This window comes from Streptomyces sp. ITFR-21 (assembly GCF_031844685.1).
GTDB lineage: Bacteria > Actinomycetota > Actinomycetes > Streptomycetales > Streptomycetaceae > Actinacidiphila.
The window spans coordinates 1548874-1604316 of the sequence record NZ_CP134605.1; the positions used below are offsets into that span (position 1 = coordinate 1548874).

A 55443-nucleotide genomic window follows, 5' to 3' on the forward strand; every position below is an offset into this window, starting at 1 on the left:
CACGGTCTGTCCTGGCCGCCAGCCCAGCCGGGCCCGCATCTCCGCGCGGGGGCGGGACGGCCGGGGCAGGTGCGACCAGTTGGGTATCAGCCGGATCCGGCCGGCCGGCACGCCGAGCGCGGCGACCTCGGCGACGATCGACTCGTGCACCACGCCGACCAGCGCGGCCCGCCGCAGGGCGTACCGCTCGGCCGCGCCGGCCAGCGCCGAGGAGGCCCGGCCGCGGGTGCCGAGGGTGCCGAGGGTGCCGAGGGTGCCGAGCAGGTTGCGTACCACGGGCACGTAGGGGACACCGTAGCGGCGGGCGAGCCGGGCGCCGATCACCCCGGCGGCCAGCGTGGGCAGTTGGGCGACGACCGCGTCGGGCGGCGGGATCAGCGGCGCGGCGCGCAGGCCGCCGCGCAGTACCGACAGCTCGAACCGGGCCCGGCCGAGGGCGCTCTGCCGGGCCGGCACCGTGTGGGCGCGGCGGTGCACCCGTACGCCGCCGCGGTCCTCCTCGGCGCGCCGGACACCCTCGTACGCCGGGTCGAGCCGCCACGCCGGGTAGTGCGGCATGCCGGTCAGCACGTGCACCTCGGCACCGCCGGCCGCCCAGTGCTCGGCGATCTGCGTCGCGTACCGGCTGGTCCCCGCCTGCTCGGGCGCGTAGTTGGTGGTGACCAGCAGCAGTCGGCGGCGCGTGCCGGAACCGGCCACGGTGTGTTCCTTCCCCCGGAGACGAGCGGAAGCCCACCCTACGACCTGGCGTACGGTCACCGCCCGGTGCCGCAGCGCTCCTTCGGCCGTACGAGCCATCCGTGCGACGCGGGCCCGGACACCCGGGCAGACGGGACATGACGCCCTAAAGTGATGCACGATGTCCATTTCGCGCCGAAATCTCCTCCAAGTGACCGCCTCGGGAGCCCTGCTGACCGGGTGCGTACCCGACGGCGGGCCGGCCGCGGGCGGCCACCCGTCCGCCGCACCCGCCCCCCACCGGAGCGCCGGGCCCGCCGCGGGCCGCAGCCCGGTGGGCACAGCCGGCACCGCCGCCCCTCCCCCGCTGCCGCCCGGCCTGCCCGACCAGGTCGAGCACGGCCCGCGGGACCGGCCGCGGGTCGCCCTCACCTTCCACGGCCAGGGCGAACCCGCGCTGGCCACCGCCCTGCTGACCGCGGCGGAACAGGCCGGCGCCCGGATCACCGTGCTCGCCGTCGGCAGCTGGCTGGACGCCTATCCGCGGCTGGCCCGCCGGATCCTGGACGGCGGCCACGAACTGGGCAACCACACCCAGACGCACCGGGACATCGGCGCCATGGACACCGCCGCGGCGACCGCCGAGATCGAGGGCTGCGCCCGGCGGCTGCGCGCGCTCACCGGCTCGCCCGGCCGCTGGTTCCGGCCCTCCCGGGCCCGGCTGACCACACCGCTGGTGGTGCGGCTCGCCCAGCGGGCCGGGTACCCGCACCTGCTGTCGTACGACGTGGACCCGCTCGACTACACCGACCCGGGCGCCGACCGGATCCGGGCCGAGACCGCCCGGCTGGCCGGCAACGGCTCGGTGGTCTCCCTGCACTTCGGGCACGCCGGCACCGTGGCCGCGCTGCCCGGAATCCTCGACGACCTGCACCGCCGGGGCCTCCGCGCGGTCACGACCTCGGAGCTGCTTGCCTGATGCGCCGTCACCGTCACCACCCCCGCCGCCCCCACCGCCCCCACCGCCCCCACCGCCCCCACCGCGCCGGCCGCCCTCGCCGCCGGGCGCTGTCCGGCGCACTGCTCGCCGCGTCCGCCGCGCTGCTCGCCGTGGGCTGCGGCGCCTCCGGCACGCAGTCGCACGCCCCGGCCCCGGCGACCCCCGAGGCCGTCCGCGAGGCGGCGGCGCGCCCGGCACTGCCCGCGGGACTGCCCGGGATGCCGCCGCCGCTGGACCCGAAGGACGTCTACGCCGCCGACCGGCCGAACGCGCTCTCCCCGGCGGTCCGGGACTTCCCGTCCCGGGTGTACGTCCCCAACACCGAGTCCAACACGGTCTCGGTGATCGACCCGCGGACGTACAAGGTGATCGAGACCATCCCGGTCGGCGCGCAGCCGCAGCACGTGGTGCCGTCGTGGGACCTGAAGACGCTGTGGGTCAACAACGACGTCGGCAACTCGCTGACCCCGATCGACCCGGCCACCGGGAAGGCCGGCCGGACCGTCGCCGTGCACGACCCGTACAACCTCTACTTCACCCCGGACGGCAGGTACGCGGTGGTGATGGCCTCCCTGGACCGGGAACTGGTGTTCCGCGACGCGCACACCATGGCGGTGCGGAAGTCGCTGCCGGTGTCCTGCTACGGGGTCAACCACGCCGACTTCTCACCGGACGGCCGGTACTTCATCGTCTCCTGCGAGTTCAGCGGCGAGCTGCTCAAGGTGGACACCGCGCGGATGAAGGTGGTGGCCCAGCAGCGGCTGCCGCTGGAGGGCGCGATGCCGCAGGACGTGAAGATCTCCCCGGACGGCGGGACCTGGTACGTCGCCGACATGGTCGCCGACGGGGTCTGGACGCTCGACGGCGACACCTTCTCCAAGCCGACGCTGCTGCGTACCGGCAAGGGCGCGCACGGCCTGTACGTCTCCCGGGACTCGCAATCGATGTACATCTCCAACCGCGAGGAGGGGTCCGTCTCGGTGCTCGACTTCGCCACCGGCCGGCTCGTCCACAAGTGGCGCATCGACGGCGGCGGCAGCCCCGACATGGGCGGGGTGTCCGCCGACGGCAAGGTGCTGTGGCTGTCGGGCCGCTACGACGCCGAGGTGTACGCCCTCGACACCGCCACCGGCGCGACCCTGGCCAAGATCCCGGTCGGCGCGGGTCCGCACGGCCTGGCGGTCTACCCGCAGCCGGGCCGCTACTCGCTCGGGCACACCGGGATCTTCAGATAGCGGCGGGCGGCGGGTCGCCGCCGCCGTCCCCGGGGCGGGCCGCCCCGCCGGCGAGGGCCGTCCCACCGGGGAGAGCCGATTCCCCACCGCGGCCGGTCTCCCGGGGCAGGACCGCGCGGGCCAGCCGGGTCGCCGCGGCGGCCCGCGGGGCACTGCCCTCACGCCAGGTGCGTGAGGGGTGGACGGAGTTGGCGAGCAGCACCAGGAAGGTGTCGGTGGCCGGGTCGAGGACCAGGCTGGTGCCGGTGAACCCGGTGTGGCCGGCCGCGCCCCGCCCGGCCAGCTCGCCCATGAACCAGCGCTGGTCGGTCTCGAACCCGGGCCAGGGCCCGCCCCGGTCCAGCAGCGCCCGGCACAGCAGCGCCAGGTCCCAGGCGGGGGCGAACAGCCCGGCGTGCCCGCTGACGCCGCCCATGGCGTACGCGTTCTCGTCGTGCACCTGCCCGCGCACCATGCCCCGGTCGAGCCTCCCCCACGGCCGGCGCTGGTCCTCCGTGGCGGCGATCCCCGGCAGCAGCTCCGGCGGCGGGTTGAAGCAGGTCCCGGTCATGCCGTGGGGCTCCGTGACGTCGGTGCGGATCAGTTCGGCGAGCCCCCGGCCGGTGGCCGCCTCCAGGCAGTGCTGGACGGCGATCAGGTTGAGGTCGGAGTAGACCCGCCGGGTGCCGGGCGGGTGCGCCGGAGCCTCCCGCCACAGCAGCCGGGCGCGGTCCTCCGGCGTCGGCTGATCGTAGAAGGGCAGTTCGGGGCGCAGGCCGGAGGTGTGGTCCAGCAGCTGCCGTACGGTGACGGCCGCCTTGCCCGCCGCGGCGAAGGCGGGGACGTACGAGGCGGCGGGCGCGTCCAGGTCCAGCCGGCCGGCGGCGACCAGCGAGGTGAAGAGCTTGGTCAGCGACGCCAGGTCGAAGACGGTGTCCGGCCGCATCGGCACCCACCGCTCGGGCGGCAGCTCGACGCCGAGGCCGGTGTGCTCGTCGTAGCGGGCGTACCGGACCGCCCAGCCGACCGCCTCGTGCAGCGCGACGGTACGGCCGCGGCCGGCCAGCACCACGGCGCCCGCGCACCACGGCCGCGCGGGTGCCGGGCGCAGGTACCCGGCCAGCTCGGGGACGATCCGGTTCAGCTCGTCGGCGTCGAGGCCCGCCTCAGGGCAGGTACCTCTCGACAGCGGCGCTGCCATGTTCCTCCATCGCTCGGCGGGCCTTCTCGACCAGCTCCGGGGTGGGCTCCCGGCCGGACGCCATCACCAGGTCCTCCGGGTCCACGGCGTGCTCGGACCCCGTGTGCAGTGAGCTGTCGGCGGTCTTGAAGGCCCAGGTGCTCTCGTCCGCAACCTCTTCTGACATCGCGTCGGACATCGCGTCCTCCTGATGACGGTGTCGGCGCCCGCCCCGTGGGGGTGCGCCCTACGGTTCTTCCACCGTACGCCGCCCGCGCACGCACAGCCCGAGGAAGGCCGCGCAGGCGACAAGGGTGCAGGTCAGTATGGTGACGGCCATCGGCACCGCGGTCCCGTCCCCGGCTATCCCGGCCAGCGGCGACAGCACCGCGCCGACCAGGAACGACGACGTGCCGAGCAGCGCCGAGGCGGAGCCGGCCGCGTATTTCGTGCGCAGCAGCGCCTGGGTGTTGGTGGTGGGCAGCACCAGGCCCATCGACGCCATCAGCACGAACAGCCCGGCGGCGACCTCGAACAGGCCCGGCCGGCCGAACACCCCGGTGGTGAGCAGCACCAGCGCCACCGCGGCGGAGGTGATCAGCACCAGTCCGGCCGCCAGCACCCGGTCCATGTCCACCCGGCCCACCAGCACCTTGCCGTTGAGCTGGCCGACGGCGACGATGCCGACCGAGTTGAGGCCGAACAGCAGGCTGAAGGTCTGGGCGGAGGCGCCGTAGATGTCCTGCACGACGAAGGCGGAGGCGGACACGTAGGTGAACAGGGCCGCGAAGCCGAAGCTGCCGGCCACCACGTACCCGGTGAAGACGCGGTCGGCGAGCAGCCGCCGCATCGCCCCGAAGGTGCCGGACAGCTCACCGGCGTGCCGCCGCTCGGGCGGCAGGGTCTCGTGCAGCCAGCGCCAGGCGACCGCGGTCAGCAGGATGCCGATCGTGGTGCAGACGACGAAGACGCCGCGCCAGTCGGTGAACCGCAGGATCTGGCCGCCGATCACCGGGGCGATGATCGGGGCGACCCCGGAGATCAGCAGCAGGGTGGTGAAGAAGCGGGCCATCTCCAGGCCGTCGTAGAGGTCGCGGACCACCGCGCGGGCGATCACGATGCCCGCCGCGCCGGCCAGGCCCTGGAGCAGCCGGAAGCCGATCAGCAGCTCGACGGAGCTCGCCAGCGCGCAGACCGCGGTGGCCAGGACGTAGACCACCATGCCGGCCAGCAGCGGGCGGCGGCGGCCCCAGCGGTCGCTGAGCGGGCCGATGACGAGCTGGCCGAGCGCCATCCCGGCCAGGCAGGCGGTCAAGGTCAGCTGCACGGTGGCGGCCGGCGCGTGCAGGGCGTCGGTGACCTGCGGCAGCGCGGGCAGGTACATGTCCATCGACAGCGGCGGCAGCGCGGTGAGGCCGCCGAGGACGAGTGTGACGAGCAGGCCGACACGGCGCTGGGCGTCGAGGGCGGATGCGGGGGACAGGGGGGCGGCGGGTGATGCGGTGGTTTGCGCGGGGGTTGACGGCCCGGCGTCCGGCACGGCGGCACTCTCCATCGGAAGTAGTTGAATCATCCTTATTCTTTCAGCCTGCGCAGATGATCGAGAACCGATGTGAGGACAGTTTGACGAGTTCGACGGGCAAGGACGGAACAGAGCACGTGACACAGGACGGGGCGATGGACATGGCGGCGAACGCGACGGCGAACGCGACGACCGACACGGTGACGAGCACGGTGGCGGACCCGGGGGCGAGCGGGAAGCGCAGGATCCGCTGGGGTGTCCTGGCGACCGGCGGGATCGCCGCGACCTTCACCGAGGCGCTGCTGTCTTTGCCGGACGCCGAGGTGGTGGCGGTGGGCTCGCGCAGCGAGGCGGGCGCGAAGGCGTTCGCCGAGCGGTACGGCATCCCCCGCGCCTACGGCAGCTGGGCCGAACTGGCCGCGGACGACGGGGTGGACGTGGTGTACGTGGCCACCCCGCACTCCGCGCACCGGGACGCGGCCGGGCTCTGCCTGGAGGCCGGGCGGGCGGTGCTGTGCGAGAAGGCCCTCACCATCAACGCCCGGGAGGCGCGGGAGCTGGTGTCCCTGGCCAGGGACCGGCGGCTGTTCCTGATGGAGGCCATGTGGACGTACTGCAACCCGCTGGTACGGCACATGGCCGGAATGATCGCCGACGGGGTGATCGGCGACGTCCGCAACGTCTCCGCGCACTTCGGCTTCGCCGGCGACTTCGCGCCCGAGCACCGGATGCGCGATCCGCGGCTCGGCGGCGGCGCGGTGCTGGACCTCGGCGTCTACCCGGTGTCCTTCGCGCAGCTGCTGCTCGGCGAACCGGACGCGGTGGAGGCGTGGGCGCACCTGACCCCGGAGGGTGTGGACGGCAACACCGGCATCCTGCTGGGCTGGGACGGCGGTGCGGTCGCCACGCTGAGCTGCTCGTTCACCGCGGAGACCGCCGCGACGGCGACCATCAGCGGCAGCGAGGGGCGGATCGAGATCGCCGAGGGCTTCTTCCACCCGGAGAGCTTCGTCCTGCACCGCCGCGGCGAGGACACCCCGACCACCGTGCACCTGGCCGACGTGCACACCGACACCGACCGGTCCACCATGCGGCACGAGGCCGCCGAGGTGATGCGCTGCCTGCGGGCGGGCGAGACGGAGTCCCCGCTGGTACCGCTGGACGGCTCGCTCGCGGTGATGCGCACGCTGGACCGGATCCGGCGCCGGATCGGGGTGCGCTACGAGGGCGTCGACCTGGACGCCGACTGGGCCTGAGCGGCGGCGTGCCCGGGGAGCGGTCCGGGCGGGGCCGGCCGGGCGACCGGGATGAGGCGGCGCGAGGCGGCGAGAGGCGGCGCGGCGGCGTACTGACGCGTGCGGCGGCTGCCCAGGACAAGTGGGCGGCCACCGCACGCGGCATCGGGGCCGGCGGACCTCCCCCGCCGTACGGGTCCGCGCGCCGGTGTGGCTCCAGGTGCCGGTGATGCAACTGCCGAACCCACGGCCCGTCAATAGTCCCAGCTCTGCCGGGAGTCGTCTCCCCTTGCCTCCCGGTTCGGGGTGGTTCCGGAGGTGGTGGACAACGGTATTCCGCCACCGGACATCGGAGGACCGCTCTCACCGAGTGGCCGGAAAACAGCCACCGGTGAGGCTTACCTCACACCTGCGTGACCTGCCGACCGACGGGGTGTAACACCGCGCTGTCACAGTCCCTGCGCCAGCAGCGAAAGGGGACATGACAATGAGTCAGTTGAATCGCCGTTCCTTCCTCCGGGCGGTCGGCGCCACCGGGGGCGCCGGCGCGATGTTCGCCACCATGGGCGCGCTGGGCCTGGCGCCCACCGCCGCCGCGGCCGCCGGCCACGAGGCGCCCTTCCGGGCCCCGCGGACCGGAGACTTCCACCTCACCCACAGAGCCGCTGCCAAAGTGGTGATCCTCGGCGGCGGTATCGCCGGCCTCACCACCGCGTACGAACTGGGCAAGGCCGGCTACGACTGCACCGTCCTGGAAGCCCGCGACCGGCCGGGCGGCCGCAACTTCACCGTCCGCGGCGGGGACACCACCACCGACCTCTACGGCTACCGGCAGACCGCCCGCTTCTCCGACGGCCAGTACATGAACGCCGGACCGGCCCGGATCGCGCAGTGGATGCTGACCCTCGACTACTGCCGTGAACTCGGCGTGCCCATCGAGGTGTTCACCAACGAGAACGCCGACGCCTACCTCTACAACGAGAAATCCGGCATGACGGCGCCGACCCGCTACCGCACCGCCAAGGCCGACGTCTACGGCTACGTCTCCGAACTCCTCGCCAAGGCAAGCAACCAAGGGGCCCTCGACCAGGACCTCACCGCACAGGACAAGGAGCGGCTGATCACGTTCCTGCGCGGCTACGGAGACCTGGGCCGCACCCTGGAGTACACCGGCAGCGAGCGCCGCGGCTACTCCGTCGTGCCGGCCGCGGCCGGCACCCCCGGCGTCGAGTACGGCAACGTGCCCACCGCCTCCGAGGTGTTCGCCACCGGTATCGGCCGCTACTTCTCCTTCGAGTTCGGCTATGACCAGGCCATGCTGATGTTCCAGCCGGTCGGCGGCATGGACCGGATACCGCACGCGCTGGCGGGCGCGATCGGCTCCCGGAGGATCCAGACCGGCTGCGCGGTCACCCAGGTCACCGACAAGGCGCACGGCGTCACCGTCACGTACACCCGCAACGGCCGCACCCACACCGTCGACGCCGACTACTGCGTCGCGGCGATGCCGCCCAACATCCTCGCCAAGGTCCCGCACAACCTCGGCACCGACGTCCAGACCGCGCTGTCGGCCATCACCCCGTCCTCGGCGGGCAAGATCGGCCTGGAGTACCGCTCGCGCTGGTGGGAGACGGACCACGGCATCTTCGGCGGCATCACCGAGACCGATCTCGACGTGACCCACATCTGGCACCCGTCCCACGGCTTCCTCGGCAGACGCGGTGTCATCATCGGCTACTACAACACCGGTTCGGCCGCCGACTCCTACGCCCCGCTCACCCCGAAGGACCGCGAGGCGCGGGCGGTGGCCGTGGGCGTGAAGATCTACGGCGACAAGTACCGTACGGAGCTCGCCACTTCCTTCTCGCAGCACTGGCGCCAGTTCCCGTACCAGGAAGCCGCCTGGCACAGCACCCCGGGCGGACCCGACGACCCGCGCTACAAGTCCCTCAACGACCCCACCGGGCACGTCTACTTCGCCGGTGACTGGCTCAGCTACATGGACGCCTGGCAGCACGGCGCCTTCGCCTCCGCCCGCAAGGCGGTGACGGCACTGCACACCAGGGTGCTGGCGGCCTGACCGCGGTGTGCGGCCAGGCGGAGGCGTCCGCCTGGCCGCACCCACGTGCGCCACGCGCGGCCGACGCCGCGTGAACGCCCGGCGCCGGAGCGCTCGGGCACCTGAGCGCTCCGACTCAACCGCCGTGGTGGCCGCCGGCCCGTTCAAGCCGCCACCGCCCCCGAAGCGGCCCCCTCCGCCGAAGCCGCCGTGGGCTCCGTGACCGCCGTGGCCGCCCCCGCCGAAGCCGCCGTGGCTCATCCCGAAGCGGTCTGGGACGACCGGTGGCAGACGTCCCCCCGGGTGTTGCTCCCGGCCCGGTAGGGCGGCGCCCCGTCGCCGGAGGGGCAGGAGTCGCCGAGCGCCGGGAACTCCTTCGGCGGGCACCCCTGGCTGTCCGCCGGCCCCTTGACCGTCGGGCAGTCGTCGACGGTGTCGACCACGCCGTCCCCGTCGCTGTCCCTCGGCACCGGGCATCCCCCGTCGGCGTCGGGGCCGGCGTCGTCGGGACCGTGGTCCCGGTGGTTGACGACTCCGTCGCCGTCCCGGTTGGCGGCGGGGTGTGCGCGGCGCGTGTCGAGCGCGCACCCGTCGGGGGTGGGACGGAGACGCGGGCCTGGCCGCCGGCTCCAGCGCGGTGCGGCCGTCGGCACACCGCCACCGCACGCATGACAACCCGTCGTCGGCTGCGCCGGGCGCCGTGCCGGTGAACCCGCCGGCGACGCGGCCCGGCCCGGCTGCGCCGGCTGCTCCGGCCGGGCCCGACGCGCCGCCTGGCGGTCACCTCGGGTCATAGACTGCCGGGCCTGGGTTCGGACGGCGCCGGCCGTCCGGCGGGGAGGCGGGGGATGGAGCCGTTACGGGCGGGGGACCCGGTGGCCGTCGGGGCGTACAAGCTGCTCGGCCTGCTCGGCAGCGGGGGGATGGGCGTGGTCTACCTGGCCCGTACCCCGGCCGGGCGGGCGGTGGCGGTGAGGACCGTCAAGCCCGGGTTCGCCGCGGAACCGCGGTACCGGGAGCGCTTCCGTGCGGAGGTCAGGGCCGCGCGCCGGGTCGGCGGCTCCCACACCGCGCCGGTGGTCGACGCGGACCCGGACGTTTCCCGCCCTGGCTGGCCAGCGCCTTCGTGGCCGGACCGTCGCTGGAGTCCGCCGTCACCGCGTACGGGCCGATGGCCGAGGGCCGGCCGCGGATCCTGGGCGCGGGCCTCGCCGAGGCGCTCGCCGCGATACACGCGGAGGGCGTCATCCACCGCGACCTCAAGCCCTCCAACGTGATCGTCGCGCCGAGGACGGGCCGCGCGTCATCGATTTCGGCATCGCGCGCGACCTGGGCGCCACCCCCGCTGACGGCGAGCGGCTCACCCGTCTTCGGCACAGCCGGCTATCACTCGCCGGAGCAGGCGTGCGGCCTGCCGGTGGGACCGGCGGGCGACGTCTTCTCCCTCGGCGCGGTGCTGGCGTACGCGGCGGGCGCGGCCGTCTTCGGCGGAGGCGAGGCGATGCTGCGGACGTACCGGGTGGTGCACGAGGAGCCGGACCTCGACAGGGTGCCGGCCGGGATGCTGCCGCTGGTCCGCTCCTGTCCGGCGAAGGATCCGGAACGGCGTCCCGACCCGACCCAGGTGCTCCGTGCCCTGGTGGACGGCGACGGGCCCGCCATGGCGGGCGGTCAGTGGCTGACCGAGCCGACGCGTCTTCTGGTCGACCGGCACCGGGCGGAGTTGGCGAGCGCGCTGGCCGTCCCGGACCGCGTGGCGACGGAGGCGCCCACGGCGGCGGACGTCCGCCCCGCACGGCGGCGGACCGGCCGGCGGCTTCCCCCGCGGCCGCGGCGGGGCCGGGCGAAGGCGGCGCGGTACCCGCTCCGGCGCCCCACCCTCCCCGACGTCCCCGACGCCCCCGCCACGCGACCCGCCCCGCCCGCTTCCGCGCGGCACCAGCACCAGCACCCGCCGCACCCGCACCCGCACCCGCACCCGCCGACGGTTCCGGCCGCCGGACCGGACGGGCCGGTTCCGGCCCCGGCCCCGGCCCCGGCCCCGGCCCCGGCGCATACCGCGGACCCGGCGTCCCCGTACCGCCCCCGCCGCCCGAACCGCCCGCGCCGCCCTGATGGCCGCCCCCCTCGTCAGCGGCTCCCGGGTGCTGGGCGTGCTGGGCGTGCTGGGCGTGCTGGAGGTACTCGACCCCGCCCCGCAGGCCCACGGCCAGCTCTCCGAGCTGGACCTGCTCAGCATGTTCGCCCGCCAGGCCGCCGCCGCGCTGCGCGTCCTCTTCGACCGCCCCGCCTCCGACCCCGGCCGCCGCGCCAACGCCCTCCGCCTCATCGGTGCCGTCCAGGGCCTCCTCCTCGACGGCTGAGGCCCGGCCGCCCGGCGCCGACGGCGGGCTGCCAGGCACGGTCGGCGAGCAGCCGCAGGCCGTTGAGCCCGACGATGACGGTGGAGCCTTCGTGGCCGGCGACACCCAGCGGCAGCGGCAGGTGCCCGACCAGGTCCCAGACCACCAGGCCGGTGATGAACACCCCGGCGATCACCAGGTTGTGCACCACCAGGCGGTGCGCGGTTCGGGACAGGCCCACCACGGTCGGGACGGTGCCCAGCTCGTCGCGGACGACGACGGCGTCGGCGGTCTCCAGGGCCAGGTCGGATCCGGCCCGGCCCATGGCGATGCCGGTGTGGGCGGCGGCGAGCGCCGGGGCGTCGTTGACACCGTCGCCGACCACCAGCACCCTGCGTCCGGCGTCCTGCATCTCCCGCACGGCGGTGACCTTGTCCTGGGGCAGCAGCCCGGCGCGGACGTCGGTGATGCCGGCCTCGGCGGCCAGTCGGGCGGCGGCACGCGGGTTGTCGCCGGTGACGAGGGTCGGGCCGGTCCCGGTGAGCGCGGCCAGCGCGGTGACGGTGGCGGCGGCCTCCGCCCGCAGCCGGTCGGCGATGCCCAGCACCCCCGCCGGAGCGCCGTCGACCAGGACCAGGACCGCGGTGCGGCCCTGGTCCTCCAGTTCCGCGGCCACCACCGCGGCGGAGCCGCTGTCGGAGGCGCTGTCGGAGGCGTCCAGCAGGCGCGCGGGACTGCCCACCGAGACCGTCCGCCCCTCGACGGCGGCGGTGACCCCGGCGCCCGGGGCGGAGGCGAAGCCGGCGGCGGGGGGAACGCCGAGGCCGCGGGCGCGGGCGGCGTCGGTGACCGCGCGCGCCAGCGGGTGCTCGCTGGCGTGCTCGGCGCCGGCGGCCAGGCGCAGCAGGGCGTCCTCGTCCAGGCCGCGCCCGGCCAGCGGCCGGACGTCGGTGACGCGGGGGGTCCCCTCGGTCAGGGTGCCGGTCTTGTCCAGCGCGACCGCGTCGATCCGCCCGAGCCGCTCCATGACGACGGCGGACTTCACCAGCACGCCGTGGCGTCCGGCGTTGGCGATCGCGGACAACAGCGGCGGCATGGTGGCCAGGACCACCGCGCACGGCGAGGCGACGATCATGAACGTCATCGCCCGCAGCAGCGTCGGCTGCAGCGCGGCGCCGAAGGCCAGCGGCAGGGCGAACAGCGCGACCGTGGCGGCGACCATGCCCAGGCTGTAGCGCTGCTCGACCTTCTCGATGAACAGCTGCGTCGGCGCCTTGGTCTGCGAGGCGTCCTCGACCATCCTCACGATCCGGGCGATCACCGAGTCCGACGGGTCGCGCTCCACCCTCACCCGCAGCGCCCCGGTGCCGTTCAGGGTTCCGGCGAACACCTCGTCCCCGACCCCCTTGGCCACCGGCAGCGGCTCGCCGGTGATGGTCGCCTGGTCCACCTCGCCGGCCCCGTCCAGGACCCGGCCGTCGGCGCCGATCCGCTCACCGGGCCGCACCAGGACCGTGTCGCCGACCGCCAACCGGTCCGTCGGCACCGTTTCCTCCCGGCCGCCGTCCAGCAGCCGGGCGGCCGTGGCCGGCGCGAGGTTCAGCAGGCCGCGCACCGAGTCGGCGGTACGGGCGGTGGCCAGCGCCTCCAGCGCCCCGGAGGTGGCGAAGATGACGATCAGCAGCGCCCCGTCGAGGACCTGGCCGACCGCCGCCGCGCCGATCGCGGCGACCACCATCAGCACGTCCACGTCCAGTGTCCCGGCCCGCAGCGCTTTCAGCCCGGCCCAGCCCGGCTCCCAGCCGCCGGCGACGTAGGCCGCGGCGAACAGCGGGCCCCACGTCCACACCGGCGCGGCCAGCAGATCCAGCGGCAAGGCCGCCAGGAACAGCACCAGCGCCGCCAGCGCCCAGCGGGCCTCCGGCAGCGCCAGCGCCCGGGTACGCCGCCGGGAGTCCGCGTCGCGGCGGACGGTCGCCGACGGGGCGGACCTGGTCACGGTGGTGGACATGGCAGGCGAGTCCTTCGCGGGAGGGAGGCCGACCCGCCCACCATACAGGACTGTATGAACAGTCATTCATTCGTTCATGTCCGTAGAATGGTGGCCATGGGCCATGGAGCGAACGTCCCGACCGACAGCGCCGCACCGCGCGCCGCGTTGACCGCGCAGAACGCGCCCAAGGTCGCGGCCACCCTCCAGGCCCTCGCCACGCCCTCCCGGCTGCTGATCCTGGCCCGGCTGCGCGAGGGGCCGCTGCCCGCCACCGAACTGGCCGCCGCCGTCGGCATGGAGCAGTCCGCGTGCTCCCACCAACTGCGCCTGCTCCGTAACCTCGGCCTGGTCACCGGCACCCGCCAGGGCCGCTCCGTCGTCTACGCCCTCTACGACGACCACGTCGCCGAACTGCTCGACCAGGCCCTCTACCACGTCGAACACCTCCGCCTCGGCGTCACCGACACCCCGGCCGGCGCGGACCGGCCGCACTCCGCCTCCCCGGCGCCCACGGCGCGCTGAGCCGCGGACGGCGTCCCGTTCGCGGCGGGCGTCCGGCACGCGTGCAGCGAACGCCGCGCCGGGAGGGGGCGCCGGGCGGCGGCCTTGCCCGGCGCCTCACTCGACCGCGCCGCGCACCAGTACGGCGGGCTCCGCCGCCCTCCAGTCGTACTGGCCGCCCCGCGCCAGGAACTTGGCGCGGTCCAGGGTCACCTGCCGCAGCGCGGCGGCGGCTCCGACGCTCAACACGCTTTCGCTGTAGGAGTAGTGGCCGTCGACGTTGTCGAAGAACCGGCCCGCCGGATCGAGCATCGCGTAACTGCCGGTCATCGCGTCGTTGTCCTCACAGACGACGTCGATGCCGTGCCGCGCCACCCACAGGTGCCGGGAGGCGAAGGCCCGGAACTCCTCGTCGGTGACACGCAACGGATTGTCGTACCCGCCGTTCTGCCCGTCGATGGGCAGCATCTGCAGGATCTTCCAGCGGCGAGGCGCGGCGTCCAGGAGGAACGACGAGAGGTCCTCCCCCAGGTTCGCCCGGGTGACGACGGTGTTGATCTTCAGACTGATTCCGGCGTTCCGCACGTCCAGGCACAGCGACCGGTAGGCGTGCTCCGGTATCGCCCGGCCGGCGGTCGTCCTGCCGAGCCTGGTCAGCACGTCGGGCACGAGGCTGTCGACGCTCAGCACCAGCCAGTCCAGTACGCCGGCGAGCCCGGTGACGTCCTTCACCAGCGAGCCGTTCGTGACGATCGAGGTGACCATCCCCCGCTGATGGGCCCGTGCCACGAGATCGGGCAGCCATGGGCACAGGAAGGGCTCACCGCCGGCGAAGGTGATCTTCTGGAAGCCCTCGTCCGCCAGCGCGTCCACCACCCGCAGGGCGTCCCGCGCGGGCAGGTGGCCGGCGGGCAGGACGTCCCTGCGGACGTCCTTGAACTGCGCGAAGCAGAAGCCGCAGTGCATGTTGCACGGCTGCCAGATGTGGAAGTTCACCGCCTTTATCGGGGGCGGCACCCGTGCGGTGCCGCCGACGGTGCTCACCATCCCGGGACGGCGAGCGCCAGTTCCGACAGGTCGGCCGCGAGTTTGCGGCTCCTGGCCGCGACGAAGGAGACCGGCGAACTGTGCAGGGACTTGCGGAGTTCGAGCGGCCGGCCGTCAAGGCCGAGTACGGTCCCGCCCGCGGCCTGGACGAGAAGGATCCCCGCGCACACGTCCATGAGTGCCGCGTTGCGGGCGACCATGGCGTCGATGGCCCCGCTGCCGACCAGGGCCAGGTCCAGGGCCGGCGCCCACATCGTCGTGACGCGCTTGCAGTTGCCGCTGAGCATGTCCTCGATGTGCCGTCCGGTGACCCTTCCCTCCACGGAGTAGTCCGTGACGAGCGCGACGGTGGCGTCGCGCAGGGCCGTCGCCGCGGCAAGGTCGCCCGATCGAGGCGTATCGCCGGCGGTGGCGGTGAACGTACGGCCGAGGAGCGGATCGAGCACCACGGCCAGCACGGCCGCGTCACCGGCGAACAGGGTGATGGCCACAGCGCAGTGCGCGATGCCGTAGCCGAAGTTGTTGGTACCGTCCAGCGGATCGACCACCCAGGTCAGGTCCGTCTCGTCCCAGCCGCCCTGCATTCCCTCCTCGGAGACGATCCCGTAGTCGGGGAACAGGTCGGTCAACTGTCGGACGATCACCCGCTGCGACGTCAGGTCGGCCCGTAACTGCACGTCATAGTGGCCCTTGCGTTGTACGACCTTGCGGTCCCCGAAGTCCGCGCGGATCACCGAGCCGGCCTCTCTGGCAGCCGAGACGGCGGCTTTCATTTCCTTCTGCCACCCCTTGGTCAGTGTGATCGACGGATTCATTACGGGTACTCCTCCTCCGCAGAATTCTGATTCTGCTGTCGTCTGATCTTGTATTCCTCTACCACAACGGGAGGCGCCAGCGCTCCGACGGCCGCCACAACAGCGGTGCCCACCCATTTCGCCAACTGCCCTAAGGCAGATCCGCCGGATGCGCCGATGATGTTCAACTGCCGGAAAGCGAGAAGGACGACGAAGACGGTGAGCAAGGAAAGCCATGCGGTAGTCACATACGACCGCGCACCGCTGGTCAACGGGGCGGCAGAGGAGGAGATCCGCTTTCCGAGGGATTTCTCCAGAGCCTCCAGCTGTCTTTCGTGATAAGCGGAGAGGGCGACGGCGTCCAATCGCTCGGCACTGCGCGCGGTGATGCTGCGCAGGGCGAACAGCGCGTCGTGGCAGGCCCAGACGGGGAAATCCCCCGGCGCGGTCAGCCCGCTCCGCCAGGCCCCGTCCGCCGTCTGCATGCGCAGGAGCTTGAGAGTGCCGTGCAGCAGCGTCGGATCGCTGAGGTCCCGGCCCGTCGCGCTGAGGGCGGCCAGCGCCCAGGGCGTGGCGAAGTGCCTGAAGTCCAGCCGCGCGAAGGAGTTGTTGTCGACGACCGTGGTGAAGGAGGTGGAGGTCCACGGCTCCTCCCGTGCCGGGTCGAAGGCGCCGTCGAGGTAGGCGCAGCCCCTGACGATGTGGCGCTCGCCCGGGTCGACGCCCTGGCTCAGCAGCGCGAGCAGCGCGTGCGCCGTGTAGGCGGGGGACGACGTGGACTCCGCGTCCGCGGCCGCCGACCTCGGGTGGCGCGCGACCGGGCCCCAGCCGCCGTCGGCGTTCTGCGCGGTCCGCAGCCACTCGACGCCGCGGCGCGCGGGCGTGGTGCGCCCCAGGGTCGCGAGGACGCGGACGGCCCAGGCGGTCGCGACCACGTTCGACGTACTGTCCGCCGCCGACGACTTCCAGCCGCCGTCGGCCTGTTGGGCCGTCTCCAGCCATGCGAGCCCCCGTTGCACGGCGGGGGTGTCGTCGCCTCGGCCCGCTTCGCTGAGGGCCATCAGGCAGTAGGCCGTGCTTTCCGTGATGGACACGTCGCTCAGCGCCCCCACCAGGGCACGGCGGATCTGCCAGCCGCCGTCGGGGTTCTGAAGCGCCCCCAACGTCTCCCCCGCGGCGTCCACGATGCGCACCCGGCTGCCGGCGTACACGTGCGAGAGCAGGGCCTGGGCCGTGGAGAGAACTCCTATGGTCCGGCCGTCCTGGTATTGGTTCCACCCCTGCATGCCGCTCTCCACCGAGACGTGCGCGTCCAGGTAGTCCACGGCACCCTCCACCGCCCTGCGCAGGGAGAGGCCCAGGGCGCCGGCCGTGCTCTCCGCCGTCCGCCGTTGGAGCGCCAGGGTGAAGACGCCTTCGCCCGGCAGGTCGCCGGTCAGATGGGGGAGGTCCTCGACCCGGTGGGACGTGAGGCGCTGCGCGCCCCGCGCGGCCGCGTTCACCGGCGGCGTCTCCGCTCCCACGAAAAGGCGCAGGTCCTCGGCCGCCTCGTCGACGGCCAGCACGCCGAAGTAGGAGATGTCGAGGTGCAGCTGGCTCCTCGCCGCCTCCACGACGGCGGTCCGCAGGTCCGTCTGACGCAGCCGTCCGACGCCGATCACCAGTCGAGGACAGCGCCTGCGGCCGGGTTCCCCCGTCAGATAGAAGACCTCCGCGTCCCGCTGCACCAGCATGAGCCAGATGATCAGCTTTCCCATGTCCTGCGCGTGATGCGATCCGGCGGTCGCCAAGGACGCCTCTCAACGGTCGTCAGACGCGGAAGCGTGTGGGACGACGCTTCCCCCGGAGTACCCGAAGGGGCAAGGTTCCCCACCTGCTACGGAAATCCCCATAATGAGGCTCGATCACACGGCGGACCACTGAACTTTACGTATGCTTTACCCGCATATATGCACGCCAGCGCCGTGCCAGCACCCACGAACCATGGCGGACGACGACCTCCAGCTCTCGGCGGCGGGGAAGGCCGATGACGCGGGCGGCGGCGAACAGGCCGGGCCGTACGCCGGGTATGCGGCTCCCGCCGGCCCGACCAATCCCTGACCTGCTGCTCTACGCGTCCCCCGGGTCCGATCCGCACCCCGGGGAATTCCCCGGGGCCGCGGGTACCCGGCCAGCCCCGAGAGAGAGCCGTGCTCCCGCCCGCGTCCCTGCCCGTCTCCCTGCCCCACGAAGGCCCGCCGCCCTCCGCCCACCCCGTCACCACATGGCGATCCCGCCGTCCCGAGCGTCGGCAAAGCCCCCTCGCCGCTTGTCGGTACGGACCTCCGACAGCCGTATCTCGGCGCCCTGCATGGCGGAGAGGATCAGTCCTGGACGCCGGGCCTCCCCTTCACCCGACACCGTGTGCGCGTGCCGCCCAAGGAAGTACGCTCACGCTTCCGCGTCTTCCTTGTCGGGCCGCTTCCTGAGCCGACGGTCTTCCATACAGCCAGCCCTTCATCCCGGGCTCTCCCTGCCATGTCGGTGAAACCTGCACCAGGGAAGGACTCAGGATCAGTGGATCGCCGGGTTCCGCGCGCCCGCGCTGAATGAGCATGCTTTCCGGGGCCCGCTGGGCAACGACGATCCGGATTTCGTCACGTCATCCGAGGCTTGATGCGCTGACCCCGGGAATGGCCACAGGCACGGGCTGCGAGAGGACCGGACGCGCATCCGGCAACCACGCACGACGAGTACGCGAGGCGTCTCGTCTTGCCTCAGGCCCTGACGTGCTGCCAGATCGTTCCCCCCGCGCCGGCGAGGGATAACAACCTGTCCACTCCGGGCTGCCTTCCGGCTGGTGACGAGGTCCTTACGCGACTTCGTCTCGGGCAACTCGAACCGCCCCAACCACGCCATGCCCGCCCCCTGCGATGGCGCAACGCCTACGACCGCCGCCCTGACATCCTGGCGGCCCTGCGCCGCGAACGCGCCAGGATCAGCTGCGAACGCCGGCCACACCGTCGCCGTCCGGGCGTACGACGTGATCCGCATGTGTCGCGGGACGGGCGGCCGACCCCGCTGGGCGACGCGATCGCGCACTACGGGCGGATCGCCAAGTCCTGGCACATCCTGCGCCTGGCCGACCAGCCCGGCTACCGCCGCCAGATCAGGGCACAGGCCAACCTCCAGGAAGGCCGCCACGCGCTCGCCCGGAAGATCTTCCACGGCCGCGCGGGGCAGCTCTACCAGCGCTACCAGGACGGCATAGAGGACCAGATCGGCGCCCTCGGCCTGGTCTTCAACGCCGTGGTGCTCGTCAAAACCCGGTACATGGACGCAGCGGTCAACCATCTGCGGGCGGACGGGGCCGAGGTTCGCGACAAGGACATCGCCCGCCTCTCACCGTTCGTACGCCAGCACATCAACATGCACGGCCGGTACTCATTCAAGCTCCCCGACCTGCCCGGGGGCATGCGCTCCCTGCGCGACCCGGACATGGCCGACGAGGCGTAACCGCGGCCGCCCCGCAGGACGGGGCGGGGCCGGGAAGCCGCTGTTCGGCTTCCCGGCCCGCAGGGATCGTAGTGCGACCGTCAGCCGGCGACCGCGGCGGTCGCCGCGGTGTAGCGGGCGGCGACATCGTTCCAGTTGACCAGGTCCCACAACTTGTTGACGTAGTCGGGGCGGACGTTCTTGTACTGCAGGTAGTAGGCGTGCTCCCAGGCGTCGAAGACCAGAAGCGGGACGCTGCCCTGGCCGACGTTGCCGTGGTGGTCGTAGACCTGCTCCACGATCAGCCGCTTGCCCAGCGGCTCGAAGGCCAGTACGCCCCAGCCGGAGCCCTGCACCGAACTGGTGGCGATGGTGAGCTGCTTCTTGAACGCCTCGAAGCCGCCCAGGTGCTCGTCGATCGCGGTGGCCAGTGCGCCGTCGGGGCGGTCGCCGCCGTCAGCGGAGAGGTTCTGCCAGAAGATCGAGTGCAGGACGTGCCCGGAGAGGTTGAACGCGAAGGTCTTCTCCAGACCGACCAGGCCGGTCGGGGTGATCGCGTCCTTGTCGCGGACCTCGGCGATCTGCTCCAGCGTGTCGTTGGCGCCCTTGACGTACGCGGCGTGGTGCTTGGCGTGGTGCAGCTCCAGGATCTCCGGCGTGATGGACGGCGAGAGCGCGGAGTAGTCGTACGGCAGGTCGGGAAGCGTGTACGTGCCCATCAGACACGGCCCCTTTCAGCAGTTGGGTGATCGTCAGGACTCACCCTAGGCCGTTATTGCGAGAGAGTTGCAACAACGCACAGGATGCACCACGATGGCGTTCAGGCGGGGCCGACCCGTCAGCCTCCGGACTTCGGCACCCCTGGGTGCCGCCCTTCCGACAGGTGATCGTCTTTCACCCGGCAACCGCCGGTTCGAGCGGGTCGGCACCGTCACCGTCCAACGGCCACCGCAGTGGCCCGCATCCGCCCCTCCCGTCACCGGCGGCTGTCGCCGGGCGCCAGCAGGCCGGTCACCTCGGCGATGGCGTCCGGGGAAGGCTTGAAGTAGCGGCGGACGTTCTCCGGCTTCTTGTGCCTCGACTTGGCCATCAGCATCAGCAGGGAGGCGCCCTGCTCGCCGAGGTGGGTCAGGCCGGAGTGCCGCCACTCGTGCAGATCCCATCCGGTACCGGCCACGCTTCCGACTGCCGTGTGCCGGTCCGGCAACGCGCGAGCCTGACCGTACGACAGCCGGGCCAGCCCGGTGTCCGGGCACACGTCGCGCGGCCCGAGCACCTTGCCGGGGTTGGGGCGGCGATGAGTGACGAACACCGGGCCACGGGTGCGGCCGCGCAGCAGCCGGGGCAGCAGCCGGGGCAGCAGCCGCGCGGTACCGGTGTCCCGGTGGACCGTCTCCAGCACGAAGTCCCCGCGCGTCCGGCCGCCCCGGCGGCGGCGGGCGGCGGCTCCCTTGGCCTTTACCGGCGCCCGCCGGCCGGCCAGGTCGAGGTCCTCGATGTTCGTCCCGAGGATCTCCTCGGCCCGCGCACAGGTCTCGTAGAGCATCCGCCACAGCGTCTTCTCCCGCAGCGGGTCCTCCCGGCGGGCGATGAGCCGGTCGACCATCACCTTCGGCCGAACCTGGGTCTCGGAGTCCGGCGGGGTCATCCGCTTCACCCAGGCCGGGGCCGCCGGGCCGTCGTAGCCGTGGTCCGCGCACCAGCCGAGCCAGGACAGCACCGCCGCGCGGCGGGCATTCCAGGTGTTGACCGCGGCGGTGCCCCACAGCAGTTCCAGCGCCTCGCCGACCTCGTCGTCGACCACGGCCGCCAGGAGCCGGTCCTCGCCGAGCCGTTCGGCGGTCTTCTCGACGCCGATGCCGTAGCCGCGGGCGGTGTTCGGGTTGGCAAGTAAGCCGAGGAAGACATCGGCCGCCGACCAAACGCTCAGCGCCTTCCCGGACTGGAGCTGGACGACGGCGGGCACCGCTTCCCCCATACCGCAGACAACGGGGTCGCTTCGCGCAGCGGCTCGGCGATGTCGCCGCAGGTCGGATATGGCGATGCCGCAGATATTAGGGCGTTATCTGCGGGAAGACTTCCAACCCGCCCGGCCGGCCGTACCCCGAAGTGCGCCCGCCAGAGCCGCCGGGGGCTTGGCGCCGGTTTTCGTTCCGATGTTTCTCAACCCCCGTGAGGCCCGTGGGTTCAGCGGAACTGAAGCTTGTTCAGCGGGAACTCGAGGGTCGGTCCGTGTGCGTCGGCTGGGGGTATCCGTGGGTTCGGTAGGAACGTGGGGGTGAGCTGCGTGGTCGCGCAGACTATCCCTGGGCGGTGGGGCGAACCACGATGTCGCCTACATCGACACCGTCCGGCTGCTCGATGGCGAAGGCGATGGCGCGGGCCACCGCGTCGGGCGAAAGAGCGGTCTCCATCATCTTGTCGATCTGGGTTTTCACCGCCGGATCCATGCGCTCTGCGAAGTCCGTGCGGACGGCGCCGGGAGAGACGACGGTGACGCGCAGGCTGTCGCCGGCCTCTTGCCGCAAGCCCTCGGAGATGGTGCGGACGGCGTTCTTCGTGCCGGCGTACACCGACTGGAGCGGCACGATACGCAGTCCGGCGGTGGACACGGTGTTGACGAAGTGCCCGAAGCCCTGCTCCCGGAAGACGGGAAGGGCCGCGGCGATCCCGTACAGGACCCCTTTGAGGTTGACGTCGATCATCTCCTCCCAGTCCTCGACGCGCAGGTCATCCAGACGGGAGATCAAGCCGATCCCGGCGTTGCTGACGAGGACGTCGAGCTGGCCGTATCGATCGCTTGCCAGCTTGACGAGGCCGGCAAGGTCCTTGCGTCGCGTCACGTCCGTGCGGGCCCAGACGGCTTCACCGCCCGCCTCTTCGATGCGGGCGGCCAGAGCCTCAAGACGCTCCGGACGGCGTGCCCCGAGGACGATCTTTGCACCGCGCTCGGCGAGCAGAAGCGCGGTCGCCTCGCCGATGCCGCTGCTGGCGCCCGTGATCGCCACGACTTTGCCTTCGATTCCCGACATGATGGACAGTCCTTCCAGCGGAGGAGTGGGGGCGGCCGTGCCCTACAGTGAAAGTGGAGGCTCCGCCACTTCGTTCACACTAAGTGGCGGAGCCTCCACTTAGCAAATGAAGACAAGGGAGAGCCACTGATGGCCCGGGATGCAGGACGCCCGCTGAGGGCTGACGCACAGCGGAACCGGGAGAAGATCCTGGCCGCCGCGGTGCACGTGTTCACCGAGGAGGGACTGGATGCGCACTTCGAGCGCATCGCCAGAGAAGCGGGCGTGGGAACCGGCACCCTCTACCGCAACTTCCCGACCCGGGAAGCTCTGATCGAGGCGGCGTACCGCAACGAAGTGGCCCGGCTGTGCGACGCCGTCCCCGGTCTCCTTGCGGCGATGTCACCGCCTGAGGCGCTGCGAGCCTGGACCCGCAGCTTCATCGACTACGCCACCGCCAAACTCGGCATGGCCGACGCCCTGCGGGCCGTCGTCAGCTTGGGAACCGATCCCTACGCCGAAAGTCACGAGATGATTCAGACCGCCCTCTCCTCCCTCATGGACGCCAATAGCGCTGCCGGAACGATCCGGTCCGACATCAGCCCGACCGACATGTTCGCCGCCCTCGCCGGCATCGCCCTCACCTCGGCTAAGCCCGAGCAGCGGGAGCAGGCCGAACGCCTCCTCGACCTCATCCTGGACGGACTGAAACCCGTGCCGTCGCGGCCCCCCGAAAACTGACGCCAGAAGCCCGGACATCATCGAAGCTGCTGTTCAGCGGCCTGTTCCAGTAGTGCTCGTGCGGAGTCCGAGTAGCGCATCGCGGTCTTCTCGTCGAGCCCGAACACCTCGGCGAGGTGGAGCGGATCGGGCCCGTGGGTCAGGGCCTCTTCGAGTTGCCGGTCAACGCGGAGCCGTTCCAACGTCGCGTCCTGCCCGCGCATCGCAGCGCTGATCCAGTGGTTGCTGGCGCGGCTGGTCTTGGTGGCGGTCTGCTGGTTGATCAGCAGGTGGAGATTCACGGTGTTCGGCCACCGGCTTCGCCGGTGCTCCAGCCAGTCCAGCAGCAGCTTCGAGGTGAGGTCGTCGAGCGGCCGGACTCGCCCGGCGATGGCCAGCCGGCGGTTCCCGAGATCGACATCGTCGAGCATGAGCGTGCCGATCTGAGCGACCCGGGCGGCGTGGATCGCCGCGAGGGCGAGGATGAGCCGCGTCGCCGGGGTGGTGGCCACCGCGACAGAGCGGTCGACCTGGTCGGGGACCAGCGGTTGCAGCACGGCGTACTCGTACTGCCCGACCTTGATCCGGCCGGTCGGGTTGCGGAAGATCAGCCCATTCCGCTTGGCCCAGATGAATAGCGAACGCGGGGCCACGAGTTGGTCATGCCGCTGCCGGCCGCGCAGTGTCTTGACGTAGGTGCGGACGTCGTCGCGGGTCACTTCCCGCAGGTGGTCGTAGCGGTTCGACCACTCCGGCAGCGCCGGTCGGGCCCGGTTGCGGTAGAGCCAGACCGTGCCCTGTTGCCGAGGCAGGCTCCGTGGGCCGCCGTCGCGCAGAACCCGGGTCCAGCGTTCAGCCTCCGCAGCAATGCCGGGGGCGAGACCCTTCAGACGATCGGCGAGCCAGCGTTCGAAGGACGGTTCACTGTCGTCCAGGAAGATCCCCATTTCCTCAAGGACCGTGATGACGTGACCAACCCGCAGGTCGAGGGCACGGAGCTGGGTGAATATCTCACTGTGGCGGATGACGTCGCCTCGACGTATCCGGTGAGCACGACGGCCAGGCCGCGGTTGACAGCGAAGCGGATGCCGCGTCCCCAGCCCCGGGCTTCGGCGAGTTGGTGGGCGAGGTGCTTCGCCCAGGCCAGCCATGGGCTGGCCGGGTCGGCGGCGGCCGGGTCGAGCCGTCCGAAGTCACGCGGAACCTGCTCGAACAGCGGTAGTTGCCTCCAACCGGTTCTCGGCTGTGAGTGCGACATGGGTGGTGGCCTGCGGGATGCTTCTCGCGCCTTGACGTGATGCAGGGCGGTGAGAGCTGATCCTCTGCGGTAGTGCAGTCCCACGAAGAAGAGCTGCTGATGGCGCACGGCCTGAAGCCACGGGGTCATCACTTCTCCGTTGACGGTCGGCATACCGGTGGCGGTCTTGGCGTTGAGTCGGGCCTGGCAAGGGATCGGCCGTCCCGGCGCTTGGGGATCACCGCCGGTGTGGCAGTCCCCGCGCTGACCGCCACTCGTTCCGTCTCCGTCCGCCCTGGGCGGCTGACCTTCTCCGGCTCGGGGATCAGCAGGTCGCCGATCTCGCAGCCGAGGACGACGCAGATGACGTCCAGATCCTCCAGCTTGAGCGAAACGGGCTGCCCGGACCACAGGCCGGACATCTTCCCCGCCGAGATCACCAACCCGTGCTCGCCCAGGTTCCGCTGGAGCTCGGAAGCCTTCCAGACTCCTTTGTTGGCGGCCGTCAGCCGCAGGTTCCACCTCATCAGGCCAGTCCTTCCAGCCGCTTCGCGGCCCGTTCCATCCCGGCGACCCAGGCGTCCTCGACCCGGGTCTGCTGGACGTGGATGTATCGCATCGTGGTGGCGATCCACGAGTGTCCCAAAACCTCCTGGATTACGAGCAAGTCCAGCCCATTCCCGTAGAGTTGCGACGCGCAGAAGTGCCCTTTGTCCGCAGAGGCTGTGTGCGGTGAGCTCGTGTCGTCATTGAGCAGGTCCGCTGCCAGGACCACTTTCGCGATGATGGGAACGACGCGTGTTGCATCCCGGCCCTTGTTGATGTGGCGTGGATCACTCGATTGAGGGGCGGGGGCGCCGTCTGCGGAGCCCCCGCCCAGTGCCCGGTCAGCTCCAGGTCATGTTGATCGCACGCTCGAAATTGATGTATCCAGCGCGCCGGAAGGCGTTCGCCATCGGGAGGTTGCCGAGGTCTGTGGACGCGCGGATGCGGGGGACGTTCTGCTCGGCGAGGACTCGGGTGCCCTCGGCGAGGATGTCGTCGATGTAGCCGTTGCCGCGGTGCGAGGGCAGGACCGCGATGTAGGCGATGATCGCGTTGTAGTCGTTGCGGGCTGGGATGACGAACCCCACTGGCTGTCCGTGAGGCAGTGTTGCGATGCGCCACCAGTCCCGCGGGCTGGTGTAACGCGCCAGCTCGTCCTCGTAGTGCCGGACGGCCGCTTCGCGTACTGACATCCGCGTCATGTCGTCACGACCGTGTGCGTCCAGCGTCCCGTCCAGAACTGAGGTCATCAGAGCCACAAGTTCCTCGTCGTCGTGGACCGGCCGGAAGGCAAGGCGCCCGCTGGGCTCGGGGGCTGGCGATTCCGGACGCCATTCCAGGCGCAGTCGTTCGACGAAGAGTCGGGCGCCGGTCCGTTCAAGTACCGTCATACGGTCTTCGACGGCTTGTCTGGTTGCAGCGTTCTCACGCCAGTCCGGGGGGACGAAACGGTTGTACTCAGGTGGGCGCGACCCGTTCGGGAGGGTAGCGGTCATCGCGGTGCGCAGAAGTTGCGCCCCGATGTCCAGGTGATCGGAGCCTGAGGCGCTGTCTTCGATGTCGAGGATATCCAGGATGAGTGGTGCGTCGCCGACTGATCGGCTCCACCAGGCTGCCCTGGCGAGCAGGCGGTCGCCCCGCAGGGCGACCCACATCCACTCGGGACGCCGACGGCCGCCGGCAAGGTCGTCCGCCAGCTCCCCGTTGAGGACGTAGGGCAGTTGGGAGAACAGGTCGAGTTCTTCGTGTCCGGTGATCGGACGCATGGTCAGGTCGTTCGTTTTCACGGTCAAGGCACGCTCCGGTGAAGGCGCCCGTCCGCTCCGGGGTCAGACGCAGTCTGCACCCCGGGAGGACACAAGCGCGGTGATCATGGGGATCATGGGCTTATCTCTCCTCTCGCTGTCGTGACCCCTCAACCCTCGTGGTGGAGGTCCAGCGATAACGTCTATCCAACCGCAGCCCTCGTCCGCAAACCCTTTTCGATCACCCTGCTTTCGACGGTGCCGAACAGCGAGCCGGGGGGTGTGTCAATTTAACGGCTGATCTTGGGGTTTGAGGTTCAGTTGTTGGCCGGGGTGAGCCGGCCCTCGAAGGCGATCTGGAAGGCGTTCAAGGGCGCTATCCAGCGCATGGTCCACCTCTTGCGGCCCTTGCCGGTCGGGTCGAGACTCATCAGCGCCATGTACACACACTTCAGGGCGGCGGCCTCGGTGGGGAAGTGGCCCCGGGCGCGGACGGGCTTGCGTATCCGCGCGTTGACGGATTCGATGGCGTTCGTCGGGCAGATGACGGTGCGGATCTCGACGTCGAAGGAGAGAAACGGCACGGACTCGGCCCAGGCGCTCTCCCACAGTTGGACGATCGCCGGGTACTTCTTCCCCCAGGCGTCCTGGAACTCACCGAAGCGTTCGCCCGCCGCGCTCTGGTTCGGCGCGGTATAGACGGGCTTGAGCGCCTTGGCGGTCTTGTCCCAGTCCGCGCGCGAGGCGTATCGGAAGCTGTTGCGCAGGAGGTGGACGATGCACTTTTGCACAATGGTGCGGGGCCAGACCGTCCCGACCGCGTCGGGCAGGCCCTTGAGCCCGTCGCAGACCGGCATCAGCACGTCGTCCAGGCCGCGGTTCCTCAGCCCGGTGAACACCTGCAGCCAGTACTGCGCACCCCCGCCGCCGTCGCCGGCCCAGATGCCCAGGATGTCCCGGGTGCCCTCGGCGGTGACGGCCATGACCACGGAGACGGGCCGGTTCGCGACCTTCCCGTCCCGGATTTTCACGTTGACGGCGTCCACGAACAGGACCGGGCAGACGCGGTCCAGCGGCCGGTTCTGCCGTTCGGCCATGCCGTCCATCACCTGGCCGGTGATGGTGGAGATGGTCTGTTTCGAGACCCCGGCGCCGTAGACCCCGGCCAGGTGCGCGGAGATCTCCCCGTGGGTGGGGCCCTTCGCGGACAGCGACAGCACCATCTCATCCACACCCGTCAGCCGCCGCCGCCGCTTCCTGACGGTCTGCGGCTCGAAGCTGCCCTCCACGTCCCTCGGCACCTTGCCCTCGACCGGCCCGACATCCGTCAGCACGGTCTTCGCCCGAGTGCCGTTGCGGCTGCTGCCGCTGTTCTTCCCCGCCGGATCGTGCTTGCCGTAGCCGAGGTGACCGGTGATCTCACCCTCCAGCACAGCCTCCAGCACACCCTCCAGCACCCGCTTGGCCAGCTGCTGCAACAGCCCACCCGCACCAGTCAGCTGCACGCCCTCACTCCGGGCCCGCTCGACCAGCATCGCGATCAACCGCTCGCCCGACGTGACCACACCGACCGGCTCAGCCACGGACTCCGGCTCGATCGTCATCTCACTCACTTGGCGTCTCCATGATCAACAGATCCGCCGTTTATGAGACACTCTGAGGTGCCCCGAAGCTTCCGGACAGGGACCCAATAGGGTTGTCCTGTCAAGGAAACGAGGAAGCACGAAGTGGCGCCACCCAGTAAGTACACCCCGGAGTTCCGTGAGGAAGCTGTCCGGGTCGCACTCCAGTCCAGTAGGACCATCTCTGAGACGGCCCGCGAGCTCGAATTGAACCCGGAGACGCTCCGGGGCTGGGTGAAGAAGTACCAGAAGCAGAACGAGCCAGCGGCAGGTTCGCCGTTGACGCTAGATGAGCGGGCACGCCTGAAGGAACAGGACCGGCGTATCCGTGAACTGGAGATGGAGAACGTCTTCCTGAAAAAATGCGCGGCGTACTTCGCGAAGGATCCCCGGTAGCGAGCAGGTACGAGTTCATCGAAACGATGCGGCTCGACACCACGGAGTACGCGCATCCCGTCGAGTTCATGTGTGAACGGCTCGACGTGTCCAAGTCCGGCTACTACGAATGGCGGAACCGCCCGGATTCTGCCACAGCCCAGCGGCGCGAGGAATTGAAACTGCTCATCAAGAAGGCATTCGACATGTCGGACAGCACCTACGGATACCGGCGCGTCCACGCCCAGCTCGTCCGCTGGGGCCGCCCCGCCGGCCTGGAGCTGGTCCGCCTGCTGATGCGTGAGCTGGGTCTGGTGCCCTGCCAGCCCGAGCCGAAGCGGTGGTCGCTCACCCAGGCCGCAGCCAGCGACGTGCCGGACCTTGTCAGCCGGAACTTCACCGCCGACGCGCCCGGCGAAAAACTCGTCGGCGACATAACCTACGTAAAAACCGGAGAAGGATGGCTTTATCTCGCGACCGTCATCGACTGCTGCACGAAGGAAGTCATCGGCTACGCGATGGACGACCACTACCAAACTCCTCTCATATCCCAGGCCATCCGCAACGCGGCGCGGAACAGGAAACTCGCCGACGGTGCAATATTCCACTCCGATCGCGGATCGAACTACATGTCCGCCGAGTTCGCGGCGACGCTGAAACGGTTCGGACTCCGCCGGTCATCCGGACGTACCGGCGTCTGCTGGGATAACGCGATGGCGGAATCATTCTTCGGCGCTCTGAAGAACGAGCGGGTTTCCCGCGTGACGTACCCGACCCGAGAGGACGCCCGACAGGACATCACCCGATACATCGAACTCTGGTACAATCACAAACGCCTCCACTCGGCTGTCGGATACCGCCCACCGCGAGAAGTTCACGCCGAATACATGGAGTTTCGTATAGCCGCGTGAAATAAACTGTCAGATCACTGTCCGGAAAATGCGAGGCCCCTCACTCCCCACCCGGCAGGTGCGCTTTGGCCGCGTCCTTGAGCCCATTGCGCAGGGCGTCGTCGCCCACCCGGCGCGAGGACCCGTCGGCGTTCTTGCGCTCGGAGGGGAACAGCGGGGCGCCAGGGCGGGTGTGGTCGTCGTCGAACCGGCCCCAGACGTCCTCGATGAACCACCGAAGGGTCCGGCCGGCGCCGTTGATCAGCGGCACCATCCGCTCGCGCGGGCCCGAGCCGCGGGCGCCCTTGCCGTGGCGGACGTGGGGCTTGCCGAAGCGGCCCAGGTCCCACTTGATGTCATCCAGGTCGAGCCCGCACGCCTCGCTCACTCGCAGGCCGACCTGGGACAGCAGCTTCGAGGCGGTGTAGTTCCTGGCGGTAGGAGCGAACTTGCGGCAGGTAGCCAGCTCGCCGCCCCAGCCGGTGAAGAGCGCCCCGACCTCCGGCTCGCTCGGTGGAATCCGCAGCTGGGCGTCCTTCGCGCCGCGCGGCTTGTTCATCTCGTCGATCGGGCACTCGATGACCCGGCCGGTCATCCGGTGCAGTTCGACCTTGTGCCGCAGCTCCAGAAACATGAAGTACGTGCTCAGCGCCTGGGACCGGGCCAGCCGGGTGCCGCTCGGCGAGCCGCGCAACACCTTCCCGAAGTACGCGTCGGCGTCGGCCGGCTCCATATCCCACAGCGGTCGGCCGAACCAGGTCCTGATCGGTCCAGGTGCCCGACATCCCCGCGGATCGTGCCGTCCGCCAGTCCTGCCGAGGCGCGTGCGAGGACGAACCCAGACAGTGCGTCGGTCTCGAACTGCTCCAGTTCCTGTGCCGACGCGGGCGCCCAGTACTCGCACAGGTCCCGTACAACTGCCAGCGCCGCCAACCCGAGCCCCCTCACCTTCAGCCCGACTGCGGATCGGTCGGACACGGTGAGAACGCTTCAAGAATCCCGAAGTTACGTCACGCGACCACAGAGCACTCGAAGGAGGAAGAACCCCCTGGCCACAGGGTCAGAGACTCAGCGAGGCTCAGAAGAACTCACGGGATGTCGCACATCCGTCGGTGTTCGGCCGACCGATCTCTGCACGGGCGGGCCGCACGGCCCTCGTACATGGCCTCACCGACCGCGCCGCCCTGGTCGCCCTTTTCGCCCCCTCGCCCCGGCTTCGCAGGACAGCGACCGGTTTCCCCGTCCCAACCCCACTTTCCACGCCGGCGGCATCCCCACGTCGCGATGTCCTCGTTCACCTGGGATGCTTGCCACGCCCGGAAACGTCCAGCCCTTCGGCAACGTTCTGTCTCGCGGGAGCCCGGTCCCGTACGAATGCCGGCGTGCCAGTGCCCGTCCCCTGGCCCCAGGCGTCGCCCGCGTCTCCGGGCCAGGGACTTTTCAGGGACTTTCAGCGCTGCCCGAGGGGGTTCCGAGGGACTTTCCACCGCCCGAAGCGGCAAGCGGCTGACAGCCGAGAAAGGTCCCCGACGCGCAGGTCGGAGGGCCTTTGCGGTGCCGCTGGGGGGGCGGAGGCCCCGGTGGTGGCAGACGAGTCGGGCTGTACGCCGGGTTCTGTGCCCCGGGGCCTCGCGGTCGTCGGGGCGACGGCCATCCATCTAGGACTGCCGTTGCCGGCAGCCTCGTGCGGTCTACCCGCGGACTCGGGCGGGCAGCCCTCGGACGTCCGCGCGGGCGCCGTATCGCTACGGCGCCCTCTTGACCTTGCTCCAGGTGGGGTTTACCTAGCTGCCCAGGTCGCCCTGGGCACTGGTGGTCTCTTACACCACCGTTTCACCCTTACCGGCGGCCGAGGCCGCCGGCGGTCTGTTTTCTGTGGCACTGTCCCGCGGGTCACCCCGGGTGGGCGTTACCCACCACCCTGCCCTGTGGAGCCCGGACGTTCCTCGGCGGGTCCCGTGAGGGATCCGACGCGGCCGTCCGCCCGGCTCGTCTGCCGTGCCGCCCATCTTAGGGGTCGCCCGCAGACGGCGCGAACAGCGGCTTCGCCGGTACGCGTCAGTGCGGGAGGGTACGGGACGCGGCGGGCCGGGCCGTAGGCTGCGGGGTGAGAGTCAGCCGGAGTCCCGAGGAGAATGCCGTGCTCGTCCTGTTGCCGCCGTCGGAGGGCAAGGCCACCGCGGTACGCGGTCGGCCGGTGGCGCTCGAGACGCTGTCGCTGCCGGGGCTGACGGCGGCGCGGGCGGCCGTACTGGACGAGCTGGTCGAGCTGTGCGCGGCCGACGCGGACAAGGCGGCCGCGGTGCTGGGGCTGAGCCCGGGGCTGCGCGGCGAGGTCGCCAGGAACGCGGGGCTGCGGACGGCGCCCGCGCTGCCGGCGGGCGAGCTGTACACCGGGGTGCTCTACGACGCGCTCGGCCTGTCCACCCTGGAGGCCGCCGCCCGCCGCCGGGCCCGGCAGTCGCTGCTGGTCTTCTCCGGGCTGTGGGGGGCGGTCCGGCTGACCGACCGGGTGCCGGCGTACCGCTGCTCGATGGCGGTACGGCTGCCGGGCGCGGGCGGGCTGGCGGCCTACTGGAAGCCGTTCATGGACGAGGTGCTGCCCGAGGCGGCGGGTGACGGCCTGGTCCTGGACCTGCGCTCCGCCGCCTACGCGGCCGCGTGGAAGCCGCGCGGCGAGCTGGCCGGGCGTACGGCGACGGTCCGCGTGCTCCAGGTGGCGGTGGTGGACGGCGTCGAACGGCGCAGCGTGGTGAGCCACTTCAACAAGGCGACGAAGGGCCGCCTGGTCCGGGCCCTGCTCACCTCCGGCGCCCGGCCCCGGACCCCCGCGGCCCTGGCGGGCACCCTGCGGGACCTCGGCTTCACGGTGGAGGAGGGGACGGCCGGCCGGCTGGACGTGCTGGTCCGGGACCTCCACTAGCGCCCCGGGGCGCCGCGCGCCCACAGACCGGCACCCCGCATCGCCCGGCACCCGGCACCCGGCACCCGGCACCCGGCACCCGGCACCCGGCACCCGGCACCCGGCACCCGGCACCCGGCACCCGGCACCCGGCGGACCGTACGCCCCGCAGACGCCGCACCTCCGCGGACCCGCGCCCCGCGAAGCCCGCGCCCGCCAGATCGCGCCCCCACAGACCCGCACCCCGCACCCCGCGGACCCCGTCCCCCCGCGCCGGCCGTCCGGGGCCCCGGAACCCGCCCCGGGCTCCCCCGCACCGCCCCCGGCCGCCCGCTCACGGGGACGCAAAGACCGTCGTACCGACGACGGTCTCCACCGCCACCCGCTCCCCGCCCTCATCCGCAGCAGCAGATCGACAGCCGTCTCCGCGAGCCGCCGCGGGTCCTGCACGACGGTGGCGCGGAAGGGCGCGGCGCCGGACCTGATAGTGGCGGGCGCGTCGGGCGTCCCGTCGACCCCCACGATGAACAGGGCCGGGTACCTGCTCCCGCACGCCTCGTGCTCCCGTACCGCGTCGACCGCGCCCAGCGCCATTTCGTCGTTGGTGCAGAAGACGGCATCCAGGTCGCCGCCGCGGCGGCGCAGGCCGCGCAGGTGGCGGTCGACGACGTCCCGGGCGCCTTCCCGGCTGAAGCCGCCCCGCGTGCTGAGCTCGATCCGCGCCAGCGGCGCCGCCTCGCGCATCGTGACCACGAACGCCTCGTGGCGGGCGACCTGTTCGTCGGCGCCCACCGCCAGGACGGACGGCCGCTCCTTGCCGTCGGCGAGCAGGTCCCCGGCCGTCCACCGCGCCGCCCGCTCGCCGATGTCCTCGGGGCTGCAGCCGATGAACACCGCGTCGGCGGGGTAGTCGGCGCGGTCGGTGAAGGGGCGGATGTCGACGAGGACGACCGGCAGCCGGATCGTCCGGCGGAACTCCGCCAGTTCCTGGCGTACGGCGGCGGGCCGTGAGGCGACGATCTGTCCTCCCGCGTACGAACTCCGCCTTTTCTTCAACGCGTTCAGCTGGAGCGGCTGGCTGCGACCGGTGAAGTCGTGGGCCTGTGGCTTGACGACGAGGTCGACGGCGTGCCGTTCGAACGATCGCACGGTCGCGTCGAGCAGCCCGGCGAGGAACCGGGTCTGCGCGAACGACGAGATGACGAAGAACACTTCCCGCGCGCCGCGGGGGAGGCGGCGTGCGGCGAGGAAGGTGCCCGCCGCCAGCAGGAGAGCGGCGGCGAAGGCGGCGCCCAGCAGCCAGCCGGGGACGGGTGTGTTCCAGTGCGCCGCCGCGAGCGCCGCCGTGCTGCCGCCCGCGGCCAGGACCGCGCCGCTCGCCGACGACACCGCGATGTCGGTGAGCAGGGCGCCGGGTAAGCGCCACCGTTCGCTCGATTCCGTCCTCCGGAGCGCCCAAGGGAGTAGGACCGCCGCGGCTCCCGCCCGTGCCGGCGGGGGTCCGGGGGCCCAGGCCAGCGTACTGAACACGGCCGGGGGCCGCCGGGCCGTTCTCCGGGGACCGGGCGCTTCCCGGACGCCACCGGCGCGGGTGTTCGGCGGCCACCGGGCCCCGGGAACACGTCGTCGTTGCATCCCGCGCAACGCCCGTTGCAGGAGTCGGGTCCGCCCGGCGAGGATGAGGCCATGACCTCCGTGCTCGATCTCGCCCCCGTCATCCCGGTGATCGTCCTGGAGGACGCGGCCGACGCCGTACCGCTGGCCCGCGCCCTGGTGGCCGGCGGGCTGCCGGTGATCGAGATCACGCTGCGTACGGGGGCCGCGCTGGAGGCGATCGAGGCCATCGCGCAGCACGTGCCGGACGCGCTGGTCGGCGCCGGTACGGTGCTCGGGCCGGACCAGGTGGCCGCCGCGGGGGCGGCCGGGGCACGGTTCCTGATCAGTCCCGGGTGGACCGACCGGCTGCTGGACGCGATGCGCGGCTCCGGGCTGCCGTTCCTGCCGGGGGTCAGCACCGCCTCCGAGGCACTGGGGCTGCTCGAACGCGGCGTCACCGACATGAAGTTCTTCCCCGCGGAGGCCGCAGGCGGTACCGCGTACCTGCGGTCGCTGGCCTCCCCGCTCCCCCGGGCCCGGTTCTGCCCGACCGGCGGCATCGACGCGGCCCGCGCGCCGCGGTATCTCGCCCTGCCCAACGTGCCCTGCGTGGGCGGCACCTGGATGGTCCCGCAGCGCGCCCTGCGCGAGCACGCCTGGCAGGAGATCGCCGAACTCGCGCGCGGCGCCGCCGCGTTGGCCGGTTAGCGTCCCCTTTCCGGTTCCATCCGGGCCGCGTTCAGCGTCTCCCCCACGGTCACGTCGATGATCCGGTCCCGGTCGGCCGGATCCGGCGCGGGCACGTCCGACCGGTCGAGTTCCTGCCGTACGTGCCGCACGAGCGCCTCCGGCGGCGGCGCCGCGGTCTGCCGCCGCAGCGTGGCGTACGCGGCCAGCGCCAGGTTGGCGACGCTCACCAGCAGCTCGCCCCACTGCGCCGCGTCCACGTCCCGCTCCACGTCCTGCTCGGGCCGGGCCGCCACCTCCCTTTGGTAGAGCGCGGTGTCGACGTCCTCCACCAGGTGGGGGCGCTGCGGGGTGACCAGTCGGCGGGCCACCGCGCGGGCGACCAGGGCTACGGGATCGTCGGTCATGAGGGCTCTCCTGTCAGGGGGGATCGGTCGGCGTCGGACGGGGCTTCGGGGCGCGGGTGCGCGGGTACGTGCGGTCGTGCGCGCGTACGCCGCGGAAGAGGGGGCCCCGGTGGCGGACTTTCCGGGGCGGGCGTCGGCACTGACGCGGCCGACGGTCGGGCGGGGAACTGGAACCGGCCCGGGGCGGTCCCGGCGGCCGGGCGCGGGAACGGCACAGCGCCCGTCCAGGAAGAGACCCGCACCGGCCCGCCGGGCCGTAAGTCCGCCAGCAGTCGCTCTGCCACGCCGCGCTCCCCAGCGCTCAGGACCGTGGACTGCGAGGATATGCACTGCGGCCCGGTTCCGGCCCCGCTCGCGCGGGAATTCCCGGCCCGGCACGGCGAATCGGCGCCCCGCACCGCCGAGGCGCCACCCGTCGGGCTCCGGAGCCGGTGGCCGGAAAGGCCCGCCGGGCCGCCCGACCGGCGAAACCCGCGGCCCCCGCCCGGGACACCCCTACGGCCACCGGATCGGACCCGTCCCGCCACCAGCCCCGTTCGCCCGCCCCCTCCCCCGCGGCCCCCGGCCCGTCCAGTGCCCCGCCCGCGAAACCCGGGGCACCCGCACCGCACCGCCGCCCGCACCCCGCCCGCGAAACCCGCGGCACCCGCACCGCCGCCCGCACCCCGCACCCCGCAGGAAGCCTTCAGCCCCGCAGGTGCCCCGTGTCGTTGTACGACCGCAGCGACGTGCGGCCGTCGCCGAAGTAGGCCACGGCGGACAGCGCCGCCGGGTCCAGGTGCATCCGGAAGAGGGCCTCGTCCGGGGCGCCCAGCGCGAGCCGCACCAGCGTCTTGATCGGGGTCACGTGGCTGACCAGCAGCACCGTACGGCCGGCGTGGGCGGCCAGCAGTCCGTCCCGGGCAAGGGCGACCCGCTCGCTGACGGCCCCGAAGCTCTCGCCGCCCGGCGGGGCGGCGGTCGGCGAGGCCAGCCAGCCGGCCATCTCGTCGGGGAAGCGGGCCCGTACCTCCGCGGAGGTGAGCCCGTCCCAGATGCCGAAGTCCGTTTCGCGCAGCCCCGCGTCAAGGGAGACGTCCAGCCCGAGCAGCTCGGCCGACGCGGCGGCCGTCTCCTGGCAGCGCCGCAGCGGGGAGCTGACCACGGCCGAGATGTCGCCGCGGGCCGCCAGCGCATCGGCCGCTCGGGCGGCCTGCCACCGGCCCCGCTCGGACAGCGCGGGGTCGCTGCCGCCGCTGCCGGAGAAGCGGCGCTGCCCGGTGAGCACCGTCTCGCCGTGCCGCAGCAGCACGAATGTCGTCGTCTCGAACGAGGGACCGGCCACCGCGGCGGCCCCTACAGCCCGGAGTCCGCGGTGCGCACCAGGATGCGGCGGCAGTTCTCGCAGCGCACCACGGTGCCGGCGGGCGCCGCCCGTACGTCGTTCAGCTCGGTGATGTTGAGTTCGAGCCGGCAGCCCTCGCACCGCTTCTGGTAGAGGCGGGCCGCGCCGATGCCGCCCTGCTGGGAGCGCAGCTTGTCGTACAGCTTGAGCAGGTCGTCGGGCACGCCCGCGGCGAGCTCCTCGCGCTCCTTGGCGATGGTGAAGCCCTCCGCGTCCAGGCTCCGCAGCGCCGCCGCCTTGCGCTGCTCGGCCTCGGCGACCTTCGCTTCGAGGGATTCGACCCGGCCGGTGAACTCCGCGCCGCGCTCCTGGGCGCTCTCCCGGCGCTCCATGATCTCCAGGACCACGTCCTCCAGGTCGGACTGCCGCTTGGCGAGCGAGGCCAGCTCGCGCTGGAGGTTCTCCAGGTCCTTGGGGGAGGTGAGCACGCCGGAGTCCAGCCGCTGCTGGTCGCGGACCGCGCGCTGCCGTACCAGGTCGACGTCCTGCTCGGCCTTGGTCTGCTCGCGTGCGGTGTCGCTCTCCTCGGTGGTGGCCGCGACCAGCAGGTCGCGCAGCTGGGTGAGGTCGGCGTTGAGGCGTTCCAGCTCGGCGTGCTCGGGCAGGTTCCTGCGCTTGTGGTCCAGCTGCGCGATACGCGAGTCGAGGGCCTGGACTTCGAGGAGGCGGATCTGGTCGGCGGGCGCGGCGTTCAGCGGGGGGCTCCTGAGCTGGAAGGGACGGGGGAAGACGGTGCGTGCGCGGTCCACGGGTCGGTGACCGCGCCGGAGACGTAGGTGCGCAGCGCCCAGCCGTGCCGGTCCGAGATCTCGTCGAGCTGCCCGGCGGCCTGCTCGCACCAGGGCCATTCGGTGGCCCAGTGGGCGGCGTCGACCAGCGCGGGGGCGCCGGTCTGCCGGGCCTCGGAGGCGGGGTGGTGGCGGAGGTCGGCGGTGACGAAGACGTCCACGCCGGCCGCCCGCACCTCGGCGAACAGGCTGTCGCCGGAGCCGCCGCAGACCGCGACGGTACGCACCGGGGTGTCGGGGTCGCCCGCGATCCGCAGTCCGGCGGCGGTACGCGGCAGCCCGCGGGCGGCCTGCTCGACGAAGGCGGCGAGGGTGAGCGGGGCGAGCGGCTCGCAGATCCGACCGAGGCCGCGGCGGCCGGCTGGATCGGCCGGGTCGGGTACCAGGGGGCCGGTCACCCGCAGGTCCAGGGCGGCGGCGAGCGCGTCGGAGACGCCGGGGTCGGCGCGGTCGGCGTTGGTGTGCGCGACGAGCAGCGCGACGCCGTTGCGGATCAGGTCGTGCACGACGCGGCCCTTGAAGCCGGCCGGGCCGACGGGCGCGACCGTGGTCGTACCGCGCAGGTAGAGGGGGTGGTGGGTGACCAGCAGGTCGGCGCCGAGCCGCACCGCCTCGTCCACGACCTCCCGCACGGGGTCGACGGCGAACAGCACCCGCGTCACCGGGGCGGCGGGGTCGCCGCAGACCAGGCCGACGGCGTCCCAGGACTCGGCGAGCGCGGGGGGCCAGAGGGCGTCGAGGGCGGCGGTGACGTCGAAGAGGGTGGGCGGTGGCGCGGACACAGGCACGTAGCGAAGGTTACCCGGCCGACCGGGGCCGCCGGGCTGGCCGGGTCGGGCCGGCGACCCGTGGAGCACAGATGCCCCTGACCTGCGGCGAAATCGGTGGAACTGCCATCCTTACGGGTGAACCGCACCCACTCGCACTGATCGTCCGCAAGTATGAAAACTATGGTCGTGCGGAGGAGGTGGAGATCTCATATGACCGCTGGTGCTTTGGATCATCCCCCGGCCGACCCCGCGCCGCGCGGGTCGGGCTGTACGACGGCCGCGGACGGCTCCTGCGCGGCGCGCCTCGCGGACGCGGCGAAGACCGGTGGGGAGACGGGGGCTGCCGCCGAACCGGTACGGGAGGCGGGCGCCCCCGCCGAACCGGTACGGGAAGCGGAGGGTGCCGCGGAACCGGTACGGGAAACGGGCGCCGCCGCCGAACCGGTACGGGAAACGGGCGCCGCCGCCGAACCGGTACGGGAAACGGGCGCCGCCGCCGAACCGGTACGGGGGCCGGGGGCGGAAGGTGGCGGTCGGCCCGCCGGGCGCCGGGCGCTCGCCGTACTCCCCTTGCAGCAGGCCCCGTTGGCCGCCGCACAGGTCCGGTGAGCGGCATGGCCGAGCGGACGCGTGTCACGCCGGGCGTCCGGCCGGGGGCGCGTCCGGGTTTCCAACTGCCCGCCGCCACCAGGTCGTTCCGGGTGCCCCGGCCACCGGTCGGCGGGGTGCTCCCGCAGGTGGCGCCCGCGGTCCGGGCGGAGGTCGCCGGCGTGCCCGGAAAACAGCGGACACGCCGGGCGGGGGCAACCTTCGGCGCGGGCACCCCGTCAGTAGACTCGCCCGCAGTCGCGAGCCTGGGCGCCCGAGGTGACCGACGCCAACTGGCGTACCCACCACACGGGTTCACCCTCTTCGCGCGTTTCCGGCGCAAGCCGGCCCGCCGTTCACCGGGAACGGCCGCACCGTCACAGGGGATCACGGGGAGACCGCACATGTCCGAATCAACCATGCCCGATCACGCGGCCCAGAGCACCGCAGGCCGCCACCGCGGACCGGCCTCGGCCGACGAGGCCGAGCGCGCCGACAAGGCCCACCAGCCGCACGGCAAGCACCGCCGCCCGTCCGAGGACTGACCTACCGGCCGTCGGCCGCAGCGCCCGCCGCTCCCTCCCCGGCTGGGGGGAACCGGCGGGCGCCGCCGTTGCGCCACCGCCACCGGGACGGGGACGGGGACGGGGACGGGGACGGGGACGGGGACGGGGAGGGGACCGGGATCAGGTGCGGGACCGGGTGTGGGCCGCCCCCGCCGTCGCCGTGCCCGCCGCTCCCCCGGCACCCCCGCAAAACCCCCGCTACCCCCGGGAAAGCGGCAGCCGCACCGCCGGCGGGAGCGGCGCCGGGACCGGGTCCGCCCGGAAGGACTGGAGCATCAGGGCGGCGAAGCGGCGAGAGGCCGCCAGCCGCATCTCGGGGGACTCCGCGCGGATGCCCTCGTTCGCCGTCAGCGCCAGGCTGATGTCCTCCACCACGAAATCCCCCCGCAGCGGCCCCGCCTCCTTCGCGCGCCGTACCAGTTCGAGCAGCAGCCGCAGCGTACGGTCGCGGTCCGCGGTGAGGTCGACCGCGTCGGGAGGCGGCGAGGTGAAGGCGCGGGCGAAGCCGCGGTCCAGGGCGTGCACCGCCATCAGCTTCTCGATCACCAGGCAGAACCCGCGCCACGGGTCGGCCGCCGCCAGGCCCTCCGTCACGATCGCCGAGCAGGAGGCCATCTGCTCGGCGAACGCCTCGTTCAGCAGCGCTTCCTTCGTCCGGAAGTGCCGGTAGACGGTCGCGACGCCGACCCCCGCGCGCCGGGCGATCTCCCGGATCGGTATGTCGAGGCCCTCGGCGGCGAAGGCCGCGCGGGCGACCACGAGGATGCGGTCGAGGTTGTCGCGGGCATCCGAGCGGAGCTTTGTCACCACTTGCGTCGTCACCTCTCTCACTTGAGCCAACCGGACGGGGTGCTCCGTTACGGTCCGGCCCACGAGAGCGATCCAGTTCACCGAGTACGGTCCGCCCGGCGTCGTGCACGTCGCCGAGGTGCCGGAGCCGCACGCCGGGCCGGGCACCGTCCGCGTCGCCGTACGGGCCTCCGGGATCTCGCCCGGCGAGACGTACATCCGCGCCGGCACGCTGCGTGACGTCGTGCCCATGACCTTCCCGTACCGGACCGGGTTCGACGCCGCGGGCGTGGTCGACGAGGCCGGCGACGGCGTCACGGGCACAGCGGTCGGCGACGAGGTGTTCGGCATGACCGGTACGGCGGCGCGCGGCGCCAACGCGGACTTCGCGGTCCTCACCGCGTGGGCGCCCAAACCGGCGGCGTGGAGCTGGCAGGAGGCGGGCGGCGCGGCCGGCGGCGTGGAGACGGCTACCCGGGTCCTGGACCGGCTGGCGGTCGCCCCCGGGCAGACCGTGCTGGTGCGGGGCGCGGCCGGCGCGGTGGGCAGCGTCGCCGTCCAGCTCGCGGCGGCCCGCGGCGCCACCGTCATCGGTACAGCGAGCCCGTCCAACCACGACTTCCTGCGGTCCCTCGGCGCCGAGCCGACGACGTACGGGACGGGGCTGGCGGCACGGGTCCGCGCGCTGGCGCCGGCCGGAGTGGACGCGGTCTTCGACTGCGCCGGCGGGGCGCTGCCCGACCTCGTCGCCATCGCCGGCGACCCGGCGCGGGTGGTGACGATCGCCGACTTCACCGCGGCGGCCCACGGCGTCCACCTGTCGTACGGAGTGCCGGCCGACGACACCACCGCCGCCCTGAGAGCCCCCGCCGACCCGCTGGCGCTGCACAACCTCACCCTCGCCGTCACACTCGCCGCCGAGGGCCGACTGCGGGTCCCGGTCGCGGCGGCCTTCCCCTTCCCCCAGGCGGCAGCCGCACCCGAGCTGAGCGAGAGCCGGCACGCGCGGGCGAAGATCGTGCTGATGAACTGAGGGGGGCCGGGGCCGGGGCCGGCCAGGGCCCCGGCCGCCGGCCGCGGGCGTGCTGCCGCTGGATGACGCGGGGGGCCTCCGGGTTCCGGCGGGCGCCCCGGGGGTGGTCGCCCGGAACGCGTGCTACTGCGCGAAGCCGCCCGATCCTCGCGTCGCGCCGCCGCCCACTCCGACAGCGGTTCGTCGTCCATCCCGGTCTTTTACGGTTCGGCGCCTGCTCTCCAGGAGGGTAACCGGCTGGGCGGCCCGACCACCCCGATGCCACTCAAGCGAGGCGGTGCTCCCGGCGCAGCGGCGCCTTGCCCCCGATCCGGTACGTGTCCGGGCCGGCGGGGACCCGAAGCGGACACCGGGCGGCGCCACGACGCGCCAACGGGCGTCACCGCCGGTGGGAGACCCCCAGCTCGATGAGGTAGCGCCTGGTCACCCTGCCGTCGTGACGCCCGTCGATCAGGTCCGCGATGGCCGCCAGCAGGCCGCGCCGGGCTGCTTCCGGAAGGGCCCGGTGGCCCGAGTAGGTCCGCAGTAGATCCAGGTACTCCGGCGTGGTGTACGTGAGGTCCCGCTCGTAGCGGCGGAAGACGGTGGGGCCGAAGCGGCCGCTTCGCGCCACCTCCTCGGCATGGTCCGCGTTGCTGACATCGTCGGCCGCGGGAGGCCGCAGGCCGGGCGGTGTCTCCGGGTCGAAGCGCTCGTAGCAGCGCTGGACCTCGATGAAGAACTCCTCGGTACCGCCCCTGACATGCTGGGTGCGCACCACGGCGAGCGCCCCGCCGGGACGCAGGGCATCGGCGGCTTTGGACGCTCGCACCGCCGGGTCAATCCAGTGGAACGCGGTCGCGGCGAGAACCGTGTCGAACGGCTCCGCCGGCAGCGGCCAGTCCTCGAATGCGGCCGTCACCACCTCCACCGCCGGGAAGTCGGCCAGCTTGCGGCGGGCGACCGCGGCCATGTGCGGTCCCGCCTCGACGGCCGTGATCCGGCAGCCCCGGTCGGCCAGGGGGACCGTGGCCTGGCCGGTTCCGCAGCCCACCTCCAGTACGCGACTGCCGGGACGGGCGCCCGCGAGTTCCGCGAGGTCGTCGTACAGCCGTGGCGGATATCCCGGCCTGGCCCGGTCGTACAGTTCCGCGTCCTCGTCGAACGTCCGTCCCAGACGCTCCCGCCGGGACGCCTCGGGATGGTCGTCACGTCGCGAAGGCATGCTGATGTCGGGCATGCGGTGCAGGCTATGCGATGTCCGCCCGCCCAGTCCCGCCGTTTTGGCCGGACGGGCGCGCGGCAGGGGCGGCGGGATCGGGCAGGCGTCCGCTCCCGTGGGAGCCGAGGGCCGGAGCACCTGTGCGGATCGGCGTTACGGATGAGCTGTACGCCGGGGCGGCCGGTCAGGACCGGTTGGCGACGCCTTCCCGGAGCTGATCGGCGGCGGGTGCCTGCTATGTCAGGCGGGTAACGATCCCGGCGGCCCGGCCGCCCCGATGCCGTTCAGGCGAGGCGGTGCTCCCAGCGCAGCGACGGGCTGTCCCCGATCCGGTACGTGTGCGAAGCGGCGGTGACCTGGAGCCGCACGGTGTCGATGTCGGGACTGCCCGCGCCCTGCCACGCGACGAGGGCTTCCTCGACGGCGTCCCACAGGGCCACGGGGCCGCCCTGCCGGACCGTCCAGCCGAGGCCGGCAGCGGTGAACTGGGCGAAGGACTCGCGCTCCGGGTCGAAGAGGTACAGAAGTCCGGTCCCGTCGCTCCGAGCGGCACGGACGAGCTGTGCGCCGGGGGCGGCGAGTTGGGCAAGGAACGCGGGCATCCAGTCGTCGAGCAGGGTGGGTGGCACCTTGGTCTGCCGCTCACTGTCCGCATAGGCCGTCCGTGCCGACAGATCACCGGCCACCGGTACGACGGCCTGGGCCCGCGCCTGCATGAACGAGGACCGGCCGATGATCCGGCCCTCGGCCGTACCGTTCCCGTCCACGGTGACTTCGGCGAGACCGGTTCCGTACGGCCAGGAGCCGACGGTGCTCAGGATGATGCCGCCGGGCCTGGTCTGCCGGACCCAGGTGTACGGGATGCGGCGCACGGCGCAGGTGGCGATCACGCGATCATACGGCGCGTTGCGGGGATACCCGAGGAGGCCGTCGCCGGTGACGGCCCACGTCGAGAAGCCCGCCGTTTCCAGCGCGGCGTCCGCGCGCTCCGCCACCCCCGGATCCACCTCGACCGTGGCCACGTTGTCCGCACCGAGGTAGTGGCACATCAGAGCCGCGGAGTAGCCGGTGCCGGTGCCGATCTCCAGTACGGTGGCCGGCCTCCAGACCAAGGCTCTCGATCATGCCGACCACGGTGGCCGGGGTGGTGGAGGAGGATGTCGGTACGCCCTCAACGAGGTCGGTTGCCTGGTCGGCGGTGAGGTGGCCGTCGAGCTGCGTGGTGAGGGTGTCGTAGCTGTACGCGATCTTCAGCCATTCCGCCGGGTCGGTATCGGCTGAGATCACCGGTCGCCATGCGTCTCCCTCGTCGAGGAACACGCCGGGCCGAAGGAACAGTTCGCGCGGTACGGCCTCGACCGCGACGCGGAGCCACGGGGACACGAGGACGCCGTTCTGCGCCAGCAACGCGGCGAGACGGCGGCGCTCGGCGGCGGAATTGTTCATGTGGCGCCTCCTTGTGTGAGGAGATCAGCGAAGGCGGCGGACATCGGAAGGCCGGTTTCCGACTCCAGCCACCCCCACTGGCCGTTCGGGTTCAGCTCCAGCCACCAGTAGTCCCCCGCCCGGTCCACGGCGAGGTCGAAGCTCCCCGACACCAGGCCGAGCCGCTCCGGGTAGGCGAGAAGCACCGCGTTCACCCGGTCGGGCAGGTGCTCCACGGCGTAGGTGAGGGCGCTGTAGTCCTTGCGCCAGTCCAGTAGGCCGGATGCGATCCGTACGGCGAATGTCCGCCGACCGACGACCAGCACGCGCAGGTCGGCGACCTTGTCCACACGGGTCTGGAACAGGTGGGGCGTCACGCGCACGCTGTCGTCGATCTCGGCGGCCGTGACCGGCTCCGCCCACCCCGTCAGCGGGACCCCGTTCCGTGCATAGGGCGTCCACCGCAGCGGCTTGTAGAGCACCTCGTCGTGGGCTCCGACGAACTCCCGTGCCTCGTCCGGGTCGTTGGTCGCCAGAGTCGGTGGCACGGCGAGACCCATCCGCTGAGCGAGGGCGAGTTGGGCAGGCTTGTAGTCGGCAGCTGCGATGCGCAGGGGGTGATTCACCCAGAGCGGGCCGTCCAAGGCGTACAGACTGCCTCCCAGTCCGTAGCGGACTTGCGCGGCGGCGAACCGGGCGTCATCAAGCTCCAGGTGGGAGAAGTCCGGCCAGTGCGGGCGGCGCCAGTACACCGCTCGGACACGGGCCAGGTCAGCGGTCCTCGACGACGTGCGTACCTGCCCGACCACGGGGGTGGGGCGGGTGCCGAACCGGGCCGAGACCGTCAGGCCGGCGCCGATGTCGGCTGGGTCGAGCCTGACCACCGGTACATTCCGCCGGTTGAGCTCGGTGATCACCATGTCGGCGGTCAGGTCGTCCGCCTCAGTGGCCACCAGGACCGGCTTCTCCTCGGCCATGTCGTCAGTCCTGCTCGGAGTCCTGGTCGTGGCCGTGGTCGTTCGCGGAGTCCGAATTCGTGGTGGTCGAGGTCTCGGTGCCCTTGCTGGTTCCGTGCTTACCCATGTCGACCACCAAGCCGGCGCGGTCGCGGAACACGCCGAGTTGGGTATCAAGGTCGATGACGACCGAAACATGCGGACGGTGAGAGGTGGTGGGGTAGGGCGCGAGCCGGCCGGCGCCCCACGGGCGGCAGGCAGTGGGCTGTTCGGCGGCGGTCGTCACTGCGTCTCCTTGAAGCGGAGCGGAAGGTGGGGCGAAACGGATGGACGGGCCTGAGAGTGCACGTCTTGAGCGTGCCGCTGAACGGCATCTGCGGGAATGACCACCTGTTGCACTTCGAGACTCCGCTCCAGCGCGTCCAGATCGAAACCGCGCACGCCCACATCCTGCTCACCGACCCGGCCACCCGCAGCAGCGGGCACGCCGTACTCGACCGGGCCTCAGCCATCGCCGCCCGATACGGCCTGAGACACCAACTGCGCAGCATCAAGTCCGTCCGCAACGGCGAGGAGTACAGGTGACCGCCCATCAGGAGGCAGCGATCAGCGACGCGGACCGGGCCGATGCCCGCACCATCTGGGACTTCCACCAGATGGGCCACGGGTTGCGGCCGTGCTCGGCCGCGATCGCTCTCGGCAGCCTCGATCTCGGCGTGGCCACCACCAGCGCCGAGCTGTACCACGCCGGCATGTTCCCGGTCGCGCCCACCGAGGGCCTTTGGAGCAACAGCCGTCGGCTGTCCGCGGTGTACGCGCTCGCTGCGCTGGGAGCGGCGGGCCTGGCTGCCGCCCCTGCCGCGACGGTCCCGGGGAGGGGCGCCTCCCGGCCGTCGCCGAGAACCGCCTGAGCAACCGCGTCACCGCCGCCGGACACTGACCCGCACTCCGCGGTGGGCCGTCCAGGATCAGGTGGCGTCCGCCATGGCCTGGAACCAGGCCGCGTCCGGCCGCCGCTCCACGAAGCTCTGATACTGCGGAGGTTCGCCGAGGCGAAGGCGTCGATCGCACGGGCGTCCGCTTCGGCCCATGCGCGGCACTGGGCTGCGTAGGCTTCGGCAGCTTGCAGAGCGTGCCCGGCCGCGACGAGCTGAAGGACCAGAACGGCCGGGTCGATGAAAGCCGCACCGCGCGTCGGCCATGACCAATCCACCAGCCAACCGCTCCGGCCCCCGATGAGTACGTCGTCGGGGTTGATGTCCGTGTGCAACAGCACCTCCCCCCGGAACGACTCCGTATCCGCCGCGCCGGCCGCGAACCTGTCCCACCGTGTCTCGGCCCAGTCCCGCGCCACCGCAGGGAGGGGAAGCGATCCGAGGGCGTTGACGAGTCCGATCACCATGGGCAGATCCCGCGAGCCCGGGGTGAGTTCCGAGGGCAGCCCCTCGACGGCCTCGAACCCGAGCACGCTCCATAGCGCGGTCTCCGAAGACCACCGGAGGGGCGGTGAAATCGGCTGCACGAATTCATTGACGAGCCGCTCCCGCGTGATGGAGTCTTTTCGGCCCCCCGGCCGGTTACGCATCGCCTTGACGAAAAACGGCCCCTTCTCGCACTCCACCATGGCTGTGAGGTCGGAGCTGTGCCCGTACGTCGTGGGGCGGATCTCGGACACCTCACCCGTGTGCGGGTGGAGCAGAGCCCGAAACCCGGCGTCGGGGGTCATTGGTGGCCATTCCTGGGGTTGCACGTGCTGGGCGGGGTTCCCGGACCGCACTCTTGGTTGTCCTCGAGCCCGCACGGCTGCCGGGGGGCGTCGAGCCCGGTGCCGGCTTGATCCCGACCTGGCCGTCGTTCTTGTGGTGGCGCGGTGCCTGTAGTCGCCAGGTCAGAAGACGTGCGGAACCGCGCAACGCCAACCCGCCCATGGCGAACTGGTCCAGGGGCGGGCGCCCAGTAGGAGGCGGCCGGGCGGGAGAGGGGGTGCCTCTCCCGCCCGGGGCGCCGGGGTAGGGCGTCAGGCGGTGGGGAACTCGCCGCGGGCGGTGGCCTGAACGAAGGCGGTCCAGGCGGCGGGCGTGAAGGTGAGCGCGGGCCCGTGCGGGTCCTTGCTGTCACGGACCGGGATCACGTCGGGCAGGTTGTCGGCGAACTCGACGCAGTTGCCGCCGCTGCCACCGCTGTACGTACTCTTACGCCAGCGGGCCGTGGTCAGGCTGTCGCTGGCCTCGATGCAGTCGTCGCCCTCACCACCGCTGTAGCTGCTCTTACGCCAGCTGGCGGTGGTCAGGCTGTCGCTGGCCTCGATGCAGTTGCCACCTTCACCACCGCTGTAGCTGCTCTTACGCCACGCCACCGCCCGCAGGCCGTACTTGGGCTCCATGTTCGTACTCCTCGGCTGCCGCTTCGATGAGGGTCAGGGAAGCTTCCGGCGACAGGGCCGCCGCTCCGAGAAGATCGTATGTCAGGACGCTGCGCTTGACAGTTGCCGGATTGTCGGTCAAGGAACCAGTCTCTTGCGCCTGGTAGTACGCCATCGGGGTGTCATCCGTGAACGTCATCAGTTTCAGCGGACCGGTCATGCCCGCGTGCGCGCCCGCGCCAAATGGCAATACCTGGGCGATGATCCGGTTGCGGCGAATCATCGCGATGAGGTGGCGGAGCTGTTCAGCCATGACAGTGGACCCACCGACCGGTCGGCGGATCACGGCTTCATCCAGTACGGCCCAGTAGCGTGGTGTCTTCGGATTGGCAAAGATCCCAGCACGCTCCATCCGAGCCGTCTGCCGCTCCCTGGCCACGTCGTCAGTGGCGACCGGGTCATACGCGCGGATGACGGCCGCCGCATAGGCTGGCGTCTGGAGCAGACCCGGCACCAGGAGCGGCTCCCATTCCCAGATGCCCGCCGCGAAGGTCTCCAACTCGGCGACATCCGCGAAGAATTCCGGGTGCGGTGACGACCGCCCCGCCTCCAGGTTCCGTACGAAGAACCCGTCCGTGTTGAGGATCCTGTCCAGCTCCTTCGCCATGTCGAGCTGAATACGGCGCTGCCCGACCTCCAGATTGGACAGGTGGCTCTTGGTGATGAAGAGCATGGCACCCATCTCCTCCAGGCTGAGCCCGGCCTGCTCGCGCTTGTAGCGCAGCTCGGCCCCGTACAGCTCCCTTGAGGACGCCGTGACGTCCAGCTTCTTCGCTTTCCCCGGCTGCCGACTGGCCATGGCACTGCTCCCCTGTGTGCGACGGCGTGAGCTCCTGCGGAGCTGACAACCACCGTAGCGACTTCGCACTGACTACGCGGTGGATTCACATAACTACGCACCAAGTAGCTTATGTTCGATTGCGGACGATCTCCCGACGCGGCCCGCACCCAACGGCCCACGCCCCACGGCCCGGACACCACGCGCCCGCGGCACGGCGGGGCAGACCGGGACCCCCCTTCCCCGGACCTGCCCCGCCGTCCGACGAAAACGTCAGCGTCAGCACCAAAAGGACGCCCGCGGCGAACGGTCCCGGCCCGCGATGCGCACCGCCGCTCGCCGTCATACATTGCCCATGGAACATCCACTTCAAGGAGAAGGTGATGATATGCCCGGTATACACAGCGGCAAGGTCGCCATCGTCACGGGTGCCTCGGCGAACATGGGCAAGCTCTTCGCGACCGCGCTCGCGAAAGACGGCGCGGACGTGATGGTGCACTACAACAGCGACTCCAAGCGCAAGGCCGCCGAGCAGGTCGCGGATGAGCTGCGGGACGAAGGGGTCCGGGCGGAGACGCTCCAGGCCGACCTGACCAGGCCGACGGAGATCACCCGCCTGGTGGATACCACCCTGGAGAAACTGGGCAGGTGGGACATTCTCGTCAACACCTCCGGAATGATCGTCCGCAAGCCCATCGCCGACTGCACCGAGGCGGAATGGGACGCGCTGTTCGCGATCAACGCCAAGATCCCGTTCTTCCAGATGAGGGAAGCCGCCGGGAAGATGGCGGACAACGGCCGGATCATCAACATGATCACCACGCAGGTCGCCGTCACCGCGGCCACCTACGCGGCCTACGCCGGCAGCAAGTCCCCCGTCGAGCACTACACGAAAGCCTTCGCGCAGGAGATCGGTCCGCGCGGCATCACCGTCAACTGCGTCGCCCCCGGGCCGCAGAAGACCGACTTCTTCTACAACGCCGAGACCGACAAGACCATCGAGTGGCTCAAGGGCATGACCATCAACGGCGACCTCGGCGAACCCACCGACGTGGTCCCCGTCATCCAGTTCCTGGCCTCGCCCGGTGCCCGCTGGGTCACGGCCCAGACCGTCTACGTCAACGGCGGCATGATCTCTCCCGCCAGCTGACGCCGGCAAGCCGCGTCAGGATGTGCTTCGGGGTGGACCGCGGTGTGAGCGGGTTGTCGACCTTCACCCTTTTCGCCTCGGCCTCCCAGCAGTGCAGAGACGCCGGCCCTCCGGCGGCGTGCGGCGGTCGCGTCGGCTGCCACGGCCCGATCCGGCGGCCCTCGGAATCGGTGACCCAGCCGAACCGGCCGACGCCCGCCATGTCCTGCGTCTCCTCCGCCACGTCCGCGCCCCTGGCGCGCAACTGCGCGAGCACGGCGTCCAAGTCGCGTACCCGGAAGTTGAGCATCACCTGCTGGGCGCCGGACCCGAAGTAGTCGGTCCCGGCCTCGAACGCCGCGGACACCGTCGGCCCGGCCCCCTGGGCCCACAGCCCGTTCTCATCCGCGTCCAGCCCCAGGCAGTCGCGGTACCAGGCCCCCGGGCCCGCCGGATCCCCGGCCCGCGGGAGATACCCACCGATCCCGAGCACACGTTCCGTACGGCCGTCCTGCCAGCACACCGCCCGGACGGGACGGCGCCACCCGAGGGGCCTGGTGCGGCGACGGCCGGGCGCATGCCGACGCGGCGAGTGGATGCGCCGGCCGGCATGACGGCATGCCCATGGGGTTCCGCACCAGCGCCGGTACCCCCGGGAGAGCGGAACCGGCGCCGACTGTCCGGTCGGCGTAGCCGGATCCCTCACCGGTCCTGGGAGAGTTTGTACAGCTCGGCGAAGATCCCGCCTGCGTCCAGGAGGGCCTCGAACGTGCCGGACTCGGCGACGCGGCCCCGGTCGAGGACGATGATGCGGTCGGCGATGCGGGCGTTCTCCAGGTTGTGCGTGACGAACACGGCGGCCTTGCCCGCGGCGAGTTCCCTGAAGCGGCGGATCACCAGGTGCTCGGCGCGCGGGTCCATCGCGGACGTCGGCTCGTCCAGCATCAGCATCGCGGCGTCGCGGTAGAAGGCCCGCGCGACCGCGACCCTCTGCCACTGTCCGCCGGACAGGTCGGTGCCGCCCCAGTTGGAGCCGGCGACCAAGGTGTCGAGGCCGTACGGAACCCCGGCGATGACGCTGTCCGCGCCGGCCGCCTCCGCCGCGGCCAGGAGCAGGGCGTCGCCCCCGCCGCGGGGTTGGCCGAGGTGGATATTGGCCCGCAGATCCATGGGCCAGCGGGTGTAGTCCTGCGGGACCAAGCCGACCTTGGACCACACACTGTGCGGCTCTACTTCGGCGAGGTCGACACCGTCCCAGGTCACCGTGCCGCCGGTGTCCGCGACGCGCAGTCCGGTGAGCAGAGCGGACAGGGTGGTCTTGCCGCTGCCGTTCTCGCCGACCAGCGCGATCAGTTCGCCGCGTCGCAGGGTCAGGCTGACACCGTCGACGGCTGGGGCGGTGGCGCCGGGATAGGTGTACGTGACGCCCTTCGCCTCGATCACGGCGGGTGCTCGGTCCGGGATCGGCGTGCTGCCGCGTACGGCGCGCAGGGCCTTCGCCCGGCGCAGGAACGTCTGCCAGTCGTCCAGGTAGAGCGAGGTGCGGAACAGCCGCGCCGAGGCCATGACCAGGGAGGTCAGGGCACCGGTCGAAGTGCGCACCGCGATGACGGCGGTGGCGGCGATCGCCAGGTCCATCCGCCCGGTGGCCGCCAGCCATCCCAGCGCGACCCAGGTTGCCCCGAGCATCAGCCCGCTGACGGCGGAGCCGAGCAGGGTGACCCGCAGGACGTGCGGGGCCGCCGCACGGTGGGTGGCCTTGATCCGGTCGGTGATCTCCCGGTACCAGGACTGGAGGAAGCCGGCCATCGTGGTGGCGCGGACCTCGGCGGCGGTGCGGCGGTCGGTGGAGTAGTACCGCAGCAGGTAGCGCAGATGGTTGTCCGAGATGTTCCGGTGGTCAGCCCGGTGCTGAATCCTCGCGGTGGTGATCGCCGCCGCGCCCTTGGGGACAACGGCCAGCACGAGCAGAAGCAGAAGCACGGGGTGCAGGACGGTCAGGACCGAAGCCGCGGCGGCGAGCTGGGCGAACGCGGAGACCAGTGCCTGGGCGTCACCGATCAGGCCCTCCGTCGCCTCGGCACCCTTGCCCGCGGCCTGGAGCCGGTCGATGAAGCCGGGCCGGTCGTACGCCGCCAGTTCCACCTCCGGCGCGACGGCCAGGATCTGGAGGTCCGCCTCGGTCGCGACCTCCGGCGACAATCGGGCGGAGGCGTATACGGCGAGCGCGTCGGCTCCGGCCCGCACCCCGGTGGCCACGGCCACCACGATCAGCGCGGGGGTGGCCGCGCTCACCCGGTCGGCGACCGCTCCGCCGTCGAAGAGCTGGTTCATCGCGCCCGGCAGCGCGCCGAGCGCGACAACGGAGGAGGCGGCGACGACCAACTGGCACAGGCCGAGCCAGAGCGTCGCGGGCCGGTCGGCGGCCCAGCCGAGGCGGCCCGCGGCAGCGAGCGTACGGGGCAACCGGGCCGCCATCCGCCACCAGGAGGCGTTGGCGATGTCCTCGACGTGCGGGTCGCTCCGGTAGCCGACCTGCTGCGGGGATCCGGCGGTTTTCGGGACTGGTGAGGACGCGGTCACCCGCCCCATCCTGGTGTGTCCGACGCGGCGTCCGGAGCCCGTTGAGCCGGACTCGCCCGCGGCGGGGTACGCGCTTGCGCCTACAGGGCCCGTAGAGCCAGTTCGACGGCCGCGATCAGGAACAGCCCGGTGCGGTACGGCGCCGCCTCATCCGGCCCGAGGGCCGCTCGCTCGACCGTCTCGGTGAGCACCACCGGATCGAGGTAGCCCTGCTCGACCAGGTACATATCCCTGCCCCAGCTGCGGAGCAGTCCGCTGCCGTACTGATGCACCGCGCGGTTCATCAGGTGACCGAAGTTCTCCCGGAGCACCGGATGGACGACGCCGTCCGGGAGACCGCGAGCGGCGAACCGCTCGGTCAGCAGCCGCTTGTCCCGTTTCCACTCCAGTGGGAGGCGCTGACCGAAGCGGACCAGGTCGGGGTCGGTGAACGGAGCCACGGCCCACAGCCCCCGGCGGGCCAGCAGCGGGGTGGCGACCTCAAGGGCGACCAGCGCGGTCTCTGGTGCCACGGTGGCCGGGGAGATTCCGGTGTTGACCTCTCCGAGCAGGTCGCAGACCCGCTCGCCGCACCAGGCCGGGGCCTGCGGTGCGCGTACGGGCCCGCCGTCAGGACGTCGTACGCGGGCGACTTCGTCGCCACCGAACCCGGCGACCACCGTGGTGATGCCGCGTGCCATCAGCGCCTGGGCCAGCGCGTCGGCGGCTTCCAGGTGCGGCTCGTCCAGCGGGCTGACCGCCTCGGGGTGGGCCCGGCGCAGGCCGTCCGGGGCGAGCGGCGGGTGGTCGGCGGTGGACACCGTGACATCAGAAGCGAAACCGGTGTGGTCGATGACCATCCGGCGGCGCGCGATCTGCTGCGGGCCGGCCTCGCCGCCGATCAGCAGCGCGCACGGAGTGATCTGCCCAGGGTGCCCGAGAGCGAGGGAGATGGCGAGGTTGGTCGAGTCCTTCCCGCCCGACAGCTGCGCTGCGGTCCGAGCGGGGGTGAGGGGACGGCGGGCATGGATGTGGTCGACGAGAGCCTCGAACGCACCCACCAGGGCTGGGCCGTCGGTGCCCTCGGACAGTTCGGAGGGCTGGGCGTGCTCGGCGGCGGCCGGGTAGACCATGCGCAGGCCCTCGGCGTCCGCATACGCGGTGGAGCGTTCCGAGAGCCGCTTGATGCTGGTGAACAGTGTGTCGTGCCCATAGCGGGGGTGTCCGGTCAGCAGTCGCATGACCTCCTTCTCATCCAGCCCGTCAGGCGCCTGGTGTGCCCTCAGGTCCATCAGCTGCCACGACCCGGCCAACCGCCCGTCGACCTGAGCGAGGTAGAGCGGGCACACCCCGCCGAGCCCGGTCTGGAGCCGGAGGCCCTCAGGGCCCGACTCGATCCATACAGACTGGAGCGGCCAACTGCGGCACTCCTCCAGGACTCGGGCGTACACCGCGGCGTCCACCCGCACCGGAGCCGCCGCCCTCAGCAGCGAAGCGCGTCCCGCAGCCCGCTCGCGCACCACCATCAGCGTGGCCGTACCATCCGTGACCGCTCGCGCCTCCAGCGCCGGGTTGACCAACGGCCGGATGCGGTCCCCAGCGCGTATCCAGTGGCCATCACCCTGCTCACGCCACTGCCACGGACCCGTATCGGCCCGCAGGTCCATCGACAACGTCAACATTCCCGAACTCCCCTCGTCCCGTGATGGGCAAGCGACGGGGCCCGCGCGGCTCTCGCCGGACGCGAGCCCCGGTGACACTGGTGGATCAGTCCTCGAACCGGCCCTGGTCCGAACTCTCCTGCGGCTTCTCCTCGAAGCGCACGGTGTCGCTGGGCACGGCGGTGATCTCCGGCCCGGCGAACACGGTCTCCCACGGGCGCGTCTGATCCTTCATCACGGTTTCCTCTCCCCTCGGTGAACCCGTTGACGGACTGTCATCGGGCTTCGTCAATCAGTTAACTGGGCAGGGGAGTTGCCAGACAGTGCACTGAGCACGCGAAGCCGTATATCGGGTATACGAGGGCGGGCCCCATGACCCAGCGCACAGTGAACCCCCAACTCAAAAGGCTTACCGACGAATCTGGGCCGTCGTACGACGCCGTCGCGCGCGCGGTGAAAGCCGTTGCGCTGGAGAGCAGCCAGCGGCTGGGGACCAACAAGTCCACCGTCCACCACTGGACACTCGGCGCCGTGCCGGACGGGCCCACCCCCGGATACCTGGCCGAGGCGCTCTCCCGGCACTTGGGGCGCCGGATCACCCGCAGCGACCTCGGACTGGGCTCCCCGCTCGACGCCGAAGATGAAAGCATCGGGCTGACGCTGGACTTCGACCCCATCGAGACGCTGACCGCCATCGGGAGCGCAGACGTGAACCGACGCCGTTTCCTTGCCGCCTCCGCCTTCTCCGTGGCAGCCTCCGTCGTGCCCCTGGAGTCCGTCCGGGAAGCCGCCGCCCGCACTCGTACCGTCCGGGGCGGGGCGCTCGCCGGACACGCCGACGTCGCGGCGGTGCGCGACATGGTGCAGCTCTTCATGGACATGGACGAGAAGCACGGCGGCCAGCACGGCCGGGCCGCGTTCACGCAGTACCTGATCACCGACGTACGTGAGCTGTGCCGGGCCCGCTTCAGCAGTGAGGGAGCCCGCGCCGAGGCACTGTCCGTTGCCTCCGCGGCAGCCCACCTGTGCGGGTGGAAGGCGTACGACAGCGGGGAGCAGGGCCTCGCGCAGCGGTACTACATGCAGTCGCTGGGGCTGGCAAGGGAGTCCGGGATCCCAGGCCAGGACGGGTTCGTGATGCGGACCATGGCGCAGCAGGCGATGAAGCTGCGCCGGCCCGAGCACTGCCTGGCCCTGGCCGGGACCGGCTGGGAGAGGGCCAGGGGACGCGTGGACTCACAGGTCGAGGCGCTGTTCGCCGTGACGCACGCGCACGCGCTCGCCAGGTCGGGCCGCCACCGGGCCGCGCTCGCCGATGTCGACCGCGCCCACGCCTGGCTCGCGGCCGGGGCGGCGGCCGGGGACGAGGTGCCGTTCTGGGCGCTGGTGTGGGGGCCGCCCGCGGCCACCGTCCACTCGCGTACGGCAAAGGTGTTCGAGGCGCTCGGCGACCGCGGCAACTCCGCACGCAGCTACGCGGCGGCTGCCGCGAACCGGCCCAGGACGACGTACGCGCGGATCGTCGCGCTCGACCTGATGGCGCAGGCCGAGCAGGAGGCCCGGCAGGGCGGTATCGAGCAGGCGTGCGCGACCTGGGACCGGGCGATCACCGCCATGGCCGGGGTGAAGTCAGCCCGGACGCTCAAGGCGGTCCGCTCGCTGCGCGGAGACCTGCGTCCGTACCGGACCCGGGGCGTACGGGTGGCGGCCGAACTCGACGAGCGCGCCCGGGTCTTCCTCACCCACCACCGCTGACGGCGCGAGCGACCGTCCGCCACCCCGCCGTGTCAACAGGCGGGGTGACCCGGCTGCACAGCTCGGGGGGGCAGTGGGATCCGTCAGCACCCTCCGCCGGCACCACCTCGACGCCCCGCCGGTCCAGGACGCCCCGCCGACCAGGGCATGCGAGCGCACGGGGCGCCGTCGGCGGGACATATGTACCGGGGGATCGCGGACGGACGCCTCTGCCGGGGCGGCGGGGCGGGACCGTACCGTCGCGGGTATGGCGGTGGACATGCACGGGGGACCGGTCGGGGGCGGCGCGGTGGGCGGGCAGGAGTGTCGCGGGCGGGGATGGTGGCGGAAGGAGGCGCCAACACCGGCACCAACCTGCGCGGTCTGGCCGAACGCCTCGCGGCGGCCGGCGGCTCCCTGACCTCGGGACCCGCTCCCGGCGGCGGCTTCCGCGTCACGGCGGTCCTGCCGGTGGAGGCCGACGCACAGGCGGCGTAACGGTCCGGCTGGCGGCGCGAGGCGGGGCGGTTCGGCAATCGGCGGCCCGGCGGTCGGGCAGACGGCACGGGGGCGGCCAACGGTCCAGCCGACAGCCCCGGGAGGGCGTGACCGCTCGGCCGACGCCGCTGGGCCCGCGGCAACCGCTCGGCCGGAGGCGCGGACGCCACGGCAACCGCTCAGCCGCCAGCACCGAGAGGCAGCTCAACCGCCCGGCAGACGACACGGGGGCGGCGTAACCGTTCGACGGGGCCCGGCCGCGGCACGGGGGCCGCACTGAAGCGCTCCAGCGTCGAGGCGCCGGAGGGAAGCCCGGCCCGCGGCACGAGGGCCGCACACCCTGTCGGCCCCGGTCGGCCCCGGTCGGCCCGCGGCACGGCACCGCGCCGCCCACCCCGGCGGGCGCGGACGCCGCGTCAGCGCAGCCCCGGGGTCAGCCCTGCCGGCGGCGCCCCGCCAGCCACCAGATCGCACCGGTCGCGACGGTCACCGCGATGGCCGCCGCCGTGACGGCCGCCGACCCCTCCAGGGGGCCGTCGGCGCGGCGGGTGCGGATGCCGCCGCTGGTCTGCCAGGACAGCAGGGAGTGGTCCGACTGGCCGGACAGGGCCGACGAGAAGGAGCCGTACGACGCCGCGGAGAAAGCCGACACGGCGGAGGCGAACGACCCGATCGAGGCGAAGGACGCGCAGGACCCGATCGACAGGGCGGAGCCCGTGGAGCCGATCGACAGGATCGACTCCGAGGAGCAGATGGACAGCAGCGAGTTGCGGGAGCGGATCGACCATCGCGAAGGCATGCCGCCATTCTTGCCGACCCCGCCGCCCGGCGCGCGAAGTGCCCCCGGTTCGGTCTGCGGGCCGCTCGTAGGATGATCCGTATG

At 72.1% G+C, this 55443-nt stretch carries 50 protein-coding genes, 1 other RNA gene and 7 pseudogenes (2 of these 58 cut by a window edge); 22 read left to right on the forward strand and 36 right to left on the reverse strand.

The genetic code is table 11. The features are described 5' to 3' along the window. Positions 1–699, reverse strand: a pseudogene (locus RLT57_RS06855) (glycosyltransferase family 4 protein); its annotated part reaches 549 nt to the left of the window's first position; the annotation flags it as partial. Positions 700–859: 160 nt separating this feature from the next. On the opposite strand from RLT57_RS06855, the gene RLT57_RS06860 reads away from it, so the two are divergent. Beyond that, positions 860–1657 carry a polysaccharide deacetylase family protein gene (locus tag RLT57_RS06860; RefSeq protein ID WP_311296476.1) on the forward strand — a complete coding sequence of 266 codons (798 nt, stop codon included), beginning with the start codon at positions 860–862 and terminating at the stop codon, positions 1655–1657. After that, positions 1657–2913, forward strand: coding sequence for a YncE family protein (locus RLT57_RS06865; RefSeq protein WP_311296477.1), 1257 nt, complete (start codon positions 1657–1659; stop codon positions 2911–2913). The genes RLT57_RS06860 and RLT57_RS06865 overlap by 1 nt, the downstream gene beginning before the upstream one ends. Here the strand turns inward: RLT57_RS06865 and RLT57_RS06870 are convergent. From RLT57_RS06870 to RLT57_RS06880, 3 genes are read right to left on the reverse strand one after another with little or no spacing between them, the layout of a single operon-like run. After that, positions 2906–4093 (reverse strand): serine hydrolase domain-containing protein, encoded by a 1188-nt coding sequence (locus RLT57_RS06870; protein ID WP_399128190.1) that lies wholly within the window; start codon positions 4091–4093, stop codon positions 2906–2908. The two genes, RLT57_RS06865 and RLT57_RS06870, sit on opposite strands and share 8 nt — an antisense overlap. Then, positions 4059–4259, reverse strand: coding sequence for a hypothetical protein (locus RLT57_RS06875; protein ID WP_399129783.1), 201 nt, complete (start codon positions 4257–4259; stop codon positions 4059–4061). Before RLT57_RS06875 ends, RLT57_RS06870 begins: the two co-directional genes overlap by 35 nt. A gap of 60 nt (positions 4260–4319) precedes the next feature. Further along, positions 4320–5627, reverse strand: a complete 1308-nt coding sequence (locus RLT57_RS06880) for a multidrug effflux MFS transporter (protein ID WP_311296479.1) — start codon at positions 5625–5627, stop codon at positions 4320–4322. Positions 5628–5839: 212 nt separating this feature from the next. Between RLT57_RS06880 and RLT57_RS06885 the strand changes: the two genes are divergently transcribed. Together RLT57_RS06885 and RLT57_RS06890 are read left to right on the forward strand one after the other, a co-directional pair. Further along, positions 5840–6850, forward strand: a complete 1011-nt coding sequence (locus tag RLT57_RS06885) for a Gfo/Idh/MocA family protein (RefSeq protein WP_311300607.1) — start codon at positions 5840–5842, stop codon at positions 6848–6850. 529 nt (positions 6851–7379) lie between these two features. Beyond that, positions 7380–8909 carry a flavin monoamine oxidase family protein gene (locus RLT57_RS06890; RefSeq protein ID WP_311300608.1) on the forward strand — a complete coding sequence of 510 codons (1530 nt, stop codon included), beginning with the start codon at positions 7380–7382 and terminating at the stop codon, positions 8907–8909. A 236-nt stretch (positions 8910–9145) separates the two neighbouring features. On the opposite strand, the gene RLT57_RS06895 is transcribed toward RLT57_RS06890, so the two are convergent. After that, the gene (locus RLT57_RS06895) at positions 9146–9358 is read right to left on the reverse strand and encodes a hypothetical protein (protein WP_311296480.1); all 213 of its coding nucleotides are present in this window, start codon (positions 9356–9358) and stop codon (positions 9146–9148) included. Between the two features lie 701 nt (positions 9359–10059). Between RLT57_RS06895 and RLT57_RS33265 the strand changes: the two are divergent. Beyond that, positions 10060–10461: pseudogene (locus RLT57_RS33265) on the forward strand (protein kinase domain-containing protein); the annotation flags it as partial. Between the two features lie 472 nt (positions 10462–10933). Next, positions 10934–11251, forward strand: a pseudogene (locus RLT57_RS06905) (GAF domain-containing protein); the annotation flags it as partial. Here RLT57_RS06905 and RLT57_RS06910 read toward each other — a convergent pair. Continuing rightward, a complete protein-coding gene (locus RLT57_RS06910; protein ID WP_311296482.1) occupies positions 11214–13241 on the reverse strand; it encodes a heavy metal translocating P-type ATPase in 2028 nt (675 codons plus the stop codon). The pseudogene RLT57_RS06905 and the gene RLT57_RS06910 sit on opposite strands and share 38 nt — an antisense overlap. A gap of 96 nt (positions 13242–13337) precedes the next feature. On the opposite strand from RLT57_RS06910, the gene RLT57_RS06915 reads away from it, so the two are divergent. Next, positions 13338–13745, forward strand: coding sequence for an ArsR/SmtB family transcription factor (locus RLT57_RS06915; protein WP_311296483.1), 408 nt, complete (start codon positions 13338–13340; stop codon positions 13743–13745). Between the two features lie 96 nt (positions 13746–13841). Here RLT57_RS06915 and RLT57_RS06920 read toward each other — a convergent pair whose 3' ends face one another. From RLT57_RS06920 to RLT57_RS06930, 3 genes are read right to left on the reverse strand one after another with little or no spacing between them, the layout of a single operon-like run. Next, positions 13842–14771 (reverse strand): viperin family antiviral radical SAM protein, encoded by a 930-nt coding sequence (locus tag RLT57_RS06920; protein ID WP_311296484.1) that lies wholly within the window; start codon positions 14769–14771, stop codon positions 13842–13844. Further along, complete coding sequence (locus RLT57_RS06925; protein ID WP_311296485.1) at positions 14765–15586, reverse strand: inositol monophosphatase family protein; 822 nt, start codon at positions 15584–15586, stop codon at positions 14765–14767. Before RLT57_RS06925 ends, RLT57_RS06920 begins: the two co-directional genes overlap by 7 nt. Continuing rightward, positions 15586–17322: a prenyltransferase/squalene oxidase repeat-containing protein gene (locus tag RLT57_RS06930; protein ID WP_311296486.1), complete on the reverse strand. Its 1737-nt coding sequence runs from the start codon at positions 17320–17322 to the stop codon at positions 15586–15588. The genes RLT57_RS06925 and RLT57_RS06930 overlap by 1 nt, the downstream gene beginning before the upstream one ends. 1241 nt (positions 17323–18563) lie before the next feature. Between RLT57_RS06930 and RLT57_RS06935 the strand changes: the two are divergent. Continuing rightward, positions 18564–19060, forward strand: a pseudogene (locus RLT57_RS06935) (Tn3 family transposase); the annotation flags it as partial. A gap of 80 nt (positions 19061–19140) precedes the next feature. On the opposite strand, the gene RLT57_RS06940 reads toward RLT57_RS06935, so the two are convergent. The 3 genes from RLT57_RS06940 to RLT57_RS06950 all read right to left on the reverse strand — a co-directional run bounded on the left by RLT57_RS06940 (position 19141) and on the right by RLT57_RS06950 (position 22071). Further along, complete coding sequence (locus tag RLT57_RS06940) at positions 19141–19758, reverse strand: superoxide dismutase (protein WP_311296487.1); 618 nt, start codon at positions 19756–19758, stop codon at positions 19141–19143. Positions 19759–20015: 257 nt separating this feature from the next. After that, complete coding sequence (locus tag RLT57_RS06945; RefSeq protein WP_311296488.1) at positions 20016–21005, reverse strand: tyrosine-type recombinase/integrase; 990 nt, start codon at positions 21003–21005, stop codon at positions 20016–20018. A 334-nt stretch (positions 21006–21339) separates the two neighbouring features. Further along, complete coding sequence (locus tag RLT57_RS06950; protein WP_311296489.1) at positions 21340–22071, reverse strand: SDR family oxidoreductase; 732 nt, start codon at positions 22069–22071, stop codon at positions 21340–21342. Positions 22072–22200: 129 nt separating this feature from the next. Here RLT57_RS06950 and RLT57_RS06955 point away from each other — a divergent pair, with 129 nt between their 5' ends. Beyond that, the gene (locus tag RLT57_RS06955) at positions 22201–22791 is read left to right on the forward strand and encodes a TetR/AcrR family transcriptional regulator (protein ID WP_311296490.1); all 591 of its coding nucleotides are present in this window, start codon (positions 22201–22203) and stop codon (positions 22789–22791) included. Between the two features lie 17 nt (positions 22792–22808). On the opposite strand, the gene RLT57_RS06960 is transcribed toward RLT57_RS06955, so the two are convergent. From RLT57_RS06960 to RLT57_RS06980, 5 genes are all read right to left on the reverse strand, one after another. After that, on the reverse strand, positions 22809–23717 hold the full coding sequence (locus RLT57_RS06960) for a hypothetical protein (RefSeq protein WP_311296491.1): 909 nt from the start codon (positions 23715–23717) through the stop codon (positions 22809–22811). A 439-nt stretch (positions 23718–24156) separates the two neighbouring features. Further along, complete coding sequence (locus RLT57_RS06965; protein ID WP_311296492.1) at positions 24157–24534, reverse strand: helix-turn-helix domain-containing protein; 378 nt, start codon at positions 24532–24534, stop codon at positions 24157–24159. Continuing rightward, positions 24534–24782, reverse strand: a complete 249-nt coding sequence (locus RLT57_RS06970; RefSeq protein ID WP_311296493.1) for a tyrosine-type recombinase/integrase — start codon at positions 24780–24782, stop codon at positions 24534–24536. Before RLT57_RS06970 ends, RLT57_RS06965 begins: the two co-directional genes overlap by 1 nt. 112 nt (positions 24783–24894) lie before the next feature. Next, positions 24895–25818 carry a GNAT family N-acetyltransferase gene (locus RLT57_RS06975; RefSeq protein ID WP_311300609.1) on the reverse strand — a complete coding sequence of 308 codons (924 nt, stop codon included), beginning with the start codon at positions 25816–25818 and terminating at the stop codon, positions 24895–24897. A 296-nt stretch (positions 25819–26114) separates the two neighbouring features. After that, positions 26115–27401, reverse strand: a complete 1287-nt coding sequence (locus RLT57_RS06980; protein WP_399129786.1) for an IS256 family transposase — start codon at positions 27399–27401, stop codon at positions 26115–26117. Positions 27402–27524: 123 nt separating this feature from the next. Here RLT57_RS06980 and RLT57_RS06985 point away from each other — a divergent pair. Beyond that, positions 27525–28705, forward strand: a protein-coding gene (locus RLT57_RS06985; RefSeq protein WP_311295281.1) for an IS3 family transposase whose coding sequence is annotated in 2 segments (ribosomal slippage) — positions 27525–27789 and positions 27789–28705 — 1182 coding nt in all. Because the reading frame shifts where the segments join, the coding sequence is not laid out codon by codon here. 40 nt (positions 28706–28745) lie between these two features. On the opposite strand, the gene RLT57_RS06990 is transcribed toward RLT57_RS06985, so the two are convergent. Next, a complete protein-coding gene (locus RLT57_RS06990; RefSeq protein WP_311296494.1) occupies positions 28746–29417 on the reverse strand; it encodes a site-specific integrase in 672 nt (223 codons plus the stop codon). A gap of 854 nt (positions 29418–30271) precedes the next feature. Beyond that, positions 30272–30676, reverse strand: an RNA gene (gene rnpB, locus RLT57_RS06995) — RNase P RNA component class A. Positions 30677–30824: 148 nt separating this feature from the next. Between rnpB and yaaA the strand changes: the two genes are divergently transcribed. Then, positions 30825–31607 (forward strand): peroxide stress protein YaaA, encoded by a 783-nt coding sequence (yaaA, locus tag RLT57_RS07000; RefSeq protein WP_311296495.1) that lies wholly within the window; start codon positions 30825–30827, stop codon positions 31605–31607. Positions 31608–32003: 396 nt separating this feature from the next. On the opposite strand, the pseudogene RLT57_RS33270 reads toward yaaA, so the two are convergent. Next, positions 32004–32798, reverse strand: a pseudogene (locus RLT57_RS33270) (substrate-binding domain-containing protein); the annotation flags it as partial. Between RLT57_RS33270 and RLT57_RS07010 the strand changes: the two are divergent. Continuing rightward, entirely contained in the window at positions 32682–33005 is a 324-nt protein-coding gene (locus tag RLT57_RS07010; protein ID WP_311296497.1) for a hypothetical protein, read from the forward strand. The pseudogene RLT57_RS33270 and the gene RLT57_RS07010 overlap by 117 nt on opposite strands. Before the next feature lie 267 nt (positions 33006–33272). Beyond that, the gene (gene eda / locus RLT57_RS07015; RefSeq protein ID WP_311296498.1) at positions 33273–33890 is read left to right on the forward strand and encodes a bifunctional 4-hydroxy-2-oxoglutarate aldolase/2-dehydro-3-deoxy-phosphogluconate aldolase; all 618 of its coding nucleotides are present in this window, start codon (positions 33273–33275) and stop codon (positions 33888–33890) included. Here the strand turns inward: eda and RLT57_RS07020 are convergent. From RLT57_RS07020 to RLT57_RS07035, 4 genes are all read right to left on the reverse strand, one after another. Next, positions 33887–34276, reverse strand: coding sequence for a hypothetical protein (locus tag RLT57_RS07020; protein ID WP_311296499.1), 390 nt, complete (start codon positions 34274–34276; stop codon positions 33887–33889). The genes eda and RLT57_RS07020 overlap by 4 nt on opposite strands. A gap of 685 nt (positions 34277–34961) precedes the next feature. Continuing rightward, positions 34962–35600 (reverse strand): histidine phosphatase family protein, encoded by a 639-nt coding sequence (locus tag RLT57_RS07025; protein WP_399128197.1) that lies wholly within the window; start codon positions 35598–35600, stop codon positions 34962–34964. Between the two features lie 11 nt (positions 35601–35611). Beyond that, entirely contained in the window at positions 35612–36355 is a 744-nt protein-coding gene (locus tag RLT57_RS07030; protein WP_311300611.1) for a zinc ribbon domain-containing protein, read from the reverse strand. After that, positions 36352–37230, reverse strand: coding sequence for a Nif3-like dinuclear metal center hexameric protein (locus RLT57_RS07035; protein WP_311300612.1), 879 nt, complete (start codon positions 37228–37230; stop codon positions 36352–36354). Before RLT57_RS07035 ends, RLT57_RS07030 begins: the two co-directional genes overlap by 4 nt. Before the next feature lie 198 nt (positions 37231–37428). On the opposite strand from RLT57_RS07035, the gene RLT57_RS07040 reads away from it, so the two are divergent. Together RLT57_RS07040 and RLT57_RS07045 are read left to right on the forward strand one after the other, a co-directional pair. After that, a complete protein-coding gene (locus tag RLT57_RS07040) occupies positions 37429–37827 on the forward strand; it encodes a hypothetical protein (RefSeq protein ID WP_311296500.1) in 399 nt (132 codons plus the stop codon). A gap of 383 nt (positions 37828–38210) precedes the next feature. After that, positions 38211–38351: a hypothetical protein gene (locus RLT57_RS07045; protein ID WP_311296501.1), complete on the forward strand. Its 141-nt coding sequence runs from the start codon at positions 38211–38213 to the stop codon at positions 38349–38351. Positions 38352–38570: 219 nt separating this feature from the next. Here the strand turns inward: RLT57_RS07045 and RLT57_RS07050 are convergent, their stop codons facing one another. Further along, positions 38571–39182 carry a TetR/AcrR family transcriptional regulator gene (locus tag RLT57_RS07050; RefSeq protein WP_311296503.1) on the reverse strand — a complete coding sequence of 204 codons (612 nt, stop codon included), beginning with the start codon at positions 39180–39182 and terminating at the stop codon, positions 38571–38573. Positions 39183–39252: 70 nt separating this feature from the next. On the opposite strand from RLT57_RS07050, the gene RLT57_RS07055 reads away from it, so the two are divergent. After that, positions 39253–40194 carry an NADP-dependent oxidoreductase gene (locus tag RLT57_RS07055; RefSeq protein ID WP_399129789.1) on the forward strand — a complete coding sequence of 314 codons (942 nt, stop codon included), beginning with the start codon at positions 39253–39255 and terminating at the stop codon, positions 40192–40194. A 379-nt stretch (positions 40195–40573) separates the two neighbouring features. On the opposite strand, the gene RLT57_RS07060 is transcribed toward RLT57_RS07055, so the two are convergent. The 4 genes and pseudogenes from RLT57_RS07060 to tgmA all read right to left on the reverse strand — a co-directional run bounded on the left by RLT57_RS07060 (position 40574) and on the right by tgmA (position 44062). Beyond that, positions 40574–41413 (reverse strand): class I SAM-dependent methyltransferase, encoded by an 840-nt coding sequence (locus tag RLT57_RS07060; protein ID WP_311296505.1) that lies wholly within the window; start codon positions 41411–41413, stop codon positions 40574–40576. A 266-nt stretch (positions 41414–41679) separates the two neighbouring features. Continuing rightward, positions 41680–42841 (reverse strand): annotated as a pseudogene (gene tgmC / locus RLT57_RS07065) (ATP-grasp peptide maturase system methyltransferase). Continuing rightward, complete coding sequence (tgmB, locus tag RLT57_RS07070; RefSeq protein ID WP_311296506.1) at positions 42838–43797, reverse strand: ATP-grasp ribosomal peptide maturase; 960 nt, start codon at positions 43795–43797, stop codon at positions 42838–42840. The pseudogene tgmC and the gene tgmB overlap by 4 nt, the downstream one beginning before the upstream one ends. A 4-nt stretch (positions 43798–43801) precedes the next feature. Next, a complete protein-coding gene (tgmA, locus tag RLT57_RS07075; protein WP_311296507.1) occupies positions 43802–44062 on the reverse strand; it encodes a putative ATP-grasp-modified RiPP in 261 nt (86 codons plus the stop codon). A gap of 65 nt (positions 44063–44127) precedes the next feature. Here tgmA and RLT57_RS07080 point away from each other — a divergent pair, with 65 nt between their 5' ends. Further along, entirely contained in the window at positions 44128–44361 is a 234-nt protein-coding gene (locus RLT57_RS07080) for a hypothetical protein (RefSeq protein WP_311296508.1), read from the forward strand. Next, complete coding sequence (locus tag RLT57_RS33275; RefSeq protein WP_399128201.1) at positions 44358–44687, forward strand: hypothetical protein; 330 nt, start codon at positions 44358–44360, stop codon at positions 44685–44687. Before RLT57_RS07080 ends, RLT57_RS33275 begins: the two co-directional genes overlap by 4 nt. Before the next feature lie 1106 nt (positions 44688–45793). Here RLT57_RS33275 and RLT57_RS07090 read toward each other — a convergent pair. Both RLT57_RS07090 and RLT57_RS07095 read right to left on the reverse strand, forming a co-directional pair. Continuing rightward, positions 45794–46159, reverse strand: coding sequence for a DUF397 domain-containing protein (locus RLT57_RS07090; RefSeq protein WP_311296509.1), 366 nt, complete (start codon positions 46157–46159; stop codon positions 45794–45796). Beyond that, positions 46119–46997, reverse strand: coding sequence for a helix-turn-helix domain-containing protein (locus RLT57_RS07095; protein ID WP_311296510.1), 879 nt, complete (start codon positions 46995–46997; stop codon positions 46119–46121). The genes RLT57_RS07090 and RLT57_RS07095 overlap by 41 nt, the downstream gene beginning before the upstream one ends. Positions 46998–47364: 367 nt before the next feature. On the opposite strand from RLT57_RS07095, the gene RLT57_RS07100 reads away from it, so the two are divergent. Next, complete coding sequence (locus RLT57_RS07100) at positions 47365–48126, forward strand: SDR family oxidoreductase (RefSeq protein ID WP_311296511.1); 762 nt, start codon at positions 47365–47367, stop codon at positions 48124–48126. 133 nt (positions 48127–48259) lie between these two features. Here the strand turns inward: RLT57_RS07100 and RLT57_RS07105 are convergent. From RLT57_RS07105 to RLT57_RS07120, 4 genes and pseudogenes are all read right to left on the reverse strand, one after another. After that, a pseudogene (locus RLT57_RS07105) lies at positions 48260–48628 on the reverse strand (VOC family protein); the annotation flags it as partial. A 179-nt stretch (positions 48629–48807) separates the two neighbouring features. Next, complete coding sequence (locus tag RLT57_RS07110; protein ID WP_311296512.1) at positions 48808–50688, reverse strand: ATP-binding cassette domain-containing protein; 1881 nt, start codon at positions 50686–50688, stop codon at positions 48808–48810. Positions 50689–50768: 80 nt separating this feature from the next. After that, positions 50769–52349: a hypothetical protein gene (locus RLT57_RS07115; RefSeq protein ID WP_311296513.1), complete on the reverse strand. Its 1581-nt coding sequence runs from the start codon at positions 52347–52349 to the stop codon at positions 50769–50771. Between the two features lie 85 nt (positions 52350–52434). Further along, entirely contained in the window at positions 52435–52563 is a 129-nt protein-coding gene (locus RLT57_RS07120; protein ID WP_311296514.1) for a hypothetical protein, read from the reverse strand. A gap of 137 nt (positions 52564–52700) precedes the next feature. Here RLT57_RS07120 and RLT57_RS07125 point away from each other — a divergent pair, with 137 nt between their 5' ends. Both RLT57_RS07125 and RLT57_RS07130 read left to right on the forward strand, forming a co-directional pair. Next, positions 52701–54083 carry a hypothetical protein gene (locus RLT57_RS07125; RefSeq protein WP_311296515.1) on the forward strand — a complete coding sequence of 461 codons (1383 nt, stop codon included), beginning with the start codon at positions 52701–52703 and terminating at the stop codon, positions 54081–54083. A 318-nt stretch (positions 54084–54401) separates the two neighbouring features. After that, positions 54402–54560, forward strand: a complete 159-nt coding sequence (locus RLT57_RS07130) for a hypothetical protein (RefSeq protein WP_399128205.1) — start codon at positions 54402–54404, stop codon at positions 54558–54560. A 433-nt stretch (positions 54561–54993) separates the two neighbouring features. Here RLT57_RS07130 and RLT57_RS07135 read toward each other — a convergent pair whose 3' ends face one another. After that, on the reverse strand, positions 54994–55359 hold the full coding sequence (locus RLT57_RS07135) for a hypothetical protein (RefSeq protein WP_311296516.1): 366 nt from the start codon (positions 55357–55359) through the stop codon (positions 54994–54996). A gap of 81 nt (positions 55360–55440) precedes the next feature. Between RLT57_RS07135 and RLT57_RS07140 the strand changes: the two genes are divergently transcribed. Further along, positions 55441–55443 carry the 5' end (the start) of a class I SAM-dependent methyltransferase gene (locus RLT57_RS07140; RefSeq protein ID WP_311296517.1) on the forward strand. The gene runs 642 nt beyond the window's last position, so the window shows 3 of its 645 coding nt (coding positions 1–3); it begins with the start codon at positions 55441–55443; its stop codon lies off the right edge, out of view.

Bases quoted from the DNA above. Each gene is read 5' to 3' on its own strand.
- RLT57_RS06860 (WP_311296476.1), top strand. From the start codon at position 860: ATGTCCATTTCGCGCCGAAATCTCCTCCAAGTGACCGCCTCGGGAGCC.
- RLT57_RS06865 (WP_311296477.1), top strand. From the start codon at position 1,657: ATGCGCCGTCACCGTCACCACCCCCGCCGCCCCCACCGCCCCCACCGC.
- RLT57_RS06870 (WP_399128190.1), bottom strand. From the start codon at position 4,093: ATGGCAGCGCCGCTGTCGAGAGGTACCTGCCCTGAGGCGGGCCTCGAC.
- RLT57_RS06875 (WP_399129783.1), bottom strand. From the start codon at position 4,259: ATGTCAGAAGAGGTTGCGGACGAGAGCACCTGGGCCTTCAAGACCGCC.
- RLT57_RS06880 (WP_311296479.1), bottom strand. From the start codon at position 5,627: ATGGAGAGTGCCGCCGTGCCGGACGCCGGGCCGTCAACCCCCGCGCAA.
- RLT57_RS06890 (WP_311300608.1), top strand. From the start codon at position 7,380: ATGTTCGCCACCATGGGCGCGCTGGGCCTGGCGCCCACCGCCGCCGCG.
- RLT57_RS06910 (WP_311296482.1), bottom strand. From the start codon at position 13,241: ATGTCCACCACCGTGACCAGGTCCGCCCCGTCGGCGACCGTCCGCCGC.
- RLT57_RS06915 (WP_311296483.1), top strand. From the start codon at position 13,338: ATGGGCCATGGAGCGAACGTCCCGACCGACAGCGCCGCACCGCGCGCC.
- RLT57_RS06920 (WP_311296484.1), bottom strand. From the start codon at position 14,771: ATGGTGAGCACCGTCGGCGGCACCGCACGGGTGCCGCCCCCGATAAAG.
- RLT57_RS06925 (WP_311296485.1), bottom strand. From the start codon at position 15,586: ATGAATCCGTCGATCACACTGACCAAGGGGTGGCAGAAGGAAATGAAA.
- RLT57_RS06930 (WP_311296486.1), bottom strand. From the start codon at position 17,322: ATGGGAAAGCTGATCATCTGGCTCATGCTGGTGCAGCGGGACGCGGAG.
- RLT57_RS06940 (WP_311296487.1), bottom strand. From the start codon at position 19,758: ATGGGCACGTACACGCTTCCCGACCTGCCGTACGACTACTCCGCGCTC.
- RLT57_RS06950 (WP_311296489.1), bottom strand. From the start codon at position 22,071: ATGTCGGGAATCGAAGGCAAAGTCGTGGCGATCACGGGCGCCAGCAGC.
- RLT57_RS06955 (WP_311296490.1), top strand. From the start codon at position 22,201: ATGGCCCGGGATGCAGGACGCCCGCTGAGGGCTGACGCACAGCGGAAC.
- RLT57_RS06960 (WP_311296491.1), bottom strand. From the start codon at position 23,717: ATGGGGATCTTCCTGGACGACAGTGAACCGTCCTTCGAACGCTGGCTC.
- RLT57_RS06965 (WP_311296492.1), bottom strand. From the start codon at position 24,534: ATGAGGTGGAACCTGCGGCTGACGGCCGCCAACAAAGGAGTCTGGAAG.
- RLT57_RS06975 (WP_311300609.1), bottom strand. From the start codon at position 25,818: ATGCGTCCGATCACCGGACACGAAGAACTCGACCTGTTCTCCCAACTG.
- RLT57_RS06980 (WP_399129786.1), bottom strand. From the start codon at position 27,401: ATGACGATCGAGCCGGAGTCCGTGGCTGAGCCGGTCGGTGTGGTCACG.
- RLT57_RS06990 (WP_311296494.1), bottom strand. From the start codon at position 29,417: ATGGAGCCGGCCGACGCCGACGCGTACTTCGGGAAGGTGTTGCGCGGC.
- eda (WP_311296498.1), top strand. From the start codon at position 33,273: ATGACCTCCGTGCTCGATCTCGCCCCCGTCATCCCGGTGATCGTCCTG.
- RLT57_RS07020 (WP_311296499.1), bottom strand. From the start codon at position 34,276: ATGACCGACGATCCCGTAGCCCTGGTCGCCCGCGCGGTGGCCCGCCGA.
- RLT57_RS07040 (WP_311296500.1), top strand. From the start codon at position 37,429: ATGACCGCTGGTGCTTTGGATCATCCCCCGGCCGACCCCGCGCCGCGC.
- RLT57_RS07045 (WP_311296501.1), top strand. From the start codon at position 38,211: ATGTCCGAATCAACCATGCCCGATCACGCGGCCCAGAGCACCGCAGGC.
- RLT57_RS07060 (WP_311296505.1), bottom strand. From the start codon at position 41,413: ATGCCCGACATCAGCATGCCTTCGCGACGTGACGACCATCCCGAGGCG.
- tgmB (WP_311296506.1), bottom strand. From the start codon at position 43,797: ATGGCCGAGGAGAAGCCGGTCCTGGTGGCCACTGAGGCGGACGACCTG.
- RLT57_RS07090 (WP_311296509.1), bottom strand. From the start codon at position 46,159: ATGGAGCCCAAGTACGGCCTGCGGGCGGTGGCGTGGCGTAAGAGCAGC.
- RLT57_RS07095 (WP_311296510.1), bottom strand. From the start codon at position 46,997: ATGGCCAGTCGGCAGCCGGGGAAAGCGAAGAAGCTGGACGTCACGGCG.
- RLT57_RS07100 (WP_311296511.1), top strand. From the start codon at position 47,365: ATGCCCGGTATACACAGCGGCAAGGTCGCCATCGTCACGGGTGCCTCG.
- RLT57_RS07115 (WP_311296513.1), bottom strand. From the start codon at position 52,349: ATGTTGACGTTGTCGATGGACCTGCGGGCCGATACGGGTCCGTGGCAG.
- RLT57_RS07120 (WP_311296514.1), bottom strand. From the start codon at position 52,563: ATGAAGGATCAGACGCGCCCGTGGGAGACCGTGTTCGCCGGGCCGGAG.
- RLT57_RS07125 (WP_311296515.1), top strand. From the start codon at position 52,701: ATGACCCAGCGCACAGTGAACCCCCAACTCAAAAGGCTTACCGACGAA.
- RLT57_RS07130 (WP_399128205.1), top strand. From the start codon at position 54,402: ATGGTGGCGGAAGGAGGCGCCAACACCGGCACCAACCTGCGCGGTCTG.
- RLT57_RS07135 (WP_311296516.1), bottom strand. From the start codon at position 55,359: ATGCCTTCGCGATGGTCGATCCGCTCCCGCAACTCGCTGCTGTCCATC.